Origin of the sequence: Gemella cuniculi DSM 15828 (genome assembly GCF_000425665.1) — a bacterium.
Classification (GTDB): Bacteria; Bacillota; Bacilli; order Staphylococcales; family Gemellaceae; genus Gemella; species Gemella cuniculi.
Genome location: NZ_KE384432.1, coordinates 1 through 57,671 on the forward strand (window position 1 = coordinate 1; position 57,671 = coordinate 57,671).

At 28.3% G+C, this 57,671-nt stretch carries 57 protein-coding genes, 1 tRNA gene and 1 other RNA gene; 14 read left to right on the forward strand and 45 right to left on the reverse strand.

The annotated features are described in order from the left end of the window. The coding region (locus H612_RS09250; protein WP_027130014.1) for an IS30 family transposase at positions 1 to 296 on the forward strand (296 nt) is incomplete at its 5' end. Between the two features lie 448 nt (positions 297 to 744). Here the strand turns inward: H612_RS09250 and rpoD are convergent. Together rpoD and dnaG are read right to left on the reverse strand one after the other, a co-directional pair. Continuing rightward, the gene (rpoD, locus tag H612_RS0106230) at positions 745 to 1,833 is read right to left on the reverse strand and encodes an RNA polymerase sigma factor RpoD (RefSeq protein ID WP_027130653.1); all 1,089 of its coding nucleotides are present in this window, start codon (positions 1,831 to 1,833) and stop codon (positions 745 to 747) included. A gap of 10 nt (positions 1,834 to 1,843) precedes the next feature. Then, positions 1,844 to 3,634 (reverse strand): DNA primase, encoded by a 1,791-nt coding sequence (gene dnaG, locus H612_RS0106235; protein ID WP_027130654.1) that lies wholly within the window; start codon positions 3,632 to 3,634, stop codon positions 1,844 to 1,846. A gap of 262 nt (positions 3,635 to 3,896) precedes the next feature. Here dnaG and trkA point away from each other — a divergent pair, with 262 nt between their 5' ends. Both trkA and H612_RS0106245 read left to right on the forward strand, forming a co-directional pair. Continuing rightward, positions 3,897 to 5,267 (forward strand): Trk system potassium transporter TrkA, encoded by a 1,371-nt coding sequence (gene trkA, locus H612_RS0106240; RefSeq protein WP_027130655.1) that lies wholly within the window; start codon positions 3,897 to 3,899, stop codon positions 5,265 to 5,267. A 13-nt stretch (positions 5,268 to 5,280) separates the two neighbouring features. Continuing rightward, complete coding sequence (locus tag H612_RS0106245; RefSeq protein ID WP_027130656.1) at positions 5,281 to 6,750, forward strand: TrkH family potassium uptake protein; 1,470 nt, start codon at positions 5,281 to 5,283, stop codon at positions 6,748 to 6,750. A 46-nt stretch (positions 6,751 to 6,796) separates the two neighbouring features. Here the strand turns inward: H612_RS0106245 and H612_RS0106250 are convergent, their stop codons facing one another. Genes H612_RS0106250 through H612_RS0106280 form a run of 7 tightly spaced genes read right to left on the reverse strand, consistent with a single transcriptional unit; the run spans position 6,797 to position 11,627 of the window. Further along, positions 6,797 to 7,114 carry a hypothetical protein gene (locus H612_RS0106250; RefSeq protein ID WP_245570461.1) on the reverse strand — a complete coding sequence of 106 codons (318 nt, stop codon included), beginning with the start codon at positions 7,112 to 7,114 and terminating at the stop codon, positions 6,797 to 6,799. Next, a complete protein-coding gene (rsmI, locus tag H612_RS0106255) occupies positions 7,107 to 7,940 on the reverse strand; it encodes a 16S rRNA (cytidine(1402)-2'-O)-methyltransferase (protein ID WP_027130658.1) in 834 nt (277 codons plus the stop codon). The genes H612_RS0106250 and rsmI overlap by 8 nt, the downstream gene beginning before the upstream one ends. A gap of 2 nt (positions 7,941 to 7,942) precedes the next feature. After that, on the reverse strand, positions 7,943 to 8,257 hold the full coding sequence (locus H612_RS0106260; protein ID WP_027130659.1) for a GIY-YIG nuclease family protein: 315 nt from the start codon (positions 8,255 to 8,257) through the stop codon (positions 7,943 to 7,945). Continuing rightward, complete coding sequence (locus H612_RS0106265; RefSeq protein ID WP_035500431.1) at positions 8,244 to 8,975, reverse strand: tRNA1(Val) (adenine(37)-N6)-methyltransferase; 732 nt, start codon at positions 8,973 to 8,975, stop codon at positions 8,244 to 8,246. The genes H612_RS0106260 and H612_RS0106265 overlap by 14 nt, the downstream gene beginning before the upstream one ends. Beyond that, positions 8,975 to 9,817 carry a DNA polymerase III subunit gene (locus tag H612_RS0106270; RefSeq protein WP_027130661.1) on the reverse strand — a complete coding sequence of 281 codons (843 nt, stop codon included), beginning with the start codon at positions 9,815 to 9,817 and terminating at the stop codon, positions 8,975 to 8,977. The genes H612_RS0106265 and H612_RS0106270 overlap by 1 nt, the downstream gene beginning before the upstream one ends. After that, positions 9,807 to 10,433, reverse strand: a complete 627-nt coding sequence (tmk, locus tag H612_RS0106275; protein ID WP_027130662.1) for a dTMP kinase — start codon at positions 10,431 to 10,433, stop codon at positions 9,807 to 9,809. The genes H612_RS0106270 and tmk overlap by 11 nt, the downstream gene beginning before the upstream one ends. Positions 10,434 to 10,448: 15 nt before the next feature. After that, positions 10,449 to 11,627 carry an aminotransferase class I/II-fold pyridoxal phosphate-dependent enzyme gene (locus H612_RS0106280; protein ID WP_027130663.1) on the reverse strand — a complete coding sequence of 393 codons (1,179 nt, stop codon included), beginning with the start codon at positions 11,625 to 11,627 and terminating at the stop codon, positions 10,449 to 10,451. Between the two features lie 259 nt (positions 11,628 to 11,886). On the opposite strand from H612_RS0106280, the gene H612_RS0106285 reads away from it, so the two are divergent. Continuing rightward, positions 11,887 to 12,966: a branched-chain amino acid aminotransferase gene (locus H612_RS0106285; RefSeq protein ID WP_027130664.1), complete on the forward strand. Its 1,080-nt coding sequence runs from the start codon at positions 11,887 to 11,889 to the stop codon at positions 12,964 to 12,966. Between the two features lie 106 nt (positions 12,967 to 13,072). On the opposite strand, the gene H612_RS0106290 is transcribed toward H612_RS0106285, so the two are convergent. The 3 genes from H612_RS0106290 to rny form a co-directional block, all read right to left on the reverse strand. Further along, the gene (locus tag H612_RS0106290; protein ID WP_027130665.1) at positions 13,073 to 13,858 is read right to left on the reverse strand and encodes a formate/nitrite transporter family protein; all 786 of its coding nucleotides are present in this window, start codon (positions 13,856 to 13,858) and stop codon (positions 13,073 to 13,075) included. A gap of 143 nt (positions 13,859 to 14,001) precedes the next feature. After that, the gene (locus H612_RS09255) at positions 14,002 to 14,541 is read right to left on the reverse strand and encodes a GNAT family N-acetyltransferase (protein ID WP_051210174.1); all 540 of its coding nucleotides are present in this window, start codon (positions 14,539 to 14,541) and stop codon (positions 14,002 to 14,004) included. 503 nt (positions 14,542 to 15,044) lie between these two features. Then, positions 15,045 to 16,598, reverse strand: a complete 1,554-nt coding sequence (rny, locus tag H612_RS0106300) for a ribonuclease Y (RefSeq protein ID WP_027130666.1) — start codon at positions 16,596 to 16,598, stop codon at positions 15,045 to 15,047. Positions 16,599 to 17,254: 656 nt separating this feature from the next. Here rny and rplK point away from each other — a divergent pair. The 5 genes from rplK (at position 17,255) to arsS (ending at position 20,831) form a co-directional block, all read left to right on the forward strand. Beyond that, the gene (gene rplK, locus H612_RS0106305) at positions 17,255 to 17,680 is read left to right on the forward strand and encodes a 50S ribosomal protein L11 (RefSeq protein ID WP_003145837.1); all 426 of its coding nucleotides are present in this window, start codon (positions 17,255 to 17,257) and stop codon (positions 17,678 to 17,680) included. 13 nt (positions 17,681 to 17,693) lie between these two features. Further along, complete coding sequence (gene rplA / locus H612_RS0106310; protein WP_003145836.1) at positions 17,694 to 18,386, forward strand: 50S ribosomal protein L1; 693 nt, start codon at positions 17,694 to 17,696, stop codon at positions 18,384 to 18,386. 271 nt (positions 18,387 to 18,657) lie between these two features. Then, on the forward strand, positions 18,658 to 19,341 hold the full coding sequence (locus H612_RS0106315) for a TIGR04283 family arsenosugar biosynthesis glycosyltransferase (protein ID WP_027130667.1): 684 nt from the start codon (positions 18,658 to 18,660) through the stop codon (positions 19,339 to 19,341). Between the two features lie 199 nt (positions 19,342 to 19,540). Further along, positions 19,541 to 19,879, forward strand: a complete 339-nt coding sequence (locus tag H612_RS0106320) for an arsenosugar biosynthesis-associated peroxidase-like protein (protein ID WP_027130668.1) — start codon at positions 19,541 to 19,543, stop codon at positions 19,877 to 19,879. A 7-nt stretch (positions 19,880 to 19,886) separates the two neighbouring features. Continuing rightward, on the forward strand, positions 19,887 to 20,831 hold the full coding sequence (gene arsS / locus H612_RS0106325; protein ID WP_027130669.1) for an arsenosugar biosynthesis radical SAM (seleno)protein ArsS: 945 nt from the start codon (positions 19,887 to 19,889) through the stop codon (positions 20,829 to 20,831). A gap of 256 nt (positions 20,832 to 21,087) precedes the next feature. Here the strand turns inward: arsS and H612_RS0106330 are convergent, their stop codons facing one another. From H612_RS0106330 to H612_RS0106385, 11 genes are all read right to left on the reverse strand, one after another. Further along, positions 21,088 to 21,318: an acyl carrier protein gene (locus H612_RS0106330; RefSeq protein ID WP_027130670.1), complete on the reverse strand. Its 231-nt coding sequence runs from the start codon at positions 21,316 to 21,318 to the stop codon at positions 21,088 to 21,090. A 479-nt stretch (positions 21,319 to 21,797) separates the two neighbouring features. After that, the gene (plsX, locus tag H612_RS0106340) at positions 21,798 to 22,778 is read right to left on the reverse strand and encodes a phosphate acyltransferase PlsX (RefSeq protein WP_051210176.1); all 981 of its coding nucleotides are present in this window, start codon (positions 22,776 to 22,778) and stop codon (positions 21,798 to 21,800) included. Then, a complete protein-coding gene (locus H612_RS0106345) occupies positions 22,771 to 23,406 on the reverse strand; it encodes a class A sortase (protein ID WP_027130672.1) in 636 nt (211 codons plus the stop codon). Before H612_RS0106345 ends, plsX begins: the two co-directional genes overlap by 8 nt. A 10-nt stretch (positions 23,407 to 23,416) precedes the next feature. Then, the gene (recG, locus tag H612_RS0106350; protein ID WP_027130673.1) at positions 23,417 to 25,429 is read right to left on the reverse strand and encodes an ATP-dependent DNA helicase RecG; all 2,013 of its coding nucleotides are present in this window, start codon (positions 25,427 to 25,429) and stop codon (positions 23,417 to 23,419) included. Further along, the gene (gene sdaAA / locus H612_RS0106355) at positions 25,422 to 26,294 is read right to left on the reverse strand and encodes an L-serine ammonia-lyase, iron-sulfur-dependent, subunit alpha (RefSeq protein WP_027130674.1); all 873 of its coding nucleotides are present in this window, start codon (positions 26,292 to 26,294) and stop codon (positions 25,422 to 25,424) included. The genes recG and sdaAA overlap by 8 nt, the downstream gene beginning before the upstream one ends. Positions 26,295 to 26,306: 12 nt before the next feature. Next, positions 26,307 to 26,975 (reverse strand): L-serine ammonia-lyase, iron-sulfur-dependent subunit beta, encoded by a 669-nt coding sequence (sdaAB, locus tag H612_RS0106360; protein ID WP_027130675.1) that lies wholly within the window; start codon positions 26,973 to 26,975, stop codon positions 26,307 to 26,309. Positions 26,976 to 26,978: 3 nt separating this feature from the next. Then, positions 26,979 to 28,649, reverse strand: coding sequence for a ribonuclease J1 (rnjA, locus tag H612_RS0106365; RefSeq protein ID WP_027130676.1), 1,671 nt, complete (start codon positions 28,647 to 28,649; stop codon positions 26,979 to 26,981). Next, positions 28,642 to 28,860: a DNA-dependent RNA polymerase subunit epsilon gene (locus H612_RS0106370; RefSeq protein WP_027130677.1), complete on the reverse strand. Its 219-nt coding sequence runs from the start codon at positions 28,858 to 28,860 to the stop codon at positions 28,642 to 28,644. The genes rnjA and H612_RS0106370 overlap by 8 nt, the downstream gene beginning before the upstream one ends. Next, positions 28,860 to 30,434: an aminotransferase class V-fold PLP-dependent enzyme gene (locus H612_RS0106375; protein ID WP_027130678.1), complete on the reverse strand. Its 1,575-nt coding sequence runs from the start codon at positions 30,432 to 30,434 to the stop codon at positions 28,860 to 28,862. The genes H612_RS0106370 and H612_RS0106375 overlap by 1 nt, the downstream gene beginning before the upstream one ends. 533 nt (positions 30,435 to 30,967) lie before the next feature. Beyond that, positions 30,968 to 32,155: an NAD(P)/FAD-dependent oxidoreductase gene (locus H612_RS0106380; RefSeq protein ID WP_027130679.1), complete on the reverse strand. Its 1,188-nt coding sequence runs from the start codon at positions 32,153 to 32,155 to the stop codon at positions 30,968 to 30,970. Positions 32,156 to 32,196: 41 nt separating this feature from the next. Continuing rightward, on the reverse strand, positions 32,197 to 32,562 hold the full coding sequence (locus tag H612_RS0106385; protein WP_027130680.1) for a HesB/IscA family protein: 366 nt from the start codon (positions 32,560 to 32,562) through the stop codon (positions 32,197 to 32,199). 166 nt (positions 32,563 to 32,728) lie between these two features. Between H612_RS0106385 and H612_RS0106390 the strand changes: the two genes are divergently transcribed. Further along, the gene (locus H612_RS0106390) at positions 32,729 to 32,983 is read left to right on the forward strand and encodes a NifU family protein (RefSeq protein ID WP_027130681.1); all 255 of its coding nucleotides are present in this window, start codon (positions 32,729 to 32,731) and stop codon (positions 32,981 to 32,983) included. Positions 32,984 to 33,123: 140 nt separating this feature from the next. Here H612_RS0106390 and H612_RS0106395 read toward each other — a convergent pair. The 7 genes from H612_RS0106395 to H612_RS0106425 all read right to left on the reverse strand — a co-directional run bounded on the left by H612_RS0106395 (position 33,124) and on the right by H612_RS0106425 (position 38,237). After that, positions 33,124 to 33,197: transfer RNA gene (locus H612_RS0106395), tRNA-Arg, on the reverse strand. A gap of 106 nt (positions 33,198 to 33,303) precedes the next feature. After that, positions 33,304 to 33,576: a 30S ribosomal protein S15 gene (gene rpsO, locus H612_RS0106400; protein ID WP_027130682.1), complete on the reverse strand. Its 273-nt coding sequence runs from the start codon at positions 33,574 to 33,576 to the stop codon at positions 33,304 to 33,306. Between the two features lie 131 nt (positions 33,577 to 33,707). Continuing rightward, on the reverse strand, positions 33,708 to 34,625 hold the full coding sequence (locus tag H612_RS0106405; RefSeq protein ID WP_027130683.1) for a bifunctional riboflavin kinase/FAD synthetase: 918 nt from the start codon (positions 34,623 to 34,625) through the stop codon (positions 33,708 to 33,710). A gap of 14 nt (positions 34,626 to 34,639) precedes the next feature. Beyond that, complete coding sequence (gene truB / locus H612_RS0106410; RefSeq protein ID WP_027130684.1) at positions 34,640 to 35,563, reverse strand: tRNA pseudouridine(55) synthase TruB; 924 nt, start codon at positions 35,561 to 35,563, stop codon at positions 34,640 to 34,642. Further along, a complete protein-coding gene (locus H612_RS0106415; RefSeq protein ID WP_027130685.1) occupies positions 35,563 to 36,012 on the reverse strand; it encodes a Fur family transcriptional regulator in 450 nt (149 codons plus the stop codon). Before H612_RS0106415 ends, truB begins: the two co-directional genes overlap by 1 nt. 15 nt (positions 36,013 to 36,027) lie before the next feature. Then, positions 36,028 to 36,906 (reverse strand): deoxyribonuclease IV, encoded by an 879-nt coding sequence (locus H612_RS0106420; RefSeq protein ID WP_027130686.1) that lies wholly within the window; start codon positions 36,904 to 36,906, stop codon positions 36,028 to 36,030. After that, positions 36,906 to 38,237, reverse strand: a complete 1,332-nt coding sequence (locus H612_RS0106425) for a DEAD/DEAH box helicase (protein WP_027130687.1) — start codon at positions 38,235 to 38,237, stop codon at positions 36,906 to 36,908. The genes H612_RS0106420 and H612_RS0106425 overlap by 1 nt, the downstream gene beginning before the upstream one ends. 425 nt (positions 38,238 to 38,662) lie before the next feature. Between H612_RS0106425 and H612_RS0106430 the strand changes: the two genes are divergently transcribed. From H612_RS0106430 to H612_RS0106445, 3 genes are all read left to right on the forward strand, one after another. Next, a complete protein-coding gene (locus H612_RS0106430) occupies positions 38,663 to 39,061 on the forward strand; it encodes a hypothetical protein (protein WP_027130688.1) in 399 nt (132 codons plus the stop codon). Positions 39,062 to 39,139: 78 nt separating this feature from the next. Next, on the forward strand, positions 39,140 to 39,934 hold the full coding sequence (locus H612_RS0106435) for a hypothetical protein (RefSeq protein ID WP_027130689.1): 795 nt from the start codon (positions 39,140 to 39,142) through the stop codon (positions 39,932 to 39,934). 639 nt (positions 39,935 to 40,573) lie between these two features. Next, positions 40,574 to 41,176: an ATP-binding cassette domain-containing protein gene (locus H612_RS0106445; RefSeq protein WP_027130691.1), complete on the forward strand. Its 603-nt coding sequence runs from the start codon at positions 40,574 to 40,576 to the stop codon at positions 41,174 to 41,176. Between the two features lie 98 nt (positions 41,177 to 41,274). Here H612_RS0106445 and deoC read toward each other — a convergent pair whose 3' ends face one another. The 9 genes from deoC to ssrA all read right to left on the reverse strand — a co-directional run bounded on the left by deoC (position 41,275) and on the right by ssrA (position 48,064). Continuing rightward, on the reverse strand, positions 41,275 to 41,913 hold the full coding sequence (gene deoC, locus H612_RS0106450; protein ID WP_027130692.1) for a deoxyribose-phosphate aldolase: 639 nt from the start codon (positions 41,911 to 41,913) through the stop codon (positions 41,275 to 41,277). A gap of 8 nt (positions 41,914 to 41,921) precedes the next feature. Next, positions 41,922 to 43,226 carry a thymidine phosphorylase gene (locus tag H612_RS0106455; RefSeq protein ID WP_027130693.1) on the reverse strand — a complete coding sequence of 435 codons (1,305 nt, stop codon included), beginning with the start codon at positions 43,224 to 43,226 and terminating at the stop codon, positions 41,922 to 41,924. A 136-nt stretch (positions 43,227 to 43,362) separates the two neighbouring features. Next, positions 43,363 to 43,911 (reverse strand): hypothetical protein, encoded by a 549-nt coding sequence (locus H612_RS0106460; protein WP_027130694.1) that lies wholly within the window; start codon positions 43,909 to 43,911, stop codon positions 43,363 to 43,365. Positions 43,912 to 43,929: 18 nt separating this feature from the next. Beyond that, on the reverse strand, positions 43,930 to 44,259 hold the full coding sequence (locus H612_RS0106465) for a hypothetical protein (protein ID WP_027130695.1): 330 nt from the start codon (positions 44,257 to 44,259) through the stop codon (positions 43,930 to 43,932). Next, positions 44,256 to 44,753: a hypothetical protein gene (locus tag H612_RS0106470; RefSeq protein WP_027130696.1), complete on the reverse strand. Its 498-nt coding sequence runs from the start codon at positions 44,751 to 44,753 to the stop codon at positions 44,256 to 44,258. Before H612_RS0106470 ends, H612_RS0106465 begins: the two co-directional genes overlap by 4 nt. A gap of 25 nt (positions 44,754 to 44,778) precedes the next feature. Further along, positions 44,779 to 45,768, reverse strand: a complete 990-nt coding sequence (gene floA, locus H612_RS0106475; RefSeq protein WP_027130697.1) for a flotillin-like protein FloA — start codon at positions 45,766 to 45,768, stop codon at positions 44,779 to 44,781. Positions 45,769 to 45,789: 21 nt separating this feature from the next. Further along, the gene (locus tag H612_RS0106480) at positions 45,790 to 46,416 is read right to left on the reverse strand and encodes an NfeD family protein (RefSeq protein ID WP_027130698.1); all 627 of its coding nucleotides are present in this window, start codon (positions 46,414 to 46,416) and stop codon (positions 45,790 to 45,792) included. 4 nt (positions 46,417 to 46,420) lie between these two features. Beyond that, positions 46,421 to 47,140, reverse strand: coding sequence for an MBL fold metallo-hydrolase (locus tag H612_RS0106485; protein ID WP_027130699.1), 720 nt, complete (start codon positions 47,138 to 47,140; stop codon positions 46,421 to 46,423). 567 nt (positions 47,141 to 47,707) lie between these two features. Continuing rightward, positions 47,708 to 48,064, reverse strand: a transfer-messenger RNA (tmRNA) gene (gene ssrA / locus H612_RS09750). A 139-nt stretch (positions 48,065 to 48,203) separates the two neighbouring features. Here ssrA and H612_RS0106495 point away from each other — a divergent pair. Beyond that, positions 48,204 to 49,451 (forward strand): replication-associated recombination protein A, encoded by a 1,248-nt coding sequence (locus H612_RS0106495; RefSeq protein ID WP_027130700.1) that lies wholly within the window; start codon positions 48,204 to 48,206, stop codon positions 49,449 to 49,451. A gap of 107 nt (positions 49,452 to 49,558) precedes the next feature. Here the strand turns inward: H612_RS0106495 and murB are convergent, their stop codons facing one another. From murB to H612_RS0106525, 6 genes are all read right to left on the reverse strand, one after another. Continuing rightward, a complete protein-coding gene (gene murB / locus H612_RS0106500; protein ID WP_027130701.1) occupies positions 49,559 to 50,461 on the reverse strand; it encodes a UDP-N-acetylmuramate dehydrogenase in 903 nt (300 codons plus the stop codon). Beyond that, a complete protein-coding gene (locus tag H612_RS0106505) occupies positions 50,454 to 50,975 on the reverse strand; it encodes a GrpB family protein (RefSeq protein WP_027130702.1) in 522 nt (173 codons plus the stop codon). Before H612_RS0106505 ends, murB begins: the two co-directional genes overlap by 8 nt. A 396-nt stretch (positions 50,976 to 51,371) precedes the next feature. Beyond that, positions 51,372 to 51,938 (reverse strand): DNA-3-methyladenine glycosylase I, encoded by a 567-nt coding sequence (locus tag H612_RS0106510; RefSeq protein WP_027130703.1) that lies wholly within the window; start codon positions 51,936 to 51,938, stop codon positions 51,372 to 51,374. Then, positions 51,931 to 55,482, reverse strand: coding sequence for a transcription-repair coupling factor (gene mfd / locus H612_RS0106515; protein WP_027130704.1), 3,552 nt, complete (start codon positions 55,480 to 55,482; stop codon positions 51,931 to 51,933). The genes H612_RS0106510 and mfd overlap by 8 nt, the downstream gene beginning before the upstream one ends. Positions 55,483 to 55,840: 358 nt before the next feature. Beyond that, positions 55,841 to 56,398 (reverse strand): aminoacyl-tRNA hydrolase, encoded by a 558-nt coding sequence (gene pth / locus H612_RS0106520; protein ID WP_027130705.1) that lies wholly within the window; start codon positions 56,396 to 56,398, stop codon positions 55,841 to 55,843. A 171-nt stretch (positions 56,399 to 56,569) separates the two neighbouring features. Next, complete coding sequence (locus H612_RS0106525) at positions 56,570 to 57,520, reverse strand: ribose-phosphate diphosphokinase (RefSeq protein ID WP_027130706.1); 951 nt, start codon at positions 57,518 to 57,520, stop codon at positions 56,570 to 56,572. Positions 57,521 to 57,671 lie beyond the last annotated feature (151 nt).

The following is a 57,671-nucleotide window of genomic DNA, read 5'->3' on the forward strand; positions in this document are numbered from 1 at the left end:
CTAATAAAGCTTTAAAGTCCTTTACCTCTGATAGAGGAAAAGAATTTTCTTGCTATAAAGATGTAGAAAAGATGGGAATAGATTTTTACTTTGCAGATCCATATTCTTCTTGGCAACGAGGTTCTAATGAGAATAGTAATGGTCTTTTTAGGGACCCTAAAAAGACTAATTTGAGTAATATTAATTTGACTGAACTAATTGAAAATTTAGTCCAATTGAATAATAGACCAAGAAAATGTCTAAATTTTTCAACACCATTCGAAGCATTGTTACACGAGATTAATTTATTGAGTTAGGTGTTGCACTTTTATTTGCAATTCACCATAAATAAATTATAAACCCAACTGTAACTATTTCACTTTATTTTTTATGAAATTTAATAATTAAGATATGAAATGATACCCTTTTTCTAAAATAATCAGTTGTTTTTACAATCTCAGCTAAGGAGGAATATAGAAATTTAAATCTATAATATTTTAGCAGTCAAAAATATTATATTTAAAACAGATGAAATAAAACAACAATTTTACTACCTCTTGCTCATAAAATAACCGAGTGAAAATTTTTAAAAATTTGTAAAATAATTATAATAAATTTTATAAATAAAAAACAGGGATGACATTTAAGCCATCCCCTTAATTTTCTTCATACTATATTTTTCATCTTTAAAAATAACCCGCACACTAAATGAGTACCCATAGTTTTCATTATCTATAAACATTACATCAGCAATATTTATAGAATCTATTCCATAAAACCTTTCAATTTGTTAAGTTTAGATGGATGTTTTAATTTTCTTATAGCTTTTGCTTCAATTTGACGAATTCTTTCACGTGTCACACCAAATGCACTTCCCACTTCTTCAAGTGTATGAGTTTTCCCATCTTTTAAACCGAAACGTAGTTTCAAAACATTCTCTTCACGATCGGTTAATGTTTCTAAAATTTCCTCTAACTGTTCTTTCAACAATTCATTAGCTGCATGTTCAACTGGTGATTGTGCTTCTTTATCCTCGATAAAATCACCTAAATGTGAATCGTCCTCTTCTCCTATTGGAGTTTCTAATGATACTGGTTCTTGAGCAATTTTTAAAATTTCTCTTACCTTATCCGGTGTCATATTCATTTTTTTTGCAATTTCTTCAGGTTTAGGCTCACGACCTAAATCTTGAAGTAACTGTCTTTGAACTCTAATTAATCTATTAATAGTCTCTACCATATGGACTGGTATGCGGATAGTTCTAGCTTGGTCAGCTATTGCACGAGTAATCGCCTGACGAATCCACCATGTAGCATATGTACTAAACTTAAATCCTTTTGAATAGTCAAACTTTTCTACCGCTTTTATCAGTCCCATATTCCCTTCTTGGATTAAATCCAAAAATAGCATTCCTCGCCCTACATATCTTTTAGCAATACTTACAACAAGACGTAAATTAGCTTCAGCCAAATCTTTCTTGGCTTGTTCTTTTTCTTCTTCCGTTCCACTCTCAATAACTTTTGATAACTCCAACTCTTTTTCTTTTGATAGTAGTGGCACTTTCCCTATTTCTTTTAGATACATTCTTACAGGATCATTTGTTCTTATCCCGGCAGGTACTGAAAGATCTTCAAGATCTAATTCTTCCTCATCTTCTTCCTCATGATTTGCGTTTATTAAAATAATATCTTCACGATTTAATTCTTCGTAAAAATCATCAATTACATCTGAAGAAATGTCTAATTTAGATAAAGCTTCTAATATTTCCTCTTGAGTAAGTTCACCTTGTTTTTTACCTTTTTCTATAAATTCTCTTTTTATAGTTTCAAAATCTTTTACCTTTTTATTAGCCATGTTCTTCTCCTTATTTTCTATAATTTTTTAATTTCTCTAAAAGTTGTTTTTGAGCTTCTAGATCCATTTCCTGAATAGCAATTTTCAACATCTTTTTTAACTCATCAATACTTACTTCTCTTTTTTTAAAATAATTTATGTAGTCAGAAATAACTTCTTCTGTTGGATTTTCTTCAACTAGAAAATCCGTTTCCTCTATGTAGGTAGCAACTCTTACTACCTCCTCATCATCTATACTATGAATAAATTTATAAATCTGAAATTTTAAGTTATTATTATAATAAATTATTAAGTAATCCAACAATCTTTCAAAAACATTTTGTTTAAATTCGCATTCTTCTAATTGTGAATAATTATTTACAAATACTGATCTACTTGCAAAAAAGTATTTAAATAACTTACACATCTTTTTGTCATAATTTTCCGCTCTAAACAAAACTTCAGGATTAGTTGGAAGTTGCCACTCCTTAAAACGTTTTTTTCTTTGCGTAGAAAGTTGATTTAATTCACGAGTTAAGACTTGTTTTTCTATACCAAATTCTTCTGCAAGATAATTTAGTAAAATATACTTTAATGATTCATCTTCAATGTACGAAATATTTTTTAAAATTTCATTTTTAAAAGTTATTTTTTGCTCTATACTTGTTTTTGATTCGTTATTACAATAATCGATTTTAAAATTTAAAAAATGCTCTCTATTATTTTTCAAATAACTTTCTACGTCAAAATGCTCATTTGTTATATTTTTTTCAGTCAAAAACTCATCTAAATCTTTTGCTGTCGAAAATTTTAATTTATATACACCATCTATTTTTTCTATTAACTTATTTCCAATATCTATCTGTGCTTCTGTACCAGCTTTATCATTGTCTAAACTAAGTGTAACTTTATCAACAAGATTTAAAATTTCATTTAACTTATTGTTATCTAAATTAGTCCCCATTAAAGCTACTGAATTTTTTATCCCATTTTGATGAGCTTTTATAACATCCATATAACCTTCACAAAGAATTACTTCACGTTTCTTTGCAATAAAAGGACGTGCATCTGAAAAATTATACAGCACTGTTCTTTTTTCAAAAATTTTGGTTTCATGTGTGTTGTAATATTTTGGAATATTCTTACTTGTTGACATAGTCCTTCCCGAAAATGCTACAACTTGATTTTGATTATTTTTTATAGGAAACATTATTCTATCTTTAAAGACATCATAATATTCATTATTATCGTTTTTCCCAAGCAGTCCTGCTTCTACCATTAAATCTAGTGATACATTATTAGATTTAAAAAAATTCAATGCTATGTTATTATCCTTGGGAGCATAACCTAAGTTAAAATATTTTATAACTTCTATGCTAAGCCCTCTATTAACCAAATAATTTAACGCTTCTTCTGCTTCTTTTGTATTTAATAGAATATAATTATAGTAATCTGCTAAAAGTAAATGCCCATAATACATAATGTCAATATCATTGTTTAAATCATAACTAACTTCTTTTTTATCGCCTGACTCTAAATTCAATCCTAATCTTGATCCTAATTTAACAATGGCTTGATTATATGTAATATTTTCTATTAATGATACAAACTGAAAAATATTACCACCTTTTCCACAACCGAAACAGTGAGCTATTTTTTTATCAGGAGACACAGTAAACGAAGGAGTTTTTTCGTTATGAAATGGACATAAACCTAAATAGTTCTGTCCACGTTTTTCCAACTTTATGTACTCACTGACTAAATCGACTATATCTATATTTTCAAAAATATAATCTATATCTTGTTTAGAAATTTTTGCCACTTTACGCCTCCTTCAAATAAATTTGCTAACCACAAGATGAAAAGCGATAAAATTTCCCTTTTATAATTATAACACAAATTTTAAAATTATGGTATAGTAATAAGCTATTCTACAATACTTAAATTACCATTTCAGTATCTTTATAAAATTATTATCTCTATACCTACTTAAAAAAAAGAATCGATAATTGAAATTAGTATAAATTGACTTTATTCACTAATAATTTTATAATATGTTTATCATAAAAAAAGGAGTTTTATATGTGAAAGTGATTATTGTTGGTGGCGGAAAAGTTGGTGAATTACTCTGTGCAGATTTTTCTAACACCTATAAAGAAGTAACATTAATTGATATTAATGAACATAGAATAGAAAAACTTGTTGATACATACGATATAAATGGACTTTTAGGCAATGGGGCTAACTACGATATTTTATCTGAAGCCGATGCCGCTGGTGCTGATATGTTTATTTCAGTTACGGCAAGTGACGAAATAAACATGATATCATGTATCACCGCTAAACAAATGGGAGCAAAATACACAATTGCACGTATTAGAAATCCCGAATATTCTAAAACTAAAGAATTTCTCAAACATTCTTTAGGTATAGATCTTATGGTTAATCCTGAATATGAGGCTGCTAAGCAAATTTTTTATATGTTAAAATATCCTACTGCTACAAAAGTAGAAAGTTTTTCAGGAAATAAATTTAATATTTTAGAAGTTGTTATAAATGAAAACAGTATTCTTAATGGGGTATCCCTAACCGACAGTAAAAATATTATAAATTTTCCTTCTCTTGTTTGTTTAGTCGAAAGAAAAGGAGAAGTTTTTGTACCTCGTGGTAATTATACTTTTGAAGTTGGTGATAAAGTTCATATTACTGCATCTAATAAAGATTTAAAAAAATTCTACAAATTATTAGGAAACAAGGAACACTGGGATAAAAGAATTACATCCTCTCTTATCATTGGTGGTGGAAAAATCGCTCATTACCTCATTGAATTTTTAGAAAAAGTTAATTTTTACACCAAAGTTATAGAAATTGACAAAAATAAAGCATTAGCACTTAGCGAAACATACCCCAATATTGATGTAATCTGGGCTGATGGTAGCGATCGGGATACTCTAGTAGAGGAAGGAATTCAAACTTTTGATAGTTGTATTTCTCTTACTGGACTTGATGAAGAAAACATTATCATTAATCTTTACGCTGATAAGCTTGGAATAAAGAAAACAGTTGCTAAAGTTAACCGTGCATCCTTAAAACAAATTGCAGAAGACATTGGTCAATATTCTTATATTACACCCAAGGAGATAGTAGGAAATATCATAACTAAGTATAGCAAGTCTTTACAGTGTAGTAAAAGTTCTGATATAGAAAATTTTTATCGCATTGCTAATAACCAAGTCGAGCTAATTGAATTTAAAATTTCTAATGATAATATCAACGTTTTAGGAACTAAACTTAAAGACTTAAACATCAATCCAAACATGTTGATTGCTTTTATTATTAGAGATAATAAACAAATTTTCCCTAATGGTGATGATATGATTATGCTTTATGACAACGTGGTCGTAATAAGTTATAAACAAAAAATTGAGCATATTGATGATATTCTTGCTGAATAAAAGGAGGTAAATGATGAACTATAAAATGATTTTTTATGTAATCGGAAAAATGTTTAAACTTTTATCTGGTTTACTATTACTTCCAATCCTATGTTCTTTTTTATACCAAGAATCTAATAAAATTACTTTCTCATTTATTATAACCGCACTAATTTGTTTTATTATATATATTATAATAAATTATCTTACGAAAGACGAAACTGAACGGGATTTTTACAAAAGAGAAGGTTTTGTTATTGTAACTTTAACTTGGATAATTTTCTCACTTTTTGGTGCCTTACCTTTTTATCTTTCTGGAGAAATACCAAGTTATATTGATAGTTTTTTTGAAACAGTAAGTGGATTTACTACCACTGGCTCTACTATTATTCAAGATGTTGAATCATTAGACAAGAGTTTACTACTTTGGAGAAGTTTTACACATTTTATAGGCGGTATGGGGGTAATAGTTTTTGCACTTGCAATACTTCCACGCTCTCCACACACAATTCATATAGCAAAAGCAGAAGTCCCTGGTCCTTATTTTGGCAAAGTTGTATCTTCTATGAAACAAAATGCCATTTATTTATATGGAATATACATTGTTCTAACGATTATTCTTTTTATATTACTTTTATTTGGAAATATAGGAGTATTCGATAGCATTAATATTGCATTTTCTACTGCAGGAACTGGTGGTTTTGCAATTAAAAATTCAGGAATTGCATTTTACAATAGTACCTATATAACTGTTGTTGTAGCAATTTTTATGTTGATTTTCTCTATGAATTTAAGTCTAATTTATTTTATTGTTTTTAGAAGATATTTTAAAGTTTTAAAAAGTGAAGAGTTAAAATGGTTTATAGGATTAGTTGCTATATGTTCTATAGTTATGTTTTTGGATATATATCGCTCTTACGACACACCTACTCATAGTTTACTTGATGTATTTTTTACTGTGTCCTCAATAGTATCTACCACCGGTTTCACTTATAATGATTTTAACATTTGGCCAGTATTTTCTAAAATGATTATCCTTATACTTATGATAGTAGGGGGATGTTCTGGTGGAACTGCTGGTGGTATAAAAATTCCTAGACTTATATTCTTTGTGAAAAATGCAAAAAAATCTATTAGTAAAGCACTTAATCCTAAAAAAATTATAACATTAAAAATTGATGGGAAAATAATAAAAGATACAACACACTTATCTAATTATTTATTACTATACGGATTTATCTTTACCATTATTTTGCTTTTAACTACAATACAAATAAATAATTTTGAAGATGCAATTTCCTTGGTGGTAACGACCATTAGTAATGCTGGCCCTGCTTTCAATAATTTTGGGCCAATGAGTAATTTCTCACAAATTCCAGGGTTTACAAAAATTATTCTATCATTATCTATGCTTCTAGGAAGATTAGAGCTTATTCCTCTTATAGTTTTCTTCTCTTCTAAAACATGGAGAAAACGTCGCAAAGCAAATACAAAATGTAAATAAAATTATTTCTAACAATAATAAATAATAAAAGATGAGACATTAAGTTTTACTTATATATCTCATCTTTTATTATTGTCACTATTTCTTCAATCTCTTCATTTATTTTTTCATCTAACTCTTTTTTGGTAATTAGATTATCGTTATGTGCTTCTGAATATCCTAATATGACTGACAAAGAATTTTTAACTTTATGAAGCATAATTTTTTTCTTTTGTTCATTTTTATCAAGTGTGGAACTTTTTAGGTAAATCAAAATTATATTAACTACTAGTAAAATTGACAGTGGAATAAAAAAAAGTTTATTTGAGAAAGATAATACCAAAAATAATATAATAAAAATATTTATAATAAATAAATTAATCATATTTTTCATGATATAAATTATAAACCTCTTTTTTATTTATATTAAATTCTTTTGCTGTATTTTTTATTGCTTCAGATTTTTTTTCCCCATTTTTCACTTTTTTATAAATTATTTCTACTATTTCAGATAATTCGACTTGTATATTTTCATCTACATTCTTATTCGGAGAAATTATTACAACAAATTCCCCTTTTTCTTTTATTTCCCCCCCAATCATTTCCAAAACTTCTTGTGCCGATTTTGTTTCTATCTGTTCAAACATTTTTGTAAGCTCTCTTGCTATCGAAATTTCTCTAGTGGGTTCTATATTGACTAGTTCAGTTATTAAATTTTTAATTCTATATGGCGATTCATAAATAATACCAGTTGTTTTACTATTCAAAATATTTTCCAACTTATTTCGTAGTTCTTTTGTCTTTCTAGGCAAAAAACCATAAAAAGTATAATTATATGATTCTATTCCACTTGAGATTAGAGCTGTAAGTCCCGCATTAGCTCCTGGCAACGCTGTTACACTAAGTCCTTCTTTTTTTATTTTATTAATCAAAATATATCCAGGGTCTGATATACAAGGCATACCAGCATCAGTCACGAGTGCTACATCTACATTCTCTTTTAGATACTCTATTATTTTATCACTCATTTTCTCTTCATTATGTTCATGATAACTTAATAATTGTTTCCCCGTTATTTCATAATGATTCAATAACTTTTGAGTATTTCTTGTATCTTCACAAGCTATTATGTCAACATTTTTTAAAACTCTAAGGGCTCTTAACGTTATATCTTCTAAGTTACCTATAGGTGTTGCCACTAAGTATAACATTTTTACTTCTCCTTTATTTTTTTGTTAATATCTCTTATTTTTTCCACTTTTTCTCTGGACAAATTATTAAAAATATACTCTATTTTCTGCTTTCTATTAAATTTTTTAAAAAAATACTCCTTTTTTGCTGCTTCGCTTTTAGAGTTAAATTCTTCATAATATTCTAAAACAACTGGGACTCTTGATTTCGTATATTTCGCTCCCTTTTTAGTATTATGAAGTCTTATTCTTCTTATCAAATCTGTCGTATATCCAGTATATAAACTATTATCCGCACATTTAAGTACATACATATAACTATTATTAGTCAATTCCATACACCTGTTTCATTTCATTCGTATACGAACCATCCTCATTATAAATATAAAAAGGTTGCTCTACTTTTATATCACTCACTTTGGAAACGCTTCCTTCCATTAAAACTATCTTACTATTATCGCTAGATTTTTTACTGTAAACAAATCTAATTTTTTTTATAGCCAGACCTTGCTTATTACATTCAGAAATTATATCTGAAATTCTATATGTCCTATGAACTATACTAAATTTACCATTTTGTTTCAATAAATATTTTATAGCTTGAACAATATCACTTAAATTGCATAAAATTTCGTGTCTTGAGATACTATGATTAAATTTTTGACGTTGATTCGGCATATTTTCTACAGGAAAATATGGAGGATTACAAATAATATAATCAAAAGTTGACGGATTATAATAGCTTTTTACATTTTTTATATCACCATTTCTAACGTACATGTTAGAAAGTTTATTGAATTCAATACTTTTTTTACTAAGCTCAACCAACTCTTCTTGGATTTCAAGCATTTCGATTTTTGCATTACTTTTTTCTCTCAAAATAATCGAAATTCCTCCATTACCACTACAAAGCTCAATTATATTTTTTTTTGATGACTTAGGAACGTTTGAAAAATATGGTAATAAGAAAGAATCGGTAGACATGCTATAATATTCATTTCTTTGAAAAATTTTATAGTTTCTTGACACAGTATCTAATCTTAAATCATTATTCATTATCTACCTCTTCTCAAAAATTCTAGATTATTACCATCTACTACAATAGAAAAAAGAAATTTTTCCAAAACTAAAATAGCTGATACATTTGAATTAATATCTGAAATAGCTGATAATATTTTTTCTTGAACATTGCTTATATTTTCAATTTCTAACAACGATAAATCCGCACCATAACTATATGAAATTTTCTCACTTGCGTACAAAAAAAATGGAACAATATCTTCCTTAGTTTTTAATTTTTCTAGCAAATAAATATTACCAAGATGAATTTTCTTAGAATTTTTATCCAAAAATTCAAAAAAAATTTCCTCTAGTTCTTTATTGTCTTCAGTTATTTTATTCTCCGACTTCCCGACTAATTTTACCTGTTGACATCTTGAAATAATAGTCGGTAAAATTGAACTTGAGTTTTTACAACTAAGAATTGCTATGATATTTTCTTCAGGTTCTTCCAAAAATTTTAAAATGCTATTAGCAGCCTGTTCTGTCATTTTTTCAATATCTTTAATCCAATATATTTTTTTTCCATAAAAAGATTTTACACTAAGATCTGATTTTAAAATTTGAATATCTTCCTTTTTTATAGAGGTATTACTACTTATTTTGTAAAAATCAATATAATTATCATGATTTATGCTTTTACAATTTTTGCATTCTTCACAACTGAAAAAATCTTTATCTTTATTTTTTAAACAAAAAATTGCTTTAACAAACTGTAAAATAAATTCATCAGAATATAAACTATCCTCACCTACAATCAAATAAGCGTGGGATAGTTTATTAGTTTTTAATGTATTTGTTAAAGATTTTACTGCGATACTATCTTTACTAAAATCCATTACTTAAAAATCCTTCCAATATGTTAAGCCCTTCTTTTTCAACATCTTTATAAGGTTTATTAGCATCTATTACTTTTATTCTTTCTGAATATTCTTTAGAAAGGTCATCATATCCCTTTTTTACATTTTTATAAAATGTTAAGCCTTCTAAATCCATTCTATTATTTTCACCACGTCCTTTAGTACGTGCAAGCCCCACCGAAACATCTACACTAAAATAAAGTGTTAAATCTGGTGTTAGCCCATCAGTAGCATAACTATTAATATCTATTATATCTTGTTTTTTCAAGGAACGACCATATGATTGATACGCTATTGAACTATCGACAAAGCGATCACAAATAACAATGTATCCTTCTTTCACATAAGGTATAATTTTTTTCATAATATGATCTCTCCTACTCGCACAAAAAAGTAGACTTTCTGTTTTAGCATCTATGTTATTAGAAGTGTCAAAAAGAAGCTCTCTTACTTTTTCACTAAATTCTGTACCTCCAGGTTCTCTTGTTGTAATGACTTTATAGCCTTTACTTTTCAAATACTCAGACGCAAAATTTATAAAAGTAGTTTTCCCAGAACCATCAGTCCCTTCGACAGTTATGAATTTACCTTTCATCAAATTTAAACCTTTCTATTTATTTATAAATTGTGAAATTCGTTCTACAGATTCTTTTATATTTTCAATACTGGTAGCATAACTAATTCTAAAATAATTATCGTAAGCTTTACCAAACGCTGTTCCCGGAATCACTCCAACTTTAGCCTCCTTAGCTAATAACTTGCAAAATTCCATTGCACCTAAGCTACTATATCTTTTAGGAATTTTTGCAAAAATATAAAATGCTCCATCTATCTCTGGAACTTCAAATCCTAATTCACGAAGTCTTGGAACCATGTAATCTTTTCTCTCTCTATATGTTTCTAACATATAATTATTATATTTATCAACTTCTTTGCTCGTAAGTGCTTCTACTGCTGCATCTTGAATAAATGTTGCTGCACCTGACACAGTAAATAAATGGAATACACCAATCTTTTTAATCATAGCCTGTGGTGCTGCAATAAAACCTACTCTCCAACCTGTCATAGCATGTGATTTCGATAATCCACTGATATGTACAGTTTGTTCAGGTATAAATTCAGCTAATGATGTATGTTTATAATTGTACGTTAGGTCTCCGTAAATTTCATCACTAACTACAAATATATCATATTTTTTTAATACATCCGCCAATTCTTTTACTTCTTCTCTTGTGTAAGAAACACCACTTGGATTATTCGGATAATTAATTAAAATAGCTTTTGCATCTTTATTTTCTTCTAAATGTTTTTCTAGAACTTGAGGTGATAACTTAAATTTATTATCCACAGTATCTACAAATTTAATATTACATTTATTTAAAATCCCCACACCTTCGTAAGCAGAAAAATATGGTGTAACTACTAAGATAGTATCCCCTTCATTTGTAATTGCAGATATTGTATGTTCAATCGCAGCAGAAGCTCCTATTGTTACAATTACCTCGTCAGAAGAATAATTTAAGTTATATCTATCTTTAAGATTTTTAGACCAAGCTGTTCTTAACTCAATTATACCATTATTTACTGAATAGTGTGTCCTATTATTATCAAGTGCCTTTTTTGCAGCTTCTTTTATCTCTATAGCTGTATCAAAATCTGGTTCACCTAGAGTAAGTTTAATAATTCCATCTATACTAGAAGCATATCTATCAAATTCTCTTATAGGTGAACCTGTCAAATTTGCTAATGCTGTATTAAATCTATTCTCTAATGATTTTTTTATTTCCATAGACAATACCTTCTTCCTATGATTATTTATTTTGTTATAATTGTAACATATTTTAGTTAAAAATAAAAATACTAATTGAAAGTTATATTGCAATTTACAAATACTTTATTAATCTAAAATTATAAAGATATCCGATTTTTTTTTGAAAATTTCAGAAAATTCAAATTTAAGTATTGAAAAAAAACATTTTTAATATTATAATGTAAATATACATAAAAATTAAAAAGTTTAAAATAAACAATATAAAGGAGAATTTTACATGAGCAAATTAACAGTAAAAGATATTAAATTAGAACTTACTTCTTCACCTAAAGAAAAAACCCCTGATGATAAATTAGGTTTCGGTCAAGTATTTACCGATCATATGTTCGTTATGGATTGGGATAAAGAAAATGGTTGGCATAATCCTAAAATTGTTCCTTATGGACCAATTCCAATGTCACCTGCACTTAATACTTTACACTATGGACAAAGTATTTTTGAAGGTATGAAAGCATATATTGCTAATGGAGAAGCAGTTTTATTTAGACCAGAAGAAAACTTTAAACGTCTTAATAAATCTGCTGATCGTATCGCTCTTCCTGAACTTGATGAGGAGTTTGCTTTAGTTGCACTTAAAAAACTTATTGAAATTGATAAAGAATGGATTCCAAAATCTGAGGGTACTTCGTTGTATATTAGACCTTTTATGTTTGGATCTGAAGAAGCACTAGGTGTTCATCCAAATAATAAAGTTAAATTTATTATTATTCTTTCTCCGTCTGGTAGTTACTTCAAAGCTGGATTACAACCAAATAAAATTTTTGTAGAAAATCAATATGTTCGTGCTGTTCGTGGAGGATTCGGCTTTGCAAAAACTGCTGGTAACTATGCAGGTTCACTAAAAGGACAACAAAAAGCACAACAACTTGGATATTCTCAATCATTATGGCTTGACGGTGTTGAGCAAAAATATATTGAAGAAGGCGGAGCAATGAACATATTCTTCAAAATTGATGGAAAATTTATTACTCCTGAATTAAACGGTTCTATTTTGCCAGGAATTACTCGTGCTTCTGTAATAGAGCTTCTTAAATCGCTTGGTGAAACTATTGAAGAAAGAAAATTATCACTTGAGGAAGTTTACAATGCATACGACAATGGAAAACTTGAAGAAGTATTTCTAAGTGGAACAGCAGCAGTAATTGCTCCAGTTGGTGAACTTTTTGATGGAAACAAAAAATTAGAGATTGCTACTGAAGCTGGTGAATGGACAAATAAAATTTATAATTTACTAACAGGAATCCAACTAGGAAAAGTTGAAGATAAATTTGGTTGGATAACAAAAGTAGAAGAATAAAAATCAAAAGTGGGAAAATTTTATCCCACTTTTTTATTATATTTATAAAAAAAGTTATAGACAATTACTCTATAACTCTTCTTTATTTTAAATTATTAAAAATTTTTTAATCTTTCTTTTTATATGCTAGAGTATATAATCCTGCAACTAAAATAGCTCCACCCAAATAATTTCCTAAAAATACTACTACCATATTATTTAAAAACTGTCCAAAAGTAATATTTGCTCCACCAAACATAGCTGCTGGGATTACAAACATATTAGCGACAACGTGTTGGAAACCAATAGCAACAAATGTCATAATTGGGAACCATGTTCCTAAGATTTTCCCGCTCATATCCTTTGCACAAAACGCTAGCCATGCTCCCATACCTACTAGCCAGTTACAACCAACACCTGAAAAAATCATTTGCATAAAACTAGCATTTATCTTTGCTTCAGCTGTATGTACTGTCTTTTCAAAAACTGCACCTTCAGTAAGTCCTGTAACATGTCCTAAAAAATATGCTACAAAAAGTGCACCGACTAAATTAGCTAAAGTAATAATAACTAAATTTTTTAATAGCAATGATGGTTTCAATTTTTTATCAAAAACTGCTAATGTTACTGCCATCATATTACTAGTAATAAGCTCTCCACCACCAATTAAAATACAAATAAGTCCTATTGGGAATACTGCAGCCCCTAAAAGAGTCCCCATTCCTGCCCATTCATGTGGTAGAGTTCCAGCTATTCTGATATATGCCAAGTAACCTACAGATATAAATGCTCCACCTAAAAAACCTAAGCTTAACATATATCTTAAATTTGCCGTGGCTTTAGCTACCCCTTTTTTACTGGTATACTCATAAATTTCTTGCGGCTCAAGATATGTTTTCGTCATATTTGCCATAATATTTTTCTCTCCTTATAATTTGTATAAAAATATTATACATCATAAAAACGTTTTTTTCAAACTGTTTTATAATAAGTTGTGTAAAGTTTATACACTTTTCATAACTATTCACTTTAGTACATATTTTTACAATCTAAAATTTATTTTTCTAATATTGTAAATACTGTCATAGAACTTTTTTCATTCCTTAATTTATATTCTACTTCCTTATATTTTTTAAAACCACACTTTTCGTTAACTCTTTTTGATTTTTTATTATTTTTAAAATATCCACAAGAAAGATAATCAACTTTTTGAACATCAAATAAATATGTTATTAACTCATTTATCGCTTCAGTCATTAAACCTTGTCCCCAATATTCTTTACTAAGAACATAACCAAGTTCATAACCTTTTTTTGTAATATACTCTTGATAAATATCTTTTTTTACCGATTCTACTCCTACTGAACCAATTACCTTGTTATCAATTTTATGATATATTGCAAAAGTGGTATCTTCTTCCAAAAATATCTCTAGTATTTTACTTGTTTCTTGTATATTATTGTGATGTTCCCAACCGGCAGCTTCTCCTACACCATCCACTTTGGCATATTCATAAAAATCTTCTAAATCTGTTTTTCTAAATCCTCTTAAAATTAATCTTTCAGTTTCTAAAACCTTATTCCTTACCTTAAACATATTTCCTCCAAATTAGACATTTATTTTTAGAAAAGTCAATATTTCATAATCCATACAACTAGTCATTTCTATATTTTCATAAAATTTTTGTGCCTTATCGCTATTATTAGTTAATAATACAATTTTATAAACATTTGAATACTCTTCTAATATTTTTTTATAATGTTGTGCCCATATTTTTTCGTTGACAAGATGGTAAAATTAATATATCTTAAATATAAATTATTAAATATCCATCTCCCATGTTTATTATTTATTCCTACCAATTTTTTTGTTATCAAATGCAGAAATAATCTTCAAAAAATTTTTGTAACATTTTTCTAATAACTCTGATTTTCTATAATAATTGCTTCAACCTACATTTTTACACAATTCTATTATTTTTTATAAAAAACTTATTATATTCTGTATATTTTATCATAATTTTCCTCCGATATCTAATTCAATTTCTTTGAGGGTATAATAAAAACGATTGATATTTAAAATATCAATCGTTTTTTTATCTATCTTGCAAACTTAACTGCTCTTACCTCTCTGATAACATTAACTTTAATATTACCTGGGTATTGCATCGTTTCTTCAATTTTATTTTTTACTTCTTTGGCAATTTTATAAGTTTTTGTGTCGTCTACTTCTTCTGGATTAACAATAACTCTTATTTCTCGACCAGCTTGAATTGCATAAGTTTTCTCTACACCCTTATGCTCATTTGCTATTTCTTCAAGTTTTTGTAGACGTTTAATATAATTTTCTAATGATTCTCTTCTTGCACCTGGACGTGATGCTGAAAGTGCATCGGCAGTAGCAACTATAATAGAAATTGGATTGGTTGGTTCCGTATCACCATGATGTGATGCAATAGCATTAACTACAGTAGCATTTTCTTTATATTTAAGTGCTAATGCTACACCTATTTCAACATGCGATCCTTCCACTTCATGATCAAGCGCCTTACCTACGTCATGTAATAATCCTGCTCGACGTGCAAGTTGAACATCTAAATCTAGTTCCGCAGCAATAAGTCCAGAAATATAAGCAACTTCCATAGAATGTTGTAAACCATTTTGCCCATAACTAGTCCTATATTTTAATTTTCCTACTATTTTTACTAGATCTGGATGCATATTATGAATACCCAAATCAAATGTGGCCTGTTCTCCTGCATCTCTTATAACTTGATCAATATTTTTTTGTGCTTTATCAACTGCTTCTTCAATTTTTGATGGATGAATACGCCCATCATCTATCAATGACTTAATAGCAGTTTTTGCTATTTCACGACGTATAGGATCATATCCTGATAATATAACTGCTTCTGGAGTATCATCAATAATAAGATCTACACCTGTTAGTGTTTCTAGCGTACGAATATTTCTACCTTCACGTCCAATAATACGTCCTTTCATATCATCGGACGGAAGATCAACTACAGAAACTGTAGTTTCACTTACCACATCAGTAGCAAAACGTTGTAAAGATTGAATAATTAACTCTTTTGCTCTTCTATCTGCAACACTTTTTGCTTCCAATTCTTTATTTCTTATATAAATTGCCATATCTTTAGCCATATCAGTTTCTACTGTAGCCATTATCTCTTCACGTGCTTGTTGTTCTGTTAAGTTTGCAATTCTTTGCAACTCTGTTTCTTGTTGAATTTTCAGTTGATTAACTTCACTACTTTTTTCTTCAAGTAATTGTGATTTTTCTTCTATCTTCATCTCTCTTGAACTAAGCAATTCATCTTTTTTATTTAAAAGCTCCGTTTGACGCTCTAATGAAGATTCCTTTTGAAGAATTCTATCTTCTTGTCTTTGAATATCTTGCTTTTTAAATTCTGCCTCTTTATTAGCAATATTAATTATCTCTTCAGCTTCTTTTTTCGCAATACTAGTTTCTTTCTCAACTATATATCTCGCTTCTTTTTTTGCTTCACCTATAATATGATCTGCATCCTGCTTTGATAATTCTAATCTTTTTTGAATTGAATTTTTTGAAATAACATATCCAAATAAAAGCCCAACAAGTAAAGCTGCAACACTGATTATTCCATAAATCATTTTGCAACCTCTTTCTATAATTATTATTTAAAAATTTTTCTTATGATATTTAACTTAATATTTTAAGAAAATTTATTTGTATTTTCATAAAAAAAGCTAACACATCATATCTACAATTCTACACTACCATTAATAAAAAGTCAATAGCTCATAAAATAGTATTGAAAATGTTTCGTTGTTTTTTTAGTGAAATATATTTTTATTTAACTTAATATTTTAAATTGATAAATATACTTAAGGTAGTACTTTATAGTTATTTTAAAAAGCAAAAATTTATATTGTATCTCAAAATTTAAACTGTATATTTTAATTTGAAAATTTATTTAAAAGTCAATTTAATAATGTTTTTATAGTTATAAAGTTTATCCTGTCCTTTTATAAATTTAGAATGACAAAATAAATTTCTCTTTTAAATATTTTCGAACTCAATATTCTTAAATAAAACTACTTATCTATTTTTTAAAATCATATAATTATTTTTTACAGTCTATAATTAAATTTTTTGAAAATTTTAATTAAAATGCTTGAATTCTAGTTATCTATATGTTAGAATAGTCAAGTATGTAAAAATACAACAACTTGATTGAGTGGGAGAACGTAAAATTTTAAAACGTTCAAATGACCACATCACGAAAAATATATTAGGAGGTTTTATCGTGGCTAAAAAAGTTATAAAAGTAGTTAAATTACAAGTACCAGCAGGTAAAGCTAACCCAGCTCCACCAGTTGGTCCAGCGTTAGGTCAAGCTGGTGTTAACATCATGGGATTCTGTAAAGAATTCAATGCTCGTACACAAGACCAAGCAGGATTAATTATCCCAGTAGTAATCTCAGTATATGAAGATCGTTCATTTACATTCATTACTAAAACACCACCTGCTCCAGTATTACTGAAAAAAGCAGCTAAAATTGAAAAAGCATCTTCTGTACCTAACCGTGATAAAGTTGCAACAGTTTCAAAAGCACAAGTTCAAGAAATCGCTGAACTTAAAATGGCTGACTTAAACGCAGCTTCTGTAGAAGCAGCTATGCGTATGATTGAGGGTACTGCAAGAAGTATGGGTATCTTAGTAGGAGAATAGGAGGATAATTATAATGGCAAAAAAAGGTAAAAAATATCTTGAAGCAGCTAAATTAGTAGATTCTTCTAGTCTTTACTCAGTAGTAGAAGCAATCGAATTAGCTAAAAAAACAAGCACAGTAAAATTTGACGCAACTGTAGAAGTTGCATTCCGTTTAGGAGTTGATACTCGTAAAAACGACCAACAAGTTCGTGGAGCTGTAGTACTTCCTAAAGGAACTGGTAAAACTGCTAAAGTTTTAGTTTTCGCTAAAGGTGATAAAGCAGCTGAAGCTGAAGCAGCAGGAGCTGACTATGTAGGACAAGGTGAATATATCACTAAAATTCAACAAGGTTGGTTTGATTTTGATGTAATCGTTGCTACTCCAGACATGATGGGAGAAGTTGGTAAAATCGGTCGTGTATTAGGACCTAAAGGACTAATGCCAAACCCTAAAACTGGTACAGTAACTATGGACGTTACAAAAGCAGTTAATGAAATTAAAGCTGGTAAAGTTGAATACCGTGCTGAAAAAGCTGGTGTTGTTCACACTCCAATCGGTAAAGTTTCATTTTCTACTGAAGATTTAGTAGAAAACTTCAACGCTGTTCAAGACGCTTTAGCTAAAGCTAAACCAGCTGCTGCTAAAGGAACTTACTTCAAATCTGTAGCTGTTACTACAACTATGGGACCTGGAGTTCGCGTTAATACTGCAGAATTTAAATAAGAATTTAATTTAAAGAGTATTTCTTAACAGAATACTCTTTTTTATTTTAAAATTATTTTTTCTTTACATAAAACTGCTCATAAATTTTATTTTTATAGCCTCGTCTCTTTTAAAATAACTAAATATTTTTTCATTAAATTTTCAGCATATTTTATTATTTTATAAACTACTTCAATTACTTATAATTTTTATTCAATCATATTGTTTTATTACTTATTTTTTCATAATCATGATATAATTATCTTATAAATTTTTGTGGAGTATAATATTTATGATTTCAATAATTATCCCTATTTACAACGAAGAAAAAAATATAAGAGATTTTATTTACAATCTCTATTGTCTACACGAAATAAAAAATCATGAGATCTTATTTATTGACGGTGGCTCTACTGACAAAACATTGGCAATTTTAGAAGAACTTTCTTATTTTGGATACTCTTATTACACTTCTGATAAAAAAGGTCGTGCTAACCAAATGAACTATGGTGCTAAAATTTCACATGGAAATATTTTGTGGTTCGTTCATGCTGATAGTATCCTTCAAAAAAATGTTATAAAAAAAATTATTTCCTGCTCTTCCCCTGTTGGTTGCCTAAAAATAAAATTTTATCCAAATAGCCTTTCTATGAGAATAAATTCTTTAGTGTCAAACATGCGAGCTAGTATTACTAATATAGCCTTTGGTGATCAAGGTTTATTTATGAAAAAAGAAATTTTTGAAGAAATAGGTGGCTACACAGATATACCCATCATGGAAGATTACAAAATATCAGAAGATTTGACTGCTCATAATTATAAAATCACTGTTATTGATTCTACTATAACTACATCAACAAGAAGATACAAAGGAAAAGTTTACAAAACCATGTATCAAATGCAAAAATTTCAAAAAATGTATCGAAAAGGGGTTTCTGTTCAGGAAATTTCAAAACTTTATAAAGACATAAGATAATAAACATAAACAAAATATTTTTATTACATAGATTAATACTTATAAAAATAATTAATTGTTATAATTCTTCTATAATATAACTTATAGGCTATCCGCATATTTATACCATCCACTTTTGTTGATTATTTTCTTTATCTGATTTATAATAGTTCTATATATACAAACGTATGGTATGATAATTTAAAAGGAGAGATGAGATATGGCTGATTATTTTAAAAAACAACATTTAATTGAATTTGGAGAGGGAAAATTTGGTGAAGATGCTCCAGATTATTGGAAAAGCTTTATGAATTACTACGGAAATGTTATGCAAGACGGAGAACTTACTTCACGAGAAAAAGCGTTAATAGCACTTGCTATCGCTCACTCTGAAGCATGCCCATATTGTATAGCCGCTTATACTAGTACTTGTTTAGAAGAAGGTTGTGATCAGGATCAAATAGCAGAAGCTATTCATGTTGCTGCAGCTATGAAAGCTGGGATAACATTGGTTCATGGTTTACAAAGTAAAGAACTTTCAGATAAACTTACTAACTAGGTAAAATATGGCTGAATTTAATATACCTAATTTTTTTGATCAAGTACATGATAAGCAATACTTGCTTACTGAAGAAAATCCAGAAATAATGCAGATTAATGTTGGAAGTTTGTGCAACATAACTTGTAGTCATTGTCATGTTAATGGTGGACCTAACAGAACTAATAATATGGTTCGTGAGACATTTGAACAAATTATAGAAGCATTTAAAGTTGGAAAATATAAAACTATTGACATTACAGGCGGTGCACCTGAAATGAATCCTAATTTCAGATGGTTTTTAGCAGAAATAGCGGAATACGCAGAAACTATTATTGTTAGAACCAATCTTATTATTTTAGCAGTCCCTGCTTATAAGGATATCCCAGAACTTTACCGTAAATTTAAAGTACAAGTGGTTGCTTCACTACCCTACTATAATGAAAAAGTGGTTACTAAACAACGTGGTAAGGGAGTTTTTCCTAAGTCTATTGAAGTACTTCGTAGATTAAATGAATTAGGTTACGGAAAAGAAAAAGACTTAGTCCTTAATCTAGTTTATAATCCTAATGGTGCTTATCTCCCACCAAAGCAAGAATCTCTTGAAAGAACTTATAAGAAAAAACTTTTTGACAATTTTGAAATTGTTTTTAATAACCTATTTGCAATTACAAATAACCCTATAGGTCGTTTTTCAGAATTTCTTCATAGAGAAGATTTATATGATGGTTATATGAATAAACTTTATAAAGCCTATAATCCAGATACGCTACCAGGCCTTATGTGTCGAAATATGATTTCTGTTGGACCTGATGGTTCTCTATATGACTGTGATTTCAATTTAATTGAAAAATTAAAAGTTTCTGGAAAAATAAATCATGTTAGCGAATTAGCAAAAGAACACAGCGGAATTAGAAGAATAGTTACTGGTATGCATTGCTATGGATGTACAGCAGGAGCTGGTTCTTCTTGAGGTGGTGAAACGATATAATAGCATAGGTTATGCTAATTAATAAATTAGAGAGCTTAATTTTGATCATCACACTCAAATAAATAGAACTTCGAAGTACTTCACCTCGAGGTTCTTATTTTTTGTATTCTCTAAGTAAACAGAAAAAACTAAATTATTATTTTTAACTATTTTTTCTTATTTTAATGATTAAAAATATTCTATTATAAAAAAATAAGGAGTTCAGAAAAACATTCAAACTCCTTATTTTCTATACTTTCTATTTTCTCTCTTCTATAACTTTTACTAAGTCTTTGATTTCTTTTATGCTTTCTGCATCTTCATCAGAAAACTCAAAACCGTATTTTTCTTCTATATCCATAACTACGTCTGCTATATCAATAGAATCTGCATCTAAATCTTCATTTAATTTTGATTCAAGCGTAATTTTCTCTGGATCTATCTTAATATATTTTACGATTATTTCTTTTACTTCTTCAAAGATTGACATTATTTATTTTCTCCTTCTTCTACCGTTTTTATTATTATAACATAAAATACAAATATCTCAAAAGTTAAAATTCATCAAAAATTATTTGTTTTTTAATATTACTTTTACAATAAATATATTCACTTTTTATAGTTTGCATATAAATAAAATATATGATATAGTATAAAGTATAATAAGTTAGGGAAAGTAACAAATCAAGAAAATCTTTTAGATATTTTATTATCTACTATAATTTGATTACCAAAAATATATAAAGGAGACTCCCTAAATGAATAATAAAGATATACTTAGAAAAATTTTAACAGCTGTGATCGTTGTTATTGTATTTATAATAGCCTATTATTTGGGATATAAATTAGTTACTATGGCTTTACGTTAAAAATCATTATTCCTATGAGATCAAAATTTTTGGTCTCATTTTTAATTAATTCAAACTAATAATTTATTATCATATCTCAATAAAAATATAATGATGAAACCTATTTTTCAAAGGTTTCTATCATTATATCATAAAGTTTTGTTTTGTATATTTGTTTGGCTTGTTGCACTGCATAATAAACTGCATTTTCATCAGCTGAACCATGGATCTTTATACTTGGTTTTTTTAAACCTAGTAAAAATGCTCCACCATATTCACTATAATCAAATTTTTTCTTAAAATCTGCTATTCCTTTACGAACTAATAGTGCCGAAATTTTCGTTTTAATATTTTTTATAAAAATTTCCTTTATCATTTTTCCGAATGAACCAGCAACTCCTTCAATAGTTTTTAACAGTACATTACCTGCAAAACCATCAACAACAACAACATCATACTTATGTTCAAGTATATCACGTGCTTCAATATTACCACTGAAATTTTCAACTTCTTCTTTAAGTTGCTTATGTGCTTCTTTATAGACTTTACTACCTTTTGTCTCCTCTACCCCGACATTTACTAGAGCTACATTTGGAGTCTGTATATTGTAAATATATTTCATATATAACTGCCCAAGTTTAGCATAATTTACCAAATCATCAGCTTTCGCTTCAACATTAGCCCCTAAATCTGTTAATAAGTATTTGTGAGCAGATCTTGTCGGTAACATAGATGCCAATCCTGGTTTTGAAATACCCTCTATTCTTCCCAACATGAATAGCGAACTTGCCATAAATGCCCCTGTACTTCCTCCAGATATTGCAACATCTATATTATTGTTTTGTAAATCTTCCAGCATTCTTATCATTGATGCATCTTTTTTCTTTCTATGCACTCTTGCCGCATCGTCAGACATAAGCACTTCTTCTGTGCAAATATTTTTAACAACATTTTTTTCTTTAGTTACTTTCGCTAAATCTTTTTCCATTCCATAAATGTACAAAACAACTTCATCATCATTATAACCATTAATAAAGTTAATAATTTTATTAGAATCATCAACTCCTAATACATCTATACCTATTTTCATAATATTACGCACTTTCTTCTCCTATTAATTTTGCTTCTACCACAAAGCGACTATCCCATTCTCCAGTTTTCGGATTATAATTATCACAAGTAAACATTGTTAGTTTTTTAGGTTCGTCTTTGTGTTGATCTAAAATTTCAACTTGTGTTGGTGCCACATCATATATCTTATTAACTTCATAAGTTCTAAGTTTATTTTTAGATATTATTTGAACTTTAGCACCCATTTTTATTTTATTAAGATTATTAAATCTAATTCCAACGCCTTGAACACTATGACCTGCAATTACAACATTTTGTGCATCTAAAGTTGATGGTTCTTGAGCAGTTGCCACTCCATTAATAAGATTTATCTCTGTTACATCTTGAAATATCGGTTCTTCTATTTTTACGTCATCAATCTTTAAAATTCCCAACATTGAATCTGTCAATTTTATTTTTGATTGATTATCCGTAAATAATTTCTGCCACCAAGGTATCTCTACTTCACCTTTATTATTTCGATATGCTGTAATTATTTTATTATTAGCATTTCCTGTTAAATATTCTCTTATTTGATTTTTAAATATTAAAACTACAGAAGTTAAAAGCAGTACTGCAATAAGAATATTTATCAACCTATTCTTCCACTTTTTACTCATCAGTTCCTCCTTATATTACCGTATCAGATAATCCTACATATTCTAATAATCTTTGTTTATTATCCGTTACCTCTATTATTTTAAGTGCCAATTTTTTTGCCAAATACATTAAATCCACATCATTAATCAAATCTGCCACTTTAAAACTTGGTACTCCACTTTGCTTGGTTCCAAAAAAATCACCAGGCCCTCGTTGTTTTAAATCGAATTCTGCTATTTTAAAACCATCATTTTCTAAACACATTATATCTATTCTTTCACTTTTTGAGTCTGTCACTAAAATACAGTAAGACTGAAATTTACTTCTTCCCACTCTTCCTCTTAGCTGATGGAGTGTTGCCAGTCCAAATCTATGTGCATCCACTATTATCATAAAAGTTGCATTAGGCACATTAACTCCAACTTCTATAACTGTAGTAGAAATAAGTATATGAATTTCCTTATTCAAGAATTTTTCCACTACTTGATCTTTTTCCTTATTCGTCATCTTTCCATGTAAAATTTCTATCTTATATTCTTTAGGAAGATAATTTTTTATATTTTTATAAGTTTCTTCAACATTTTTTAAATCTATTTTTTCCGATTCCTCTATCAATGGACAAACTACATAGCCCTGATGTCCGTTATCAAGCTCTACCCTTATGTTATCTAAAACCTTATAAAAACTTTTATTGTTAGCTTTATAAGTTTGAACTTTTTTTCTTCCTTTAGGCAACTCATCTATAGTTGAGACTTTTATATCAGTTATTAAAGTAATAGCAAGACTCCGTGGTATTGGCGTTGCAGTCATCATAAGTGAATTCACTGCCTCTCCTTTTTCACTAAGCATTTGACGTTGTTTTACACCAAAACGATGCTGCTCATCAGTGATAACAAATTTAAGATTTTTAAACTTGACATCTTCTTGAATTAAAGAATGTGTTCCAATTACTAATTCTATCTCACCAACTTCAAGTAAACTTAAAATTGTATTTCTCTCTCTTTTAGGAGTACTACTAGTAAGAAGTGCTATTGATACATTTAAATTTTTAAAAAACTCAAAAAATGTTTCAAAATGTTGATTAGCAAGAATCTCTGTTGGTGCCATAATCGCCGTTTGCCATCCTGCTTTTATAACACTATAAAGTGTCGCAGCTGCTACTACAGTTTTTCCGCTTCCTACATCCCCTTGAAGGAGTCTATCCATCCTGTATGGTTCTTTTAAATCCAATGCTATTTCTTCTATTACTCTATTTTGTGAATCTGTCAAATCAAATGACAAGCTTTCTTTGAAATTGTTAATATCTCTATTATTAATATTAACACTATAGCGTATGTCTGCTGATTTATTATTAATATTTTGAAGTTGAAGTTTAAGTTGATAATTAAATAATTCATGAAACGCAAACATTTTTTTTGCCTTATCAAACTCTTCTGCATTTTTAGGAAAATGTAAAGTGTATAATATTTTTTCTAGACTCCAAATTCCTTTAAAATTTTTAGGTACCAAATCTAAAATTACATTATCTTGATCAATCATTTTAAACGATTCTTCAACAAGTTTCACAAATCTTTTTTGTGTAATTCCTTGTTTTAAGTGATAGAAAACTTCGATACTACTATTTGAATTTTGTTTTTTTTCTTCAACATTGAAAGAAATATTAGAGGCCGTTATTGTATTATTTACCGCATTATACGTCCCCTTTACTACAATATCTCGCCCCTCAATTATATTTTTTTTCAAATAATTTTGATTAAAATAAACTATCTTTACGCTTCCTGACGAAGTATGAAGTGAAAAAAAAGAACGACTTCTTCTGTTTCCATAAAATTGCGTAGTAACCTTTGTTTCTACCTTTCCGCTAGTTACTACCTTTTCATTATCTTTTACAGAAGAAGAAAAATCAGTAGAACTAGATACTCTATAAGGTATATTGCACAAAATATCCCCAACCGTATAAATTTCAAGTTCAGATAAAGTTTGTAAATATTTTTCCCCTACACCTTTTATAGTTCCTACTGATTTTTCTAATATATTAATCATTACCGAATAATAAACTCCTATATTTTTCTCCAGTTTTTGTTATTGCTAATCCACCTTTAGCTGTTTCTTTTAGATTTGTTGACATTTCCAATCCTATTTTATACATTGCCTCAAGAACCTCATCTGCTGGAATACGACTTTTTATCCCTGCTAATGCCATATCAGCTGCCATAAGTGCAGTCGAAGCACCAGCTGCATTTCTTTTTACACACGGTACTTCCACTAAACCAGCAACAGGATCACACACTAATCCTAACATATTTTTTAATGCAATTGCAAAAGCATGAGCAGACATTTCTGCATCTCCTCCCATTGCTTCTACCACTGCAGCAGCTGCCATCGCACTTGCTGAACCAATTTCGGCCTGACATCCTCCTTCTGCTCCTGCGCATGATGCATTGTTAGCTACTACAAAACCAAATGCTCCTGCTGTAAATAACATTCTAAGTTGAGTTTCTTCATCAATATTAAATTTTTGTTTTAAAGCATGAACACATCCTGGAAGCACTCCTGCAGAACCTGCAGTCGGTGTTGCACATATTAAACCTAATGATGCATTTACTTCATTAGTAGCAACAGCTGCCGCTACTCCGTTTAGAAAATCACTTCCTGTTATTGATTTTCCGCTTTCAATATACTCCTGAAGTTTTTTAGCATCTCCCCCTGTTAGTCCCGTCTTAGAATTAACTCCAGAAAGACCTTCTCCTACAGCCTGCATCATAACTAATAAGTTCTTTTTCATTAATTTTTCTACTGCTACTCTACTTACCCCATTTAGTTCAACTTCTTGTTCAATCATCAATTCAGAAACAGGCTTCTTTTCTCGTTTTGATTTCTTTACTATATCTTCCAAACTAGTAAACATTCTAGCCCCTCCCTATAACCTATCTGCAAATTTTATTTCAGTTATATAATTTAGTTCATTAATCTTATTTATTTTTTTCTCATCTAATATTTCGAGTGATTCAATAACCAAAAGATTAACTCCCTCTAAGATTGAACTAGAATAGTTGGTGCTTACTATTTTATCATCAAATACTTTAGCTACTATATTTGATAATTCTTCCTTGTTGTTATCGCTAAATTTATAAAAAATGAAATATGTCGGAAAATCTCCTGAAAGATTAACATCAAAACCTAATAACTCAAAAATGATCATCTTTCCTCCACCTATCGATTTTCCAATTAAATCTAAGGATTCTCTTCCAGACTCTACCTCAATTTTCGCAGTATTAGGATGAATATGCTCAACTTCACTTTCTACAAATTCAAAATCAATTTTTTTATTTTTGGCATCTTCTATACTAGTTCTTATTCTCTTATCAGATGTGTTATACCCTAACAATCCTCCGATAAGTGCAATATCTGTTCCATGTCCTTTATATGTTTCCTTGAAAGAGCCATACAAGGTAATTTTTATTTTTTCTGGTTGTATTCCAAAAATATATCTTGTGAACAAACCAATACGAACAGCTCCAGCTGTATGCGAACTAGAAGGTCCAACCATGATTGGACCTATTATATCAAACACACTTCTATATTTCATAACTTAGACCTCCAATATTGTCGGTAATATCACAGGTTTCCTTCCTATTTCGTTATTTAAAAATTCACCTAAAGTTTCAACAATTTTTTGTCTCACTTGGTAAACTCCAGTTGAATTTTCTTTGAAAGCAGCATTAACCGCATCTTTTACTATATTTTTACACTCACCAAATAATTCCATTGATTCATTATTATTAACAAATCCTCTACTTATTATATCAGGAGTGTTTAATAATTTTTTATTATCGAAACTTATTGCGACAGAAACAACAATAACCCCTTCTTCAGAAAGTTCTTTTCTATCTTTTATAACAACACTACCGATATCTCCTATTCCAAGTCCATCCACATAAACATCAGATGCATCAAATCTTCCTGCAATTCGTGCACTATCACTCGTTAATGCCAGAACATCACCATTTTTCATAATAAATGAATTTTCTCTTGGAACATCACATTCTGCTGCCGTTTGTGCATGAATTACTTGCATGCGATATTCACCATGAATAGGCATAAAATATTTTGGCTTAATTAATCTAAACATTAATTTTTGTTCTTCTTTTGAACCGTGTCCTGACGTATGCACATTATTAACACTGGACGTTATTACATTAGCACCCAGTTTAGATAATAAATCTATATTTTTATTTATGGATAATGTATTACCTGGAATCGCAGAACTGGCAAAAATAACAGTATCTGTTGGCATGATCGTAATTTTTTTGTGTGTTCCATTAGCTATTCTACTCAAAGCTGCAAGTTCTTCACCTTGAGTTCCCGTACACAAAATAAGAAGTTTATTAGGATCAACCTGATTAAGGTATCTGCTATTTACAAAAGTATCTTTTGGTGCTTTAATATACCCTAACTCTGTACCAATTTTTATAGCCTTTTCCATTGAACGACCAAAAACTACTATTTTTCTACCATGCTCAATACATGCTTCTACCACCTGTTTTACTCTATAAACATTTGAAGCAAAAGTTGCAAATATTACTCTATGTTTTTCTTTACGAAGAATATTAGAAATAGTCCTTCCAACTTCTTTTTCACTTTGAGTAAACTCTGGTCTTTCTGAATTAGTTGAATCAGAAAGAAGACAAAGCACACCTTTTTCTCCAATTGCTGCCATCTTATGTAGATTAGACCCTTGTCCAACAGGTGTAAAATCAAATTTGAAATCTCCTGTATGAACAATATTTCCTTGTGGAGTATCAACTATTACTCCAAATGAATCCGGAATAGAGTGTGTTGTATTATGGAATGATACTTTTAAATATTTAAAATTTAAAACGGTATCTTCATCAATAATATTAAATTCAGCCTTAGCTAATAAATTATGCTCTTCTAATTTAGATTTTATTAAACCTATTGCTAGTGGTCCACCATAAATAGGAAGTTGAACTTTTCTTAGTAAAAACGGCAAGCCTCCTATATGATCTTCGTGACCATGTGTTATTATCAGAGCTTTTATTTTATCAACATTTTTTTCAATATATGAATAATCCGGAATTACGTAATCTATTCCTAAAATATTATCTCCTGGAAATTTTACTCCAGCATCAATAATAACTATTTCATCTCTATATTGAATTGCATAGGTGTTTTTCCCTATTTCTCCTAAGCCACCAAGTGCAGCAACACCCACTTCATTTTTTTTTATAATTTTATCCATTAACTTTCTCCAATTTAAAGTCCTCAGATTGTTTTTCAAACTCCAAGTATGCTTCACTAAGTTCTTGGACAAGTTCTATATTATAATTTTTATCATCTAAGTACTTTCTTACCGCTGGAACTCCATCAGCTTCTACAAATAATACCTGAGTATTCTCCCTTACTGGAATTTCTTTTGCATTTTCTTGATAAAACACTTTAAATACTGTCATTAATTCTCTCCTATCATTTCTTTTAATATATTCAATGTATAATCTATTTCTTTTTTTGTAGTATTTATATTAATAAATGAAAACTGTATTATATTTCTTTCTTGTAAATATGAGCTCTTGTAATGTATAAATATATTATTAATTGCAAATGATTCCCCTACATTTAAAGAAGAAATTTCTTTTGGTAATTCCACTGTAATAATTACAGGTGATACCTCTTTTTTCTTAATTTTCATAATTGGAAGATTAAGTATTTTTAATTCTTCTTTCATATATGAATATTTACTTTGTACTTTCTCATATCTTTCATCAGTTTTAAAAGCATCTAACGCTGTATTTAATGCTTCCATTAAAATCGATGGCTGTGTAAATGGAATAGAAGTCATCTTATGTGCATAATGTAAATCCAAATATAAAGGTGTATTTTCCAACGGAACTAAGTCGCAATTAGTACCGACTATTGCAAGACCTGCAACCGAACAAAATGCTTTTCCTGATGAACATGCAACATAATCAACATCTTTATAACTATATTTAACAGCCCCAACTGCAGAAACTGCATCAACAGCTATTACCACATTTTTTGCTTTCGCAATTTTTGTAATTTCTTCCAAATCATTTAAAATTCCAACACTAGTTTCATTATGTACTAAATATACAAAATCATATCTTTTTTCGGATAGCTTTTTATCCAAAAATTCTAAATCAAAACTTTCTCCAAAACTAACAGAATAATCCTCAACATTAAGTCCATGACGTTTTGTTTCTCTTATGAGCCTGTTTCCAAACTCACCATTTGCTAAAACTAAACCATTTAGTAAATTTCTTCCTTTTAGTTGTGCCATAATTGCTTCATTTGCTAAAGTTGCAGAACCATGTAAGATAGTAGCACACTTCACGTCAATAATTTTCTCAATTTTTGATAAAGTGTTTTTTGTTAAACTAACAAACTCATTACTTCTATGTGAATATAATTGCTTAGACAATTTTGCAATAACTTCATTTGACAAATCAACAGGTCCTGGTAAGAAATTAATTCTTTGAGCTTTTGCAAGTCTATCAACTATCCTATTTTCTTTCGTTAAATCTAAATACATAGGCATATATTCCGCCTCTTTTGTACCAACATTTTCATGAAATTTAACAAAACCTAAATGCTTATATAATTTTTCTTGACGAGTTGTCCCAGAAATAAAAATAATATCATACGCATTTTGGATAATATAATTGAATGTTCTTTGGATTAATTCATTAAATACTTTGCTTTTTCTATATTGTGGTTTTATTGACAACAATCTTATCTCAACAGGTTTTTTATAACTACCTTTATAATATTTATCTATATTTTCTAACTTCAAATCCAAAGAAAATGGTCTTGTATCCGATAAAGATATCATACCAATAACTTCACTTTCTTTTTTTGCAATTATATAAATATTTTTATCATGAAATTTATCTTTCAATTTTTTAGTGTCATTTTTTTCGTGCTGAGGAATTTCATCGACAAAAGTTTCATAATTTAATTTGAAAATTTGTTCATATTCTTCTATTGTATTTGCTATTTTATAAATCATAATTTTTCCCCATAACTTTATTTGGTTAAATTTTCTCTACCTTATATCTTACCATAATTACTTATATTTTTCAATTATCCTTGCTATAAAACATTATAAACTCATAAAATATAGAAAATAATTTCTTAAACATTCCTTATCACTAACTTTTAAATATATCAATTAAAATTATTTTTTGCTATAAACGATTTATTTTGTCTCCAATTTATAAAATTCAAAAATCATAATTTTATAATTGATGATTTTTTATATCATTTATATGATTCACTAGATTAAAATAATAATATAAAGTTATTCTGAACTCCTAAAACTAAATTATAATATTTACAAACATTATCTATTATTCATCTTTCTGAATTTTAATAAAAAAAGATAAAACCACATGATTAATTTTATTTTTCTTTGTATTTACTAAACCTCAATAAAAAAATTTATCAGATATTTCATTTATATTAATACAAATTAAAAAAGACAAACTATCATGAAAATAATTTGCCTTTATTTTTATAACAAAATTATCTATTAAAACTTTATTATAAAATTCTTTGATTTTTCAAAGCAGTAACAAAGTCTGTCAATTCAAAAATTGCTTTAGCTTCTATTGCTTTTTTAGTTTTTGAAGCTAAAAATCCTTTATATTTTCTTCCCATTGCATCAGCAATAGCATCTTTAGAACCTAAAGAACAAACTACACCTCGGTTAATATATTTGAAATCACCATTTTGTTTTCCACTAATTCTTGCCCCTACATAAGCACCCATTTGGTTAGAAATTTGTGCAGTAGTTGGATACGGTCTTTCCTGACCAGCTTCGATAAATGCTGCACAATCACCAATAACATACACATCTTCCATCCCTGGTACTGTCAGCTGTTGAGTAGTAACCAAACGACCACGTTTTGCTAATTCTGGGAAAGTTTCATCCATAAGTTTATTTCCACGAACCCCTGCAGTCCATACTAATGTACTAGCTTTAAGTTCTTTTCTTTCACCATCAACTTCGATAGTAAAGCTATCCTTAGTAGCTCCTTTTATCCCTGCACCAAGAATAATTTCAATTCCATTATCTTCTAAAAATTTTCTAGCATAATCACTATATTCTTTAGCAAACATAGGAAGTAATGTAGGTGCTGCATCTAAACCATAAATTTTCACTAATTTTTCATCAATTGAATATTTTTCGCATAATTCTTTTTTACGATGAACTAACTCACCTAAAAATTCCATTCCAGCTAGTCCTGTACCACCAACAATAACAGAAATATCTTTCACATCTTTTTCTTCGCTTGTTGCATATTTTCTAAAATTCTCTTCTAATGTTCTTGAAATTTTTTCAGCTGCTAATATATCCGAAATTGGCATAGCATTTTCAGCCATTCCTTCAATACCAAACGTTTCAGGTTGGAATCCTAATCCGATTACTAAAATATCGTAATCAATTTCATGCTTTTTAGTTAAAACTAATTTTTTTTCAGTATCTATTTTAATTACTTCATCTTGAACAAAGTCAACACCTGGAACTACAATGTCTTTAATATCAATACAAATATCTTTTGAAAGAATATTTCCTGCCGAAACTTCATGCAAATTAACCGTATCATAATGATAAGCATTTTTATTAACTAAAGTTACTTTCACCTTTCCTGCTTTAATAGACTTTTTCAATCCTTTTAATGTTGTTAGTCCTGCATAACCAGCACCTAAGAGTACTACATTTTTCATAGTATAAAATTCTCCTTCTATATTATTTTATTATTCGTTTTTTAATGTCCACAACAACAGCCATTTCCACAGCAGCCACCATCTTCTTCATCATATATTTCTATCATATTTGGATTATGAAGTGTAAATTCACTACCAAACTCATCCTGTACATAATCAATTTCAAGACCTTTCAAAAGAAGTTCATCTTCATCATTTATAACAACTTTCAAATCCTTGAAGTTATAAACCTTATCCCCTTCTTCTAATTCATCTTTTATATCAATATGATAATGCATTTGTGTACCCTCAAGAGCAATAGCAATTTTTAAATAGCTTTCTCTTTTATCAGCATCAAACAGCATTTCTTGAAACTTATCAACAGCAACATCTGTTATATTAATTATCTGCTCTACTGTATTGGTCATAAAATATTTCCCTCGTTTATTTTTATTTTCTACTATTATTATAACTGTTTTTTTGGTAAAATAATAGTATATTGCTTAATTTTCAAAAATTTAAATGTAAATAATTTTTTTGTAATTAATTAAAAAAATAATTACAGGTACTTTTTAATAATGGGGTGGAACTACTTTGAATATAGAATATTACGAAACACTAAATAAAATAAATATTGAGTTAGAGAAAATTCGTCCAAAATTAATTATGGATGGCGGCGACATAGAATTCATTAATTTTAAAGATGGAATTTTAAAATTACGTTTTAAGGGGGAATGTGCTAACTGTGAATTATCACATATTACTATGAAATTCGCCATTGAAAAAAATATAAGAGAAAAAATACCCGAAGTTAAAAAAGTTGTTGAAGTCAAAATGAGTATAGTTTAAAAACTATATTCATTTTTTACAATTTCACAACTTTCTATTGTCATCAATAAAAGATGAAAAATAACAATATCATAAAATTTAAAAATATGATACTACTATTTTAATAAAAAAAGAGTAGAAATTTCTTTCTACTCCAATGACGTCCCAGAAGGGATTCGAACCCCTGACCGACGGCTTAGAAGGCCGTTGCTCTATCCTGCTGAGCTACTGAGACACTATTTAATACCTCTTGCAAAGTACTTATCTAGTATAACAATATTTTCATATTATGTCAATACTTTTTTTAAAAAATTGGAGAAGATTTCTTCTCCAATTTTTAACTATCTTCTTAATCCTAAAGATTTAATTAATTCACGATATCTTTGAATATCTTTTTTAATTAAGTAATCTAGCAAATGACGACGACGGAAAACTTTTTTTAGTAATCCACGACGACCGGCATGATCTTTCTTATGAGTATTCAAATGCTCAGTTAAAGCATCGATTTCCGCTGTTAATACTGCGATTTGTACTTCTGGAGAACCAGTGTCTGATTCATGAGTACGATATTTAGCAATAATTTCTTGTTTTTTTTCTTGACTAATTGCTGCCATTATCTTTTCCTCCATAATAATTTTTTGCAACCTTAATCCTAGTATAAAATCTGGAGAGTTTCTATACCACGAATAAGGAACAATAAATATTCTACACTATTTCTAACTATATTTCAAGTAAAATAATTAATTTATATATCTTTTCTTTCACAAATTTCTTTATCTTTTTTTAACTGCTCTTTTAGATGATCAAAACTTTCGAACTTTTGCTCATTTCTTAGAAATTCGTAGAAGAAAATTTCTATTTTCTCACCATAAATATCTTGATCAAAATCTAATATATGAGTTTCAATAAATTTTTTGTTTTTGGAATTAGATACGGTAGGATTATAACCTATATTGGTAAGAGATTTATACATTTTTCCTAAAACTTTTGTTTTTGTTACATAAACACCAACAGTTTCTGGAAGCAAATAAGCTGCGTCTAATTCTAAATTTGCAGTTGGAAAATTGATGGTTCTTCCTAATTGCCTTCCCTTAATTACTATCCCTGAAATTGAATAATATCTTCCCGCAAATTTATTATAATTTTCAAACTCTTTTTTTCTAACAAAAGTTTTCAAAGCTGTTGTAGAAATTTTTAAATGATTAATTTCTTCTTTTTTGTGAACACTAACATCTAATCCATTTTCTTTTAGAGTATTAGGCGTACCTAACCCGTTGTTTCCAAATTTATAGTCATAACCACAAAACACTTTTTTCACACCTAATGTTTTTAAAATTTTGTCAATAAATTGATCTGCCGATAAGATTTGAAGTTTATTATTAAATTCCAAATAATAAACTTCTTCTATTCCCAATTTTTTAAAAATTTCTGATTTTTTTTTAAGTGGGGTAAGAGATTCTTCATTTGCTTTTCCAAAATATTCTTTAGGACTTTTATTCAACGTAATAACAACTGGTATAATATCATTACCTTTTTGTGCTAACATGTCTTCTATTATATTTTGATGTGCCTTATGTACTCCATCAAAAAAGCCAAGTGCTGCCATTCTTTTTCTATTATCTTTTTTTATATCTTCTAATTTAGAAATATTAAAAATTTTCATACTCTGCCTACCGTTTACTCTATTATTTTTGGAAATGTTGTTTTTACAGACAATAATTCATCATCTAAATTCTTCAAATAATAAATCGCTATTGCTTCGCTATTATATGTAAAAACTATTCCTTCAGAAAAATCATAATCTGGAAATTGATTTTTTCTAAATCTGAGTCCATTCATTACCTGCCTCGCTCTAAACTGTGGAATTTCTACAAATTTATACATATCTAATGCATATTCTTTAGGTAATAATTTTTCTTCCAATTTATTGCTATTAATTTTTTCTTCAAGTTCTGAAAGTTTTAAGCAATCATTTAAGGTAATTTCACCACTTTTTGTTCTAGTTAACCTACTCATTGCACTAGGTATATTTAACAATTTTCCAATTGTAGTCGCAATAGTTCTAACATAAGTGCCTTTTCCACAATCTATATCTATAGAAAAATAAAATCTATTATCTTTGTAATACTCACTATCTTCTATATATTCTATATTATAAATATTTACTTTTCTTGAAGGGATTTTTATATCAAATTTCCCAACACGAGCATATTCATATAATTTTTTCCCATTTACTTTTACCGCTGAATAAATTGGTGGTGTCTGCTCTATTTCACCTATCATGGTTTTTAAAATATTTTTTATTTCTTCTATGTTAATATTCTCCACATTAGTAGTTTCCAATACTTCTCCAGTTAAATCTTCAGTAGTAGTTTTTATCCCTAGACAAATTTCCGCCCTATAACTTTTTCCAAGATTCATTGCATAATCACTAACCTTTGTTGCACCACCCAAAAGAAGTAAAAGTACTCCATCAACTTCAGGATCCAATGTTCCAGAATGACCAATTTTTTTCATCTGCAAAATTTTTCTAGCTTTGAACACTACATCATGACTAGTCATTCCACATTCTTTATAAATTGGTAGAATACCCTCAAACATTATTTACTCTCCCCTTTTTTTAAACAATCTGGACATAACCCATAAACTTCGAATTTATGACCATCTATTTTATAACCTTCCAACTCTGGAATTTTCAAATTATCACAAACATGGACATGAATAATTTTTGCTTTTCCACAGTTCAAACAAATATGATGATGGTGATGATGCTCAGCATCTAAACACCCTATTTTAAAATATTTTTCACCTTTTATTTCTGTTGTTTCAAGAATACCAAGTTCTTCATATGTATTAAGATTTCGATAAATAGTATCAAAACTAAGTCCTGGATAAACTTTTCCAAGTGTCTCGGACACGAACCTCGCATTAATATATCTATCTTCAATAACAAGAAGTTCAACCATCGATCTTCTCTTATCTGTATACTTATACCCTTTTTCTTTTAAAAGTTTCATGATTTTATCAACTTTTTCTTCCGTAGCTACCATAAGTAACCTCCAAAATTATTTATTTTTAAAATCTACAAATTGACCACGTCTTAACATTTCAATTTCATCTTTATATGGTGCAAATTCTTTTTTATCCCCATACCAAGGTGTTTCTAAAATTTTAGGAATATTTTCAAATTCCTTTAGATGAACTATTCTATTAATTGCGTCAAAACCTATACCACCATATCCTATATTCTCATGTCTGTCCTTATGAGCACCCAAAAAGTTTTTGCTATCATTTATATGAAGAACTTGAATTCTATCAAGCCCAACAACTTTATCAAATTCTGTAAGAACTCCATCTAAATTATTAACGATATCATAACCGCCTTCAAAAACATGACAAGTATCAAAAGTAACTGTCAATTTTTCATTTAATAAAACTCCATCAATAATCTGAGCAATCTCATCAAAAGTTCTACCACACTCACTACCTTTACCCGCCATAACTTCTAAGGCAATATTAGGTAACATATCCTTTGTTAAAACTTCATTAAGACCTTTTATAATGCTTTTAATACCCACATCTGTTCCTGCTTTAACGTGTGAACCCGGGTGAAGAACTATATTCTTTGCACCAATCTTCTCTGTTCTTTCAATTTCTAAACGTAAAAAATCAACAGCAAGTTCATAAGTTTCTGGTTTTATAGTATTTGCTAGATTAATTATGTACGGAGCATGAACTACTATATCACTAATATTATTTTGTAACATAAGTTCTTTTGCTTCATCTATGCGAAGTTCATCAATAGGTTTTCTTCTTGTATTTTGAGGGGCTCCCGTATAAATCATAAACGTATTACTACCATAACTAACCGCTTCTTTTACAGAACCAAGCATCATGTCTTTTCCTGACATTGATACATGTGATCCAATCTTTAAATTCTTCATCACTTACCTCTATTTACTCTATTATTTCTTTTAGCAAATTTTCTTCTCTCTTTTTGTTTAAGTTTATCCATTTTATATTTGTACTTTTTCTTATAACCTGGTTTTACTTTTTTAGAAACTTTTACTTTAGTTTTTAATTTTTCTGTTAAGTTATGGTCTGCTACAACTTTTTTTCTACTTTGTCTTTTGTTTCGATCTTTAACTTCTATAAGCTCTCCACTTTTTATATCTTTGTGATTAAACTCAATTCCTCTACTTTCAAGTGCTTGCAGTTTTTCTTCATCTTTATTGTTGTAAATCGTAATACACTCACCACTTAATCCTGCTCTTCCCGTTCTTCCAGCCCTATGCACGAAGAAATCTAAATCATTGGGAATATTAAAATTTATTACATGACTTATTCCCTCAATATCGATCCCACGGCTCATAAGATCACTGGCAATCACATAAGTAAAATCCAAATTATTTATTCTACGTTGCATTTGTTTTCTTTCACGTGGTGTAAGATCACCATGAAGAACTCCAACATTAATCCCTTTAGAAATCAGATACTCGCTTATTTGTTCAACTTCTGTTTTTTTATTAGCAAATATAAGTGCTAAATATGGATTTATTACTGTTGTAATTTCATAAAGTTTTTCCAATCTCGTTGTACTTTTTTCTGAAATTAAAATATAGTCTATTTTTCCAAATTTTGCATTATCTACTTCAATATATTGTGCATTTTTTAAATATTTCTTTAAAAAATGACTCATTTGATTTGGGATAGTAGCAGAAAATACTAAAAACTGACAATTCTCTGCAGCTCTTTTTGAAATTTTATCAACATCCTCCATAAAACCTAAATCGATCATCATATCACATTCATCAATAACCAAGGTTTCAACTTCTTTTATTGATAATGCACTAGCTCTATCAAGCTCTAAAACTCTTGTTGGAGTCCCAATAATTATATGTGAGGCATTCGAAACTTTTTCAATATCTCTATTTAAATCCTGACCACCTATACAAAGTGTAATTTTAATATCTTCATTGCTAAAATCTGCAATATGAAGTGCCATATCATAAAGTTGTCGTGACAATTCACGAGTTGGTGCAAGAACTATACTTTGCGTTTTTTTCTTTCCTATATCCAATTTACTAAATATTGGTAGTAAAAACGAATGACTTTTTCCACTTCCTGTTTGTGATTTAGCTACAATATTCTTTCCTTTTAATACTGGAGAAAACACTCTTTCTTGAATTTTTGTAGGATTAGCAAAACCTAAATCTTCTACAGCGTTATTTACAAACTTGTTAAATTTATATTGTTCAAATGACTTTGGTAACATTCAAAATCTCCTTTACTATTTTTTAGCTATTAATGATGAAATATCAACTAATACCATTAATTTCTTCATCACTTTGTACTACTTGTAGGAGCGACTCTTATAAAATCTTTATGAATTTTTTATTTTGGAGCCAGCCCTTTTTTATCTATTTTATCACATAACAAACCAGTCTTAATTATACTATAAAATATAATAATAAGCTATAGAAAACAACTTTTTAAAAATTTTTAATAATTATTTTACTATCTACATTACAAATTTAAAATATATTTTTTAATATAATATTATTATTAAATATTTCTTCTTGAAATTCGTTTTTTATTTGACAATTTTATATTATTTTGTATATAATGATGCTGGGAGAGTAAGAAGTCTTTTCTAAAATATATCTTGTATATTTTACAGTTATATAGGAGGACTCAAAAATGAAAACTATTAAGAAAAAAATATTAGCTGTTACTTGTCTTTTAGGTATGTTACTGTCAACTATGTATCCTATTGCTGAAGCTAGAAATTTTGGTTATTTCAGTAACTTTTGGGTTTATAGATATGGCAATCAAAAAACTGGATATGTCGAAAAAACAGTGTGGAATGGTTGGTATGTCATTAATTTAGGTGCCTCTGCTAGAGGAACACGTGTTATACATCAATTAGTTGATACTTATGGCAATGGGAAAAGCGAATGGAATAAAACTGAAACTGGTACCCAAAACAACTACTACACATATGATTGTAACTCAGGTGGACGCTATGCATTACAAATGCATCTAGATAATAAAGATAGTGATAATTTATATGGTAACTGGTCACCAGATCATTACTAAAATATAACACTTAAAAGATTATATTAAAAGAATTAAAACTTCTTTTCTCCTTTCTTTAATTCGAAGGAGGAAACTATTATGTTTAAAATTTCCAAAAAAAATTATTTATTTATTATTATACTTTTTTTTATTTTATATTTTTTGCTTATTGATGCCAAAGTTTGGTATGATTTTTTCAAATTTGATATTAATGCCCAAGACCTTACTATTGATGGGCGTATTGCACGTAATAAATATGTACTTTCTTATTATGATGTAGGTATAATATTTACTGAATTATATAGTTATGGACTTATAATATTACCTATAGCTTTTCTTCCTAGCTTGTACTTTTATAATAAATTTCGTAAAAAGTTAATTAAATATGCTATAGGAAAAACTAGTAATATTAAAAAATATTTATTATCACTTAAATTTAAAGTAGCTACTATTCCTTTGATAATTTTTAATGTAATATTTTTTTATTATGTACTACTTAGTTATATTTTTAGAGGTTTAAAGACTCGTCCTGGTGCAAACTTTGAGTTTCTTTTTGCTAAAGATAGTATTCTAAACTTTTTTAATAACTCTACATTTTGGTTTTTATTTTTATATTGGTTAAGCCATATGCTAGTTATTTTCTTTACTAGTTTGCTACTGACAACTCTTCTTGATTATAATTATAACTATATATCCGTCTTTATCTTTTTCTATTTAATTTTATATATAGGAAATAGGTTTATTATGGCTTATATTGGTCAATATTATCAACTAGATTTGTCTATCTCTTGGTGTGTTAATCCACAGGCATACTTGTATGAGGTCATTAGAACTTATATTTATCTGATTGTTATATATTATATGTTTAGATTATTTAAAAGAAAAGAGTTTTAGTTATGAATAAATTAGTTTCTAAATTTCAAATAAATTATATACTTGTTATATTACTTTTTATCTTAGAACTAAAAAAATACCAATTTTCACCTTATGATATCCTCTTTAAAGATTATATTAATAATGTATATATTTCTGGATATCAACTTAATATTGCTCAATTAATTTTTTTAGTTAGTTTATATACATTAATGTTATGGAATTTTGTCAATATTTTTTCTATCAGTTTAAATAATTTTAAAATGATAATTAAGAGCCACAGTACAAATTTAATAAAGTATTATATTAAAGTAATAATCTTCTTTTTTAAGAAATTATTATTCTCCTTTTTCTTTTATATATTTACCTTTAATTTAATTTATGCATATATATTTAAAGATGTGAAGTTTAGAGATTTTTTTATTGGAGATTTAGAAATAGTAAAATTATATATTTTATTTCTCTTTGTACTATTAATAAATACTACTTTTAATTTTAATAAAGCTATAGTAACTAGTATGTGTTATTTTACTATTGTGCTATATATATTATTTTTAAATAATGTTTCATTTATCTATTACTTTTTAGTAATTGATTTTGATTATATTATTAATTGTGTGTAGGTTATTTTACGTCAAAGATTTTTAGGGAGGTTTTAAAATGCTAGAAATAAAAAATGGTTATAAGAAATTTAATGGAAAATATGTGTTGGAAAATATTTCTATAAAATTTGAAAATGGAAAAATATATGGTGTTGTTGGAGAAAATGGAAAAGGTAAAACCGTTCTTCTTAAAGTATTATGCGGTTATAGTGTTTTGAACAAAGGAGAGGTTTACCAAGATAATGTAAAACTTCGTGATAAGTTAAACTTTATTCAAAATGCTGGAATAGTAATTGAAAAACCTGATTTTATAGAAAACTTTACATTGTATGAAAATTTAGATAACATTAGAAAACTAAGCGATAATAAAAATATTGATATCGATTTTTGGATTGAATTTTATGATTTAGTCGAACATAAAGATAAAAAGTACAAAAAACTATCTTTAGGTACTAAACAAAAACTTTTAATTATTCAAGCTTTTATGACAAATCCAAGTATCTTAATATTAGATGAGTGTTTTAGCGGATTAGATGAAAAAAGCTATAATAAAACTAAAGAATATTTGAAAAACTATATTAATGAAGACAGACTTATTATTTTAACATCACACATAAAAGAAGATATTGAAGAGTTATGTGATGAGGTTATACAGTTATAATTATAAATAGGAGCTAGTCCTGCATTGCTATTTCTTTATGAATAAACTTTTAACATAAAGAATAGTTGGAAATTGAAACTAGCTCCTTTTAAATTTATTTATTTTATTATGTCTATTCCTGAACTAGTACCTAAACGTTCAGCACCTAATTCAATATATTTTTCAGCAGTTTGTCTATCTTTAACTCCACCGCTTGCTTTTACCTTTGCATTGTTACCCACAACATTTTTCATTAATTTAACATCTTCAAATGTTGCTCCAGCTGTACCAAATCCTGTAGAAGTCTTAACAAAATCAGCTTTTGCTTCTAATGATAGCTCACATGCTTTTACTTTTTGTTCATCAGTTAAGTAACATGTTTCGATAATTACTTTCAAAACATTTTCCCCAATAGCCTCTTTTATTTTTCCTATTTCATCTTTTACATATTCAAACTCACCATCTTGAAGTTTTGCAACGTTAATAACCATATCAATCTCTTTAGCACCATTTTCAATAGCATCTTTTGCTTCAAAAACTTTGGTTTTAGTTGTCATAGCTCCTAAAGGAAAACCTACGACAGCAGCAACCTTGACATCAGTTTCTGCTAAATATTTTTTTGCATCCTTCACATAGCAACCATTAACACAAACACTATAAAAATTATGCTCTTTAGCCTCTTCGCATAATTTTTTTATATCCTTTTTACTCGCTGTTGCTTTTAAAATTGTATGATCTATATATTTATTTAATTCCATGTTTACCTCTATTCTATTACTTCTAAAATATTTTTAACAACTTCTTGCTTTTCTTTTCCAACTACATAAGCATCTATTATCATATTTTTGCTACTTTCAATATTTTTTGCATCATTATAATAAATTTTTGCTATTAATTCTCCTTTTTCGACTTTATCTCCAACTTTTTTCTTAAGCTCAATACCTACTGCATGGTCCACTTCATCTTCTTTGGTTGCACGACCTGCCCCTATTACCATTGCGGCTTTTCCAATTTCTTCTGCTTTAATTTTTGTAACAAAGCCCTCCACATTAGAAGTTACATCTAATACAGATTTAGGTGTAGGAAGCAATTTATAATCGTCAATGACATTTGGATTTCCACCACTAAGTTTAATAAATTCTTTTAGGATATTTAATGCTTTTCCACTAGCAATCACTTTATCTATTTTTGAACTTGCCTCTCCAAAAGTTGTTACTTCTCCTTTATGTTTAAGTGCAAGATAGACTATTTCATAAACAACTTCTTTCAAATCAGCCGACCAATTTCCTTTTAATGCTTCAATGCCTTCGATTATTTCATTAGCATTACCAATATTATAACCCAATGGCTCTTCCATATTGGTAAGAACTGCAATAGTTTTTCTTCCGACACTATTTCCAATCTCCACCATTCGTCTTGATAATTCACGTGCATCTTTGATATTTTTCATAAATGCACCATCTCCAACTTTCACATCTAAAATTATTAAATCTGACTGGATTGCTAATTTTTTACTCATAATACTGCTTGCAATCAGTGGAATACTATCAACTGTTGCTGTTACATCACGCAAACCATAGATCTTCTTATCTAATGGAACGATATTTTCGCTATACCCCATAAGACCTACTCCTGTCTTACTAGCAATAGAAACTAATTCTTCTTTTGTGGTGCTGAACTTAAAATTACTTATTGACTCAAATTTATCGATTGTTCCACCTGTATGTCCCAAACCTTTTCCTGACAATTTTGTCGTTGCCATCCCTAATGCTGATAAAATTGGACCAAGTACCACTGTTACTTTATCGCCCACTCCACCTGTAGAATGTTTATCAACTAAATAAAGTTTAAGATTATCAAAATAAATTGTATCCCCTGAGTCACGCATCTTCAAAGTGAAATATGCCAATTCTTCTTTGGTCATATTGTTAAAATAAACCGCCATTAAAAAAGAACTCATTTGATAATCAGGAACACTTCCATTTAAATAGCCATCAAGAAGAAAATTAATTTCCTCTTTTGACAATTCACTATTCTTTTTCTTCTTATCAATAATATCAACAACTCGCATAAAAAACTCCTTTTATCTTTTGAAGTATAAAGTGGTTAATACAAAATTTTATTTTATAGAAACTATCACATAAGTAAACTAGGAACTATATAGTTGCTACAAAACTTTTAATTTTAAATATTTTTTTCACTCCACTTTAACAATCTTTACAATAAAAATTCGTAAAACTATATTTTTCTTTTTCTAAATATATGTTATCTGATATTTCTATTACTTGCAAAGATTTTTTTTCTTTTAAAATCTTATTTAATTCTTTAAAATCTCTTTTGCTATAAACTATCTTATCTCTTATAATATAAGACTTATATCCTAATAATAACAAAGTATAAGATTTATATTTAAAGGACATAAAATTGAGCAAAAAGCATAAACTTAGAAAAAATAAAATTTTAAAACTGAAATCTAATTTTTCATTTATTACTAAAAACGTTATGACTATCATTAAGATTAAATAGCCATAATCAATTCCATTTGATTTTGATACTTCTTTTTTTGCACAAACAAAAATATTATTTGGTTTCATATAACTCACTGCAATAAGTGAAGATACAGAGTAAATAATAAGTATCAAGATTAAAATCACATCATCCATATCCTGCTTTATTAATGAATAAACTAATAAAAAAACATAAAGAGGTATAAATGAATAGATACAATAACTTAGATAGTTATAAACCTTTTTCATAGTATACCTCCTATTTATCTAGCGTTTGCTTTTAGGTCTTGATAAAATTTCTGAAAAAATTATATCATTAACCAATTTTTCTTTATCTATAATTTGAGAATTAGAATATATTTCTTTTTCTCTATCTACTATTTGACGCACTTTTTTTCCAGATCCATTATTATAATAATTCTTGTTTTCATTATAACTCTTATTTCTTTGAACATTATTTGTTCTTTGAACTTCATTGACATTTTTTACTTTCTTGTTAACTTTAGTTTTTTCTTTGGATTTTTGGTCCTTATTTTTATAAATATCAATAAGATAGGCTATAACTCCAATAATTATCCAAATTACAACAGTATTCATAATCTTCTCCTATTACCTTGTTCTCTTTTATTCAAGTATTCTTTGGCTATTAATCCTCTAACCATATTTTCTTTCGAAAAAACAAGCGTTGGAATATCTTTTTCATTATTTTCTTGGGCTTGAAAATCTTGAAAATCATACTGTTCTTTAAATCTACTTCTATTTTTATTATAATATTGTTGATATTGATTTACTGTAGCCTGCTCTTCTTGTGTGTCAAATCGTGAATTTATAGTATTATGTTCTGAATCTAATTTTTCAGTTTTTCTAGTTACTGGATTAGTTCCTATATTTTCTGTTACTGAATCAAATTTTATTTTACTTTTAATTTGTTCAACAGTTTTCAATGCTTGTTCTCTAGCTCTATCTAACTCTACTTGTTTTGCATTATCTAAATTTCGTCTATATTTCTTACTATCAGAAACAACTACAGTTAAAAAGATAACAAAAATTATGATAAATGATATAGGTAATGCGAAAAATACAAACGACATTTCACTACCTCCTTTTATCTAATAATTATTTATTTTTCTCAGTTTCTGGTTGAGACATACGTTTAATAGAATCTCTCATTCCTGTATCTGCTTCTAGGTTTTTATAATTCATATAATCCATTACACCAAGATTTCCTTCTTGGAATGCTTTTGCCATTGCAAGTGGTAATTCTGCTTCTGCTTCTACTACTTTAGCTCGCATCTCTTGGATTCTCGCTTTCATTTCTTGCTCAGCTGCTACAGCCATTGCACGACGTTGCTCTGCTTTTGCTTGAGCAATATTTTTATCTGCAATAGCTTGCTCAGTTTGTAAGTTAGCTCCAATATTTTGACCGATATCAACATCTAAAATATCTATTGATAAGATTTCAAATGCTGTTCCTGCATCCAAACCTTTATCAAGAATTGTTTTTGAAATTCTATCTGGATTTTCTAAAACTACTGTATGTGATTCAGATGAACCGATAGTAGAAACTATACCTTCACCTACACGGGCGATAACTGTTTCTTCACCAGCACCCCCTACTAATCTTTCTATATTAGCACGAACTGTAATTCTTGCTTTGGCTTTAACCTCAATACCATTTATAGCAACACCTGCGATATATGGAGTTTCAATTACTTTTGGATTAACACTCATTTGCACTGCTTGAAGTACATCACGACCAGCAAGATCAATTGCTGCACATCTTTCAAATGTTAAACTAACTATGTTAGCACGATGTGCTGCGATAAGAGCATTAATTACTCTATCAACATTCCCTCCTGCTAAATAGTGACTTTCAAGCTGATTAATCGTAACTGCTAATCCAGCTTTATGTGCTTTAATCATTGGATTAATCACTCGACTTGGAACAACACGTCTTAAGCGCATTCCTACCAATGTAAAGATACTAACCTTTACACCTGCTGCTATAGCACTAATCCAAAGTCCAAGTGGGAAAAATGTGAAGAATATCGATAAAACGATTAAAATCACAACTAAAATTATACCCGTAAAAACTAACTCTGGCATAATACATCCTCCTTATTTTTATTATTTTTTTCTTACAATAACACGCATTCCTTCGACACGTACAACCTCAATTTCATTACCTTTTTCAATAAAATCACCATCTGTAACAACATCAAACTTTTCTTCATTTAACGCAGCTACCCCAGCTGGTCTTAGGTCTGTATATGCAATAAGATTTTTTCCAACAAGTTCTAATCTACTTTCGCTCGCTACATAACCGTCTTCTGTTGAAATAGAATCATTCAAGACTAACCTATTTAGAAATACTAACTCTCTTTTTAAAACTTTTCTGTTTATTATGTATAAAGCTATAGATAAAATTATTGAAATAACAATTATAAATGTAATATTATAACTTGACTTATTGACATAGACTATTGCACATATCAAAGTAATAACACCTATTGTTCCTACTATCCCTCCAGGAATAAACATTTCTAAAATAATGAGAGATATTCCCCCTAAAAACATTATTAGCACAAAAATGTTTAATTCTGAACTATAGGAATGTAAGGCTATATAAATCGCTAAACTTAAAACAGAAATTATTCCATAAAAATTAAATCTTTTTGAGAATAACTGCTGACAAAAAGTTAGCGACATTAAGATTAAAAGAATCCAATCGAGATACAAATATATATTTTCCATTTTATCACCTCATTTTTGTATATTCTTTTTCTAAATATGCTAGCAAATCATTCCTAGTAAATATATTCCCATGCCCCGGAATAGCATACTCGAAATCAATTTTTTTTATGGTGTCAATATAATCTCTAAGTTTTGTTTTATCATAGCTCATAGGTTTAGTATAATAATTTTTGGCATGACTATCACCTAAAAATAAAACTTTCTCGTCTACTACATATACTATAAATGCATCATCAGAATGTGAATTATCATTACAAAAACAAATTACCTTTTCTTCACCTAAATTTAAAGTTATATCTCCTGATTTTGAAATATCTGGAATTTTTATTTTTATTTCATGATTTCTATACACTTTTTTTAATACATCTGCACTATATTGTATTTCTACCCCATCTTCTACTCGTTGTTCAATACTTTCGTTATCCCACTTCAAATGTGCAAATTCTATTAAAGCATTTTTTGCTTTTTCTGTGGATATAACTGGAATATTCAAATACGCTGATCCAAAACTATGATCCCAATGATGATGGGTAAGTATTACATAACTTGGATGTGGCAGATTATTTTCTTTTAAATCTTTCAAAAAACTTTCCACTTGCTCTGGTCCATTTCCCGAATCAATCATTACCGAAAAATTTTTCCCTTTCACGTATCCAACAGCTGGTTCCAAATACATATAGCGTTGTTTAGTATAAAATAACTTATTTGAAAATTTAATTAGCATAATTCTTTCTTCCTTGAGATTATAAAAATATTATAACATAACTAGTAAATATTTTCAAAAAATATAAAACAAAAAAAGCCATAGCAAAGCTTTTATAACACGAGTTATGACAAAAAAAATTTTTTTATTTAGAAAATTTATTTTATAATAATGCAAGGCATACTAAGTAAATGTAACACAAATCCTACACCCGCAATGCACATTAAGAAATATATTGCCCAAATTGCCAGATATAAGATGTATCCTAGCCTTTCTTTACTAAATTAGTTATGCTTAACCATACGTGATTACCCATCTGATAAAATAAAGATTATTCCACCTTCATATACTTTTTTTTGATTATCCAAATTATTTATATCAAATTTTGATAATAACTTGAAAATTATCTCCACCTCCTTTTCTAATATTTTTTAAGTTTAATTTCCTCTTACACCTATTATATTATTATTTTTTTATAAAGAAAATGTTTTACTAACAAATATTTTTAACAACAAAAAAAATCAATAAGAACTTCTTCTAAAGAATATCTTATCGAATAAAAAACATCATGAATGATTATTTTAATATATATGGAGATGGCGGGATTTGAACCCGCGTCCAAAAATACCTCTCCTTAGCCTCTACATGTTTAGTTTACCTATTAAATTTAATTTTCTACTTAAGCCGATAAACAGGCAATAGAAAACGAGTTTGATTAGTCTCTTATTTCACTTTACAAACGGAAAAGTAAAATCGTAGACTGTTAAAAATGAACCGATTAATCTTGCCACAGTCAAACAAAATAATCAGCCTTTAGCTTATTAAGCTGCTAAAGCGTAATTTGTTTTTTCGCCAGTTATATTTAACTGATGTGTTGTTAAAGAAGTCAACCCTCCTACATGCCACCAAGAAGACTAGCATCCCTGTCGAATCCTAAACATCCCCTAATTGTGATTAGTATATTTTACCACAAAAATTCTATTATGTAAAATTTAAAAAATTAGTTGATATATGATATAATTTTAATACATATTTTATGAACTTTTTAAATGTATAAATATTAAATTTAAAATAGGAGGTTAAAATGCAAACACTTATTAATAAACTTCGTCCTAAAAAGATTGATGATATAATTGGTCAATATCATCTTATAGGTCGTGATAAAGTATTAACAAAAATTGTCGAAAACAAAAAAATGTTTTCTTTTATTCTTTATGGACCTCCAGGAACTGGAAAAACTTCTATTGCTTCTGCATTAGCAAATGAACTTGATTATAAATTTAAAATATTAAATGCTGTTAATTGTACAAAAAAAGATTTAACAACTGTAATTGAGGAATCAAAAAGATTTAAGAAAGTTATCTTGCTTTTAGATGAATTTCATAGATTAACAAAACCTATGCAAGACATTTTACTACCCGAAATAGAATATGATAATATTTATGTTATAGGATGTACAACTAATAATCCTTACCACACAGTAAATCCAGCTGTGAGATCTAGGCTAATTATTTTCGAACTTAGGCAAATTTCGGAAGATGATATTTATGAGTATCTAAAAAAAATTTCATTGAACAGAGAAATTTTCACAAAAAATTTAAACATAGATGATAGTGTTTTTAAAACTATCGCCCAAAACTCTTCTGGTGATTTAAGGTTTTCTCTTAATACGTTTGAAATTCTTAATAACCTTTCTAACGAAAAAGAACATATAACAAAAGAAAAATTTATTGAACTTTCTTTAGGAAACTTTAAACATTATGATAAAAATGGTGATTCATTCTATGACATTATAAGTGCATTTCAAAAGTCAATTCGTGGTAGTGATGTTGATGCAGCATTATATTACTTGGCACTTCTAATTGATAGTGGTGATCTTGATACAATTTATCGAAGAATGACAGTTATTGCCTATGAAGATATTGGTTTAGCAAATCCTAATATTGGTCCTTTCGTATATGCTGCCATCGAAAGTGCTAAGATGCTTGGTTTACCTGAAGCGAGAATTCCTTTAGCTAACGCTGTAATTCAACTAGCTTTATCTATAAAATCTAATAGTGCTATTAATGCTATTGACACCGCACTAGAAGAAACTAAACGAAATCCGAAATTTATTATTCCAAATCACCTACGTGACAATCATTATCATGGTGCAAATAGTCTTAATCGTGGTATCGGTTATAAATATCCACATGATTATCCCAATGGTTATGTAAAACAGCAATATCTTCCTGATAATTTACTTAACCACGAATTTTATTCTCCTAAACAAAATAACAAAAATGAACAAAATTTAAATTCTTATAGAAAATTTTTAAAGGATTCTAAATAACTAGTAAAAAAAGTTGACTTAAAATTAAGTTTTAAGTCAACTTTTTTATTTATAATTTTTTAAGATTAATTTCTAAAAAATATCAACGATTTTCACTATAAAATCTTTTATTCCCCTAAAATCTTAACTTCACATTCAAGACTTACCCCTGAATGTTTCAATACTTCTTCTTGAACTTTTTTTATCAAATTTTTATAATCTTCACAAGTTGCATTATTTACATTAACCATAAAACCAGCATGTTTTTTTGAAACTTGTGCACCTCCAACGCTTAACCCCTGAAGTCCAGCATCTTGTATAAGTTTTCCTGCAAAATATCCTTCTGGACGTTTGAATACTGAACCACACGAAGGATATTCTAATGGTTGCTTAGCTTCTCTCATTTTGTTCAATTCATTAACTCTTGTAATAATTTCTTCTTTATTACTTTTTTTCATTTTAAAATAAACTTTAGAAATAATTTCACCAGTTTCTTGAATAATAGAATGGCGATAACCAAAATCCATTTCATCAACTGAATAAACTTTTTTATTTCCTTTCATATCAAATACTTCAACTTTTTGAACTACTTCTTTCATTTCTCCACCATATGCACCAGCATTCATAAAAATTGCACCACCTACACTACCAGGAATACCACAAGAAAATTCAAGATTAGTTAAAGAATTCTCAATGCAAAAATCGGTAAGTTCTTTTAATGTAGTTCCAGCATAACAAGACAAAATGTTATCACTAGAAAGTTCAATTTTTTTCATATCACTAGTTATTACCACTATACCACGAATTCCATTATCAGAAATCAGTACATTTGAACCATTTCCTAATATGGTCAAGTCTACTTTATTTTCACTACTATACTTAATTATATTTTGTAAATCAATTTCATTATTAACTTTTACTAATATATCTGCTTGCCCACCAGTTTTAGTAAAACTATATTTTTTTAATGGTTCTTGCTTTAATATTTCACTACTTACCACCACATCACTTAATTTTTTTACCTTAATCATCTAATTTTATCCTCTTTAGCATTTTATTTATAAATTCTAATTTTCTTTTCGAATACTCTTTAAAGCTATATTCAATAGAATTATTTTTAAATTCATTATATATTTTTTTTAATTCATTGTCTAAAAAAATTTCCTTACTATTTAAAAAATCTTTATGGATATCTGTTTCTCTCTGAACAACATAAAGAGCAATATCATAACTCATATTAAAATAATCTGTAATTCTCGCATATTTTATTACACCCTTGATACCATTATGAGCAATTCTATGATAATTTATATTATTTAACCTTTTTTCGTCAAATGTTGTTATCTCATGTAAATTTTCCACAACAACAAGTATATCAACAATGTCTTCTCCAAAAACATTTTTCATGCTAGTAGCCCCTATATGAGTAAATTCACATTCAGGCATCTTTGGAATTTTTTTTATTTTTTTGGTTTCTCTATCAAAAATATCATTATACTTCTGATTATCAATAATTTTTTTAATTTTTATAGTTCTCTTGTTCATATATAGTCCAACCTTATAATTAAATACTTATATATTATAATCTCTATTTAAACTAAAGTAAAGTTATTATAAGCTTAAGTAATGTAAATTAAGTTATGTTATATTTTAGAATAAACGTTAAGCACACTATCTTAAGAAAATCCTGTTCCAAAAAATCATATTTTTTAAATCCTCTCATGTTATGTTATTATCATAAAATTTCATTGCTAAAAATGACTATTATATTCATCTAACATTTCTTTATTTTAAATTATATAAGAATTAAACATTATTCAACTTCGATGAGTTATGAATTATATAATAAATTATTTCTATAAAATTACATTTTTCATAAATTAATAACCTATTTTAAACTTATTGACAGACTTTATTAATTATATTTTCAATTTTCTTTTTTTACTTGCTGCATTCTTTGTGACAAAAACAATCTACCACATGATCATTTATCATCCCTGTCGCTTGCATAAAACTATATATTATTGTGCTTCCCACAAAAGTAAATCCCCGTTTTTTCATATCTTTACTTATTCTATCTGATAATTCCGTCTTACTAGGCACATCCGCAAAATTTGTTATATTAGTATTTATTGTCGTATAATTAACAAAACTCCAAATATAATCATTAAATGAACCAAATTCCTCTTGAATTTTCAGAAATGCTTGTGCATTCTTTCTAACACCATAAATTTTTAATCTGTTTCTTATAATACCCTCATCAGTTCTTAATTTTTCTAAATATTCATCAGGATAATTTGCACAAACATTATAATCAAAATTATCAAATGCTTTTTTAAAATTTTCTCGCTTTTTAAGTATTATTGACCAACTTAATCCTGCTTGCATTCCTTCTAATATTAGGTATTCAAACAATTCTCTTTCATCGTGAGTTTTTCTACCCCACTCAGTGTCATGGTAAATTATATCCAAATCACTCTTGGCCCAATTACACCTTACTTTATTCATTTTCTTCCTCCAAATTCCTACTAACAATGTTTATTATTTCTCTGATCCTTCTAATACTATACTTATCTTTTTTATCTATTTCTATAAAAAAACCGTCTTTAGCAATTATTCTAGCGTCTTTGTAAACACCTAGGGCTGCAAACAACTCTTTACCTTTTAGTCTGTTTAATATATTTTTATCAAACACCACAACAGTCTTATTAGCTAGTTCTTTTATACTCTCTACAAAAGTATTTTTTGCTTCAACTTTCAAATAACATATATCTATAAGATTGTTAACTTCTTCTCCAAAGTCTGAAAATCTGTCAATAAGTTCTTCCACTATCTGATCTATTTCCTCATTTGTAGTAACATTATTTAATCTTTTATAAAAATCTATTTTATCAGCATCATTTCCTATATATTCTTTAGGAATAAAAGCATCTACATTAAGTTTAATTTCAAAATTATCTTGTTGTACTTCAAAAATATCTTTTTTTAATTTTGGAGAAACTTCTTTTATAATATTTTCATAGTATTCAATATTTTGTGTTCTATCTTTTTCTAAAATTGGTTCCAATATTCCTTTTTTAGTTAGTAACTCCTGTTCTAGCATTTGAGAGTATAAAGTATAACCAACAGAGTCTATAAATCCATGTTGTTTTCCCCCGAGAACATCACCAGCTCCTCTTATTGATAAATCTTGCATAGCGATCTTAAAACCACTTCCTAATGATGTGAAATTTTTTATTGCTGATAGTCTTTTTTCTGAGTTTTCAGTTAATGATTTAAAAGGTTTGTACATTAAATATGCATATGCCTCTCTGCTACTTCTTCCAACACGGCCACGAAGCTGATAAAGTTGGCTAAGTCCAAATCTATCTGCATCTTCTACAATAAGAGTATTCACGTTCGAAATATCTATTCCAGTTTCTATTATAGTTGTTGTTATTAACATATCATATTTTTTATCGATAACATCTGACATGATATTTTCTAACTCTCTTTGACTCATTCTTCCATGTGCATATGCTATATTAACATCTGGTAATAGTTTTGATAACTCTAAATACTTTTCATCAATAGTCTCTACTTTATTATAAACGTAAAAAATCTGTCCTCCTCTTTGAACTTCGTTCATTACCGCTTCTTTTATAATCATATTATTCTCTGGAGTAACAAAAGTTTGAATAGGTTGTCGCTCTTTAGGTGGTGTTTCTATAACTGATAAATCTCGAATACCAATTAAACTCATGTGGAGAGTTCTAGGAATAGGAGTGGCACTAAGGGTTAACACATCTACTGTATTTTTAAGATGTTTTATTTTTTCTTTATGCTTTACTCCAAAACGTTGTTCTTCATCAATTACTAAAAGCCCTAAATCTTTATATTTAAATTTATCATTTAAAAGTTTATGAGTTCCAATCAGAATATCTATCTTCCCTTCTGATAATCTCTTACAAATATTGGTAATATCTTTTGTAGTATTGAATCTACTTACGACTTCTATATTAATTGGGAAATTGGCAAAACGATTAGAAAATGTTTCATAATGTTGCTCAGCAAGTAATGTTGTTGGTACTAAAACCGATACTTGCTTACTATCCATAACCGCCTTAAATGCAACACGCATAGCAACTTCCGTCTTCCCAAAACCAACATCACCACACAAAAGTCTATCCATTGGTCGCTCTTTTTCCATATCACGTTTAATTTCCTCTACAGCTTTAATCTGATCATCTGTTGGTATAAAATCAAAATCAGCTTCAAATTCATGTTGCATATTTCCATCCATACTAAAAGCATAACCTGAACTAAGCTCCCTTTTTATATAAAGCTTTATTAAATCTTCCGAAATATCTTCAATTTCACGACGAACTTTACTTTTTACCTGTTGCCATTTTTTAGTACCAAGTTTATTAAGTACAGGTTTTCTATTATCAGTTGATGCTGTATATTTTTGAATATAGTTCATGTTATTAATATCAACATAAATAATATCACCACCGTCATAAACAATTTTTAGAAAATCTTTATATACCCCATTTACCTCTACATTTTCTATTCCTTGGTAAAGTCCAATTCCATGACTAACGTGAACTATATAATCGCCAATATTTAACTCTTGATAGTTTCTAATTTTTTCAGAATTGGTATACTTAAATCTAACTCTACGCTTTTTTCTTTCTTCTGCTGAAAACAACTCATGTGGAGTCAATAAAAATATTTTATTTTTCTTATCCTCAAAACCTTTTAGATGATAACCATTTATCTCTACAAATATTTTACCTTTTTTAACTCCATAGTAAATATCATCATAAAAATAATTATCAAAAAGAATTTTTTCTACATAATCCTTTTGTTTTTGTGTATTTAATGAAATCAAAACTTTATAGTTACTATCTAGTTTTTCTCTAATTTCTTTTGATAAATAGTCTTCACTTGAATAATAAGTTAAATCTATAATATCTAAATTGTAATTTTTTTCAATTATTTTTTCATTTGGTCTTAAATTTGATAAATAAAATTTTCTAACATCTAAGTTTTGCAATTTTTCGAATGCAGTATTATCTACAACTTCTTGATATATATAATTTCTATTTATTTCTTGTAAGTTAGTTAGAAAATATTCATTAAGACTTTCTTTTTTTTCTATTATTTTATGATAATTATCAAAGAAAATAACTGTTTCTTTTGGTAAATAATCTATAATACTAAAAGTATTGTTATAAACTAAATTCGAAAAACTTTCTAGTTCACTAAAATCCCCAGTAGCGTTGTAAACTTCTATTTTCTCTTTAAGATAACTATTTACTTCGTTATAATTTTCTAATTTTTTTAATTCACTATCTTCTAATTTTTTTAAAATATTTTTTACAACTAAATCTTTTTCTTCAGAAGATAAAAAGAAATCACTCGTTGGATAAATAATCGCTTTTTCTTGTTTTTCTAAAGATTTTTGAGTAATTTCATCAAAAATTCTTATACTATCTAATTCATCATCAAAAAAATCAAGACGAATTGGTTTTTCACTGAGAGGACTGAAAATATCTACTATACTTCCTCTTTTAGAAAATTCTCCAACTACATCAACACTTTCAACTCTTTTATACCCCATATTTACTAATTTTCTTTGCAACTCCTCAAAATTAATAACGGTATCAAGTGTTATTTCAAAACTATTGTTTTTAAAATCTTTAGGATTTTTTACAGTGCGATAAATTGCTTCAATAGGTATAATAACAATACTAGGAATATTCGAGACTAGGTTCTCTAATACTTTTATTGAATTTTGTACTAAGTCGTTACTTTTTGTTGAAAAACGTTTTAATATATCAATCTCGGGATAAATATAGGTTTCTTTTTCAAAATCACTTATTATAGAAAAAATTTCTTCTGCTTCTGCTTTAGTTTCTGTAAAAACAACAACAGAAACATTTCTTTTTCTAAATTCGTTATAAATTTCTAAAACACGAGTTGTAATATTTTGACCATAAATACCAATATTTTTATACTGTCTATCAAATTCAAAATTTACAATTTCTAACAAAGTTTTTTTTATCATTAAAATCTCCTTATTTAATTTATCTCAATATAAAACTAAAAACAAATATTACTAAGTTTACTTGAACATGGAAAATAGGGAGCGACCAAAAAATCATATTTTCACAAAAAATGATTTTTTAGAGTCGCCCCCATACAAACTTACATCGCTAAACTTTAAAAAAAACGAGATAAGTTTTCAGGAACATCCCAATCTATAAATAATATTAGGAGCAGATTGATTAATAAATCTGTTAAATTTATTAGGTAAAAGATAAGGTTATTTAATGAAGCAAATTTCAAAATAAGTAACCTTCTGTATCTTTTATAACCAGAAAAATTTTGTGATGATTTTGAATTTATGAGCCGATACCTTTTTATTAATTGTACTTATTCATTAATTCTACAAAAGAAAGTTTTGAAAAATCCTCAATACAATTTATACTTTTACCATAAATTTTTTCGATTTTTCCCATTTCTTCTTTAGAAAATTTCCCGAGAACATAATCAACAACTTTCATTGGTGGAATCGGTCTGTTAATTCCAATTTTTAATCTATTAAATTTCTCCGTACCAAGGTGATTTATTATACTCTTGATTCCATTATGCCCACCACTACTTCCTTTTGCCTTTAATTTAAAGTTTGCTGTTTTTGTGTCCAAATCATCATAAATTACTAGAACATCTTCCATATTAATTTCAAAGTAATCATAAAACTTTCTAACTGCCTCACCTGAAAGATTCATATAAGTGGTAGGTTTTATTAACAAATACTTTATTCCGCTATAATATGTTACTGCGTAATCTGCATTAAATTTATTTTTATCAAAATTTACATTCCAATTTTTTGCGAGTTCATCAAGAATCATAAAACCAATATTATGCCTTGTGTTTTCGTACTGTTTTCCAGGATTACCAAGTCCTATTATTAATTTCATTACTATTCCTCACTTTATAAAATAATTTTTTCGCTCTTTTTACTAAATTATTTATTACCATTAAATAATAAGTATACAATACTTAACTAAAATTAGATTTATAATATTATAATTAACAACATTTAAAGAAGGCAACGAAGTCGCTGCCTTCTATGTTTTACTTTTTAATTATTATTCAAAAAGAACACTTACCGGTTCATTGTTATGAATTTTATAAATAGCTTTAGCTATTAAATCACCAACACATAACGGAACCATTTTATCTAATTTTTTCTCTTCTGGTATATCTATTGTATTGGCGTACACTAATTCTTTAATTGGAGAATTTTCGATTCTTTCTAATGCCTGTCCACTTAGCACTGCATGTGAGCAGCTTGCATAAACTTCCTTAGCTCCTCTATCTATAAGTGCTTGTGCTCCAAGAGTAATTGTACCCGCTGTATCAATTATATCATCAATAAGTATACAGATTTTTCCATCAATATTACCAACTATATTCATCACTTCTGCAACATTTGGTTTAGGTCTTCTCTTATCAATTATTGCAATAGGTGTGTTTAAAAAGTCAGCTAATTTTCTAGCTCGAGTAACTCCACCGTGATCTGGTGATACGACAACTACATCATCCATGTTTGGCAACTTATCTTTAAAATATCTTGCAATGATAGGTGCAGCCATCAAGTGATCTACTGGAATATCAAAGAATCCTTGAATTTGAAGTGCATGAAGATCCAATGCTATAACTCTGTCCGCCCCTGCAGTTTCTAATAAATTAGCCACCAATTTTGCAGTAATCGGTTCTCTACTTCTCGCTTTTCTATCTTGACGAGCATACCCGTAATACGGAATGACAACATTAATAGTATCAACAGAGGCACGTCTTAAAGCATCTATCATAATTAATAAAGTCATTAAATTATCATTTACCGGTCCACTTGTTGATTGTAATACGAAAACTTCCGATCCACGTACACTCTCTTCTATATTAATAGATACCTCTCCGTCACTAAACTTCTTAACACTACATTTACTTAGTTCTATGCCAAGTGATTTTGCTACTTGTTTTGCTAGTGGGATATTAGCATTTAATGAAAACAGCTTTAATGGTTTATCTACAAGCATATTAAATTTTCTCCTTAAAATTTGGTTCGATAGTAATACAGATGTATTCCGTTTATTATTATAGCATAAATATTTTTTAATTTCTACCACATCCACTACATTTGATACCGTTAGAGAAAAAATTAATTTCTAGGAAATTTATTCTGATAAT

What these genes read in the sequence shown, in the direction of transcription:
- sdaAA (WP_027130674.1), bottom strand. Translation starts at nt 26,294, where the DNA reads ATGTTTACTAGTTTGGAAGATATAGTAAAGAAATCAAAACGAGAAAAG.
- H612_RS0106405 (WP_027130683.1), bottom strand. Translation starts at nt 34,625, where the DNA reads ATGAAAATTTTTAATATTTCTAAATTAGAAGATATAAAAAAAGATAAT.
- H612_RS0106415 (WP_027130685.1), bottom strand. Translation starts at nt 36,012, where the DNA reads ATGGTAGCTACGGAAGAAAAAGTTGATAAAATCATGAAACTTTTAAAA.
- truB (WP_027130684.1), bottom strand. Translation starts at nt 35,563, where the DNA reads ATGTTTGAGGGTATTCTACCAATTTATAAAGAATGTGGAATGACTAGT.
- H612_RS0106290 (WP_027130665.1), bottom strand. Translation starts at nt 13,858, where the DNA reads ATGGCAAATATGACGAAAACATATCTTGAGCCGCAAGAAATTTATGAG.
- H612_RS0106505 (WP_027130702.1), bottom strand. Translation starts at nt 50,975, where the DNA reads ATGAACAAGAGAACTATAAAAATTAAAAAAATTATTGATAATCAGAAG.
- deoC (WP_027130692.1), bottom strand. Translation starts at nt 41,913, where the DNA reads ATGGAATTAAATAAATATATAGATCATACAATTTTAAAAGCAACAGCG.
- H612_RS0106280 (WP_027130663.1), bottom strand. Translation starts at nt 11,627, where the DNA reads ATGGAAATAAAAAAATCATTAGAGAATAGATTTAATACAGCATTAGCA.
- H612_RS0106270 (WP_027130661.1), bottom strand. Translation starts at nt 9,817, where the DNA reads ATGGATTTTAGTAAAGATAGTATCGCAGTAAAATCTTTAACAAATACA.
- H612_RS0106260 (WP_027130659.1), bottom strand. Translation starts at nt 8,257, where the DNA reads ATGGAATTGACTAATAATAGTTATATGTATGTACTTAAATGTGCGGAT.
- H612_RS0106315 (WP_027130667.1), top strand. Translation starts at nt 18,658, where the DNA reads ATGATTTCAATAATTATCCCTATTTACAACGAAGAAAAAAATATAAGA.
- H612_RS0106385 (WP_027130680.1), bottom strand. Translation starts at nt 32,562, where the DNA reads ATGACCAATACAGTAGAGCAGATAATTAATATAACAGATGTTGCTGTT.
- H612_RS0106470 (WP_027130696.1), bottom strand. Translation starts at nt 44,753, where the DNA reads ATGTCGTTTGTATTTTTCGCATTACCTATATCATTTATCATAATTTTT.
- H612_RS0106345 (WP_027130672.1), bottom strand. Translation starts at nt 23,406, where the DNA reads ATGAGTAAAAAGTGGAAGAATAGGTTGATAAATATTCTTATTGCAGTA.
- arsS (WP_027130669.1), top strand. Translation starts at nt 19,887, where the DNA reads ATGGCTGAATTTAATATACCTAATTTTTTTGATCAAGTACATGATAAG.
- H612_RS0106495 (WP_027130700.1), top strand. Translation starts at nt 48,204, where the DNA reads ATGCAAACACTTATTAATAAACTTCGTCCTAAAAAGATTGATGATATA.
- rpsO (WP_027130682.1), bottom strand. Translation starts at nt 33,576, where the DNA reads ATGGCAGCAATTAGTCAAGAAAAAAAACAAGAAATTATTGCTAAATAT.
- H612_RS0106435 (WP_027130689.1), top strand. Translation starts at nt 39,140, where the DNA reads ATGTTTAAAATTTCCAAAAAAAATTATTTATTTATTATTATACTTTTT.
- pth (WP_027130705.1), bottom strand. Translation starts at nt 56,398, where the DNA reads ATGAAATTAATAATAGGACTTGGTAATCCTGGAAAACAGTACGAAAAC.
- H612_RS0106425 (WP_027130687.1), bottom strand. Translation starts at nt 38,237, where the DNA reads ATGTTACCAAAGTCATTTGAACAATATAAATTTAACAAGTTTGTAAAT.
- rnjA (WP_027130676.1), bottom strand. Translation starts at nt 28,649, where the DNA reads ATGGATAAAATTATAAAAAAAAATGAAGTGGGTGTTGCTGCACTTGGT.
- H612_RS0106445 (WP_027130691.1), top strand. Translation starts at nt 40,574, where the DNA reads ATGCTAGAAATAAAAAATGGTTATAAGAAATTTAATGGAAAATATGTG.
- H612_RS09255 (WP_051210174.1), bottom strand. Translation starts at nt 14,541, where the DNA reads ATGTTTAAGGTAAGGAATAAGGTTTTAGAAACTGAAAGATTAATTTTA.
- H612_RS0106330 (WP_027130670.1), bottom strand. Translation starts at nt 21,318, where the DNA reads ATGTCAATCTTTGAAGAAGTAAAAGAAATAATCGTAAAATATATTAAG.
- H612_RS0106285 (WP_027130664.1), top strand. Translation starts at nt 11,887, where the DNA reads ATGAGCAAATTAACAGTAAAAGATATTAAATTAGAACTTACTTCTTCA.
- tmk (WP_027130662.1), bottom strand. Translation starts at nt 10,433, where the DNA reads ATGAAAGGTAAATTCATAACTGTCGAAGGGACTGATGGTTCTGGGAAA.
- rsmI (WP_027130658.1), bottom strand. Translation starts at nt 7,940, where the DNA reads ATGTTATACTTAGTGGCAACACCTATAGGTAACTTAGAAGATATAACG.
- H612_RS0106320 (WP_027130668.1), top strand. Translation starts at nt 19,541, where the DNA reads ATGGCTGATTATTTTAAAAAACAACATTTAATTGAATTTGGAGAGGGA.
- H612_RS0106525 (WP_027130706.1), bottom strand. Translation starts at nt 57,520, where the DNA reads ATGCTTGTAGATAAACCATTAAAGCTGTTTTCATTAAATGCTAATATC.
- mfd (WP_027130704.1), bottom strand. Translation starts at nt 55,482, where the DNA reads ATGATAAAAAAAACTTTGTTAGAAATTGTAAATTTTGAATTTGATAGA.
- recG (WP_027130673.1), bottom strand. Translation starts at nt 25,429, where the DNA reads ATGATTAATATATTAGAAAAATCAGTAGGAACTATAAAAGGTGTAGGG.
- H612_RS0106265 (WP_035500431.1), bottom strand. Translation starts at nt 8,975, where the DNA reads ATGAATAATGATTTAAGATTAGATACTGTGTCAAGAAACTATAAAATT.
- H612_RS0106485 (WP_027130699.1), bottom strand. Translation starts at nt 47,140, where the DNA reads ATGCTAATTAAATTTTCAAATAAGTTATTTTATACTAAACAACGCTAT.
- H612_RS0106460 (WP_027130694.1), bottom strand. Translation starts at nt 43,911, where the DNA reads ATGAAAAAGGTTTATAACTATCTAAGTTATTGTATCTATTCATTTATA.
- rplA (WP_003145836.1), top strand. Translation starts at nt 17,694, where the DNA reads ATGGCAAAAAAAGGTAAAAAATATCTTGAAGCAGCTAAATTAGTAGAT.
- H612_RS0106480 (WP_027130698.1), bottom strand. Translation starts at nt 46,416, where the DNA reads ATGGAAAATATATATTTGTATCTCGATTGGATTCTTTTAATCTTAATG.
- H612_RS0106455 (WP_027130693.1), bottom strand. Translation starts at nt 43,226, where the DNA reads ATGCGAGTTGTTGATATTATTGATAAGAAGAAAAAGAATAGTGAATTG.
- H612_RS0106380 (WP_027130679.1), bottom strand. Translation starts at nt 32,155, where the DNA reads ATGAAAAATGTAGTACTCTTAGGTGCTGGTTATGCAGGACTAACAACA.
- rpoD (WP_027130653.1), bottom strand. Translation starts at nt 1,833, where the DNA reads ATGGCTAATAAAAAGGTAAAAGATTTTGAAACTATAAAAAGAGAATTT.
- H612_RS0106375 (WP_027130678.1), bottom strand. Translation starts at nt 30,434, where the DNA reads ATGATTTATAAAATAGCAAATACAATAGAAGAATATGAACAAATTTTC.
- murB (WP_027130701.1), bottom strand. Translation starts at nt 50,461, where the DNA reads ATGATTAAGGTAAAAAAATTAAGTGATGTGGTGGTAAGTAGTGAAATA.
- H612_RS0106370 (WP_027130677.1), bottom strand. Translation starts at nt 28,860, where the DNA reads ATGACAGTATTTAAAGTGTTTTATCAAGAAAATGCAAAAGAAATTCCA.
- floA (WP_027130697.1), bottom strand. Translation starts at nt 45,768, where the DNA reads ATGCCAGAGTTAGTTTTTACGGGTATAATTTTAGTTGTGATTTTAATC.
- H612_RS0106510 (WP_027130703.1), bottom strand. Translation starts at nt 51,938, where the DNA reads ATGAATAAAGTAAGGTGTAATTGGGCCAAGAGTGATTTGGATATAATT.
- H612_RS0106250 (WP_245570461.1), bottom strand. Translation starts at nt 7,114, where the DNA reads ATGATTAATTTATTTATTATAAATATTTTTATTATATTATTTTTGGTA.
- H612_RS0106430 (WP_027130688.1), top strand. Translation starts at nt 38,663, where the DNA reads ATGAAAACTATTAAGAAAAAAATATTAGCTGTTACTTGTCTTTTAGGT.
- H612_RS0106465 (WP_027130695.1), bottom strand. Translation starts at nt 44,259, where the DNA reads ATGAATACTGTTGTAATTTGGATAATTATTGGAGTTATAGCCTATCTT.
- sdaAB (WP_027130675.1), bottom strand. Translation starts at nt 26,975, where the DNA reads ATGAAATATAGAAGTGTGTTTGATATAATAGGTCCAATCATGGTTGGA.
- H612_RS0106245 (WP_027130656.1), top strand. Translation starts at nt 5,281, where the DNA reads ATGAACTATAAAATGATTTTTTATGTAATCGGAAAAATGTTTAAACTT.
- rny (WP_027130666.1), bottom strand. Translation starts at nt 16,598, where the DNA reads ATGATTTATGGAATAATCAGTGTTGCAGCTTTACTTGTTGGGCTTTTA.
- H612_RS0106420 (WP_027130686.1), bottom strand. Translation starts at nt 36,906, where the DNA reads ATGAAGAATTTAAAGATTGGATCACATGTATCAATGTCAGGAAAAGAC.